This is a genomic window from Cognatundibacterium luofuense (assembly GCF_018139685.1).
Lineage (GTDB): Bacteria > Pseudomonadota > Gammaproteobacteria > Burkholderiales > Burkholderiaceae_D > Undibacterium > Undibacterium luofuense.
Genome location: NZ_JAGSPN010000019.1, coordinates 1 through 57,671, shown reverse-complemented (window position 1 = coordinate 57,671; position 57,671 = coordinate 1). Strand labels below are relative to the sequence as shown.

General features: G+C 52.4%; 39 protein-coding genes and 1 tRNA gene (1 of these 40 running past the window's edge). 24 read left to right on the top strand and 16 right to left on the bottom strand.

Annotated features, from left to right (window positions below):
* A protein-coding gene (locus KDM89_RS18565; protein WP_212689420.1) for a D-hexose-6-phosphate mutarotase crosses the window boundary here: on the bottom strand, window positions 1-816 show its 5' portion. Its footprint begins 18 nt before the window's first position; the window shows 816 of its 834 coding nt (coding positions 1-816); it begins with the start codon at window positions 814-816; its stop codon lies off the left edge, out of view.
* A 177-nt stretch (window positions 817-993) separates the two neighbouring features.
* Here KDM89_RS18565 and KDM89_RS18560 point away from each other — a divergent pair, with 177 nt between their 5' ends.
* Together KDM89_RS18560 and KDM89_RS18555 are read left to right on the top strand one after the other, a co-directional pair.
* On the top strand, window positions 994-1,383 hold the full coding sequence (locus tag KDM89_RS18560) for a SirB2 family protein (RefSeq protein ID WP_212689419.1): 390 nt from the start codon (window positions 994-996) through the stop codon (window positions 1,381-1,383).
* 48 nt (window positions 1,384-1,431) lie between these two features.
* Window positions 1,432-2,976 carry an amidase gene (locus KDM89_RS18555; RefSeq protein ID WP_212689418.1) on the top strand — a complete coding sequence of 515 codons (1,545 nt, stop codon included), beginning with the start codon at window positions 1,432-1,434 and terminating at the stop codon, window positions 2,974-2,976.
* Here KDM89_RS18555 and KDM89_RS18550 read toward each other — a convergent pair.
* Entirely contained in the window at window positions 2,970-4,562 is a 1,593-nt protein-coding gene (locus KDM89_RS18550; RefSeq protein WP_212689417.1) for a GMC family oxidoreductase, read from the bottom strand. The genes KDM89_RS18555 and KDM89_RS18550 overlap by 7 nt on opposite strands.
* Window positions 4,563-4,682: 120 nt before the next feature.
* On the opposite strand from KDM89_RS18550, the gene KDM89_RS18545 reads away from it, so the two are divergent.
* Window positions 4,683-5,708, top strand: a complete 1,026-nt coding sequence (locus KDM89_RS18545; protein ID WP_212689416.1) for an AraC family transcriptional regulator — start codon at window positions 4,683-4,685, stop codon at window positions 5,706-5,708.
* On the opposite strand, the gene KDM89_RS18540 is transcribed toward KDM89_RS18545, so the two are convergent.
* Complete coding sequence (locus KDM89_RS18540) at window positions 5,698-6,162, bottom strand: thioredoxin family protein (RefSeq protein ID WP_212689415.1); 465 nt, start codon at window positions 6,160-6,162, stop codon at window positions 5,698-5,700. The genes KDM89_RS18545 and KDM89_RS18540 overlap by 11 nt on opposite strands.
* 188 nt (window positions 6,163-6,350) lie before the next feature.
* Between KDM89_RS18540 and dinB the strand changes: the two genes are divergently transcribed.
* Window positions 6,351-7,397, top strand: a complete 1,047-nt coding sequence (gene dinB, locus KDM89_RS18535) for a DNA polymerase IV (RefSeq protein ID WP_212689414.1) — start codon at window positions 6,351-6,353, stop codon at window positions 7,395-7,397.
* Between the two features lie 15 nt (window positions 7,398-7,412).
* Here dinB and KDM89_RS18530 read toward each other — a convergent pair whose 3' ends face one another.
* Window positions 7,413-8,078 (bottom strand): substrate-binding periplasmic protein, encoded by a 666-nt coding sequence (locus KDM89_RS18530; protein ID WP_212689413.1) that lies wholly within the window; start codon window positions 8,076-8,078, stop codon window positions 7,413-7,415.
* A 215-nt stretch (window positions 8,079-8,293) separates the two neighbouring features.
* A tRNA-Arg gene (locus KDM89_RS18525) sits at window positions 8,294-8,370 on the bottom strand.
* 235 nt (window positions 8,371-8,605) lie between these two features.
* Between KDM89_RS18525 and KDM89_RS18520 the strand changes: the two genes are divergently transcribed.
* From KDM89_RS18520 to KDM89_RS18505, 4 genes are all read left to right on the top strand, one after another.
* Window positions 8,606-9,142 carry a c-type cytochrome gene (locus KDM89_RS18520; protein ID WP_212689412.1) on the top strand — a complete coding sequence of 179 codons (537 nt, stop codon included), beginning with the start codon at window positions 8,606-8,608 and terminating at the stop codon, window positions 9,140-9,142.
* Window positions 9,143-10,415: 1,273 nt separating this feature from the next.
* Window positions 10,416-13,550, top strand: a complete 3,135-nt coding sequence (locus KDM89_RS18515) for a TonB-dependent receptor (protein WP_212689411.1) — start codon at window positions 10,416-10,418, stop codon at window positions 13,548-13,550.
* Between the two features lie 33 nt (window positions 13,551-13,583).
* Window positions 13,584-13,856, top strand: coding sequence for a hypothetical protein (locus KDM89_RS18510; protein ID WP_212689410.1), 273 nt, complete (start codon window positions 13,584-13,586; stop codon window positions 13,854-13,856).
* A gap of 687 nt (window positions 13,857-14,543) precedes the next feature.
* Entirely contained in the window at window positions 14,544-17,357 is a 2,814-nt protein-coding gene (locus tag KDM89_RS18505; protein ID WP_212689409.1) for a TonB-dependent receptor domain-containing protein, read from the top strand.
* 87 nt (window positions 17,358-17,444) lie between these two features.
* Here the strand turns inward: KDM89_RS18505 and guaD are convergent, their stop codons facing one another.
* Genes guaD through xdhA form a run of 3 tightly spaced genes read right to left on the bottom strand, consistent with a single transcriptional unit; the run spans window position 17,445 to window position 22,533 of the window.
* The gene (gene guaD, locus KDM89_RS18500; RefSeq protein ID WP_212689408.1) at window positions 17,445-18,737 is read right to left on the bottom strand and encodes a guanine deaminase; all 1,293 of its coding nucleotides are present in this window, start codon (window positions 18,735-18,737) and stop codon (window positions 17,445-17,447) included.
* Entirely contained in the window at window positions 18,734-21,055 is a 2,322-nt protein-coding gene (gene xdhB, locus KDM89_RS18495; protein ID WP_212689407.1) for a xanthine dehydrogenase molybdopterin binding subunit, read from the bottom strand. Before xdhB ends, guaD begins: the two co-directional genes overlap by 4 nt.
* Window positions 21,052-22,533, bottom strand: coding sequence for a xanthine dehydrogenase small subunit (xdhA, locus tag KDM89_RS18490; RefSeq protein ID WP_212689406.1), 1,482 nt, complete (start codon window positions 22,531-22,533; stop codon window positions 21,052-21,054). Before xdhA ends, xdhB begins: the two co-directional genes overlap by 4 nt.
* A gap of 492 nt (window positions 22,534-23,025) precedes the next feature.
* On the opposite strand from xdhA, the gene KDM89_RS18485 reads away from it, so the two are divergent.
* Together KDM89_RS18485 and KDM89_RS18480 are read left to right on the top strand one after the other, a co-directional pair.
* Window positions 23,026-24,759, top strand: coding sequence for a methyl-accepting chemotaxis protein (locus KDM89_RS18485; RefSeq protein WP_212689405.1), 1,734 nt, complete (start codon window positions 23,026-23,028; stop codon window positions 24,757-24,759).
* Window positions 24,760-24,809: 50 nt separating this feature from the next.
* A complete protein-coding gene (locus KDM89_RS18480; RefSeq protein WP_212689404.1) occupies window positions 24,810-25,154 on the top strand; it encodes an energy transducer TonB in 345 nt (114 codons plus the stop codon).
* A gap of 104 nt (window positions 25,155-25,258) precedes the next feature.
* Here KDM89_RS18480 and KDM89_RS18475 read toward each other — a convergent pair whose 3' ends face one another.
* From KDM89_RS18475 to KDM89_RS18465, 3 genes are all read right to left on the bottom strand, one after another.
* Window positions 25,259-25,474, bottom strand: a complete 216-nt coding sequence (locus KDM89_RS18475) for a hypothetical protein (RefSeq protein WP_212689403.1) — start codon at window positions 25,472-25,474, stop codon at window positions 25,259-25,261.
* Between the two features lie 231 nt (window positions 25,475-25,705).
* Window positions 25,706-27,856, bottom strand: coding sequence for a M3 family metallopeptidase (locus tag KDM89_RS18470; protein WP_230427972.1), 2,151 nt, complete (start codon window positions 27,854-27,856; stop codon window positions 25,706-25,708).
* A gap of 216 nt (window positions 27,857-28,072) precedes the next feature.
* Complete coding sequence (locus KDM89_RS18465) at window positions 28,073-29,293, bottom strand: MFS transporter (RefSeq protein WP_212689402.1); 1,221 nt, start codon at window positions 29,291-29,293, stop codon at window positions 28,073-28,075.
* Window positions 29,294-29,487: 194 nt separating this feature from the next.
* Between KDM89_RS18465 and KDM89_RS18460 the strand changes: the two genes are divergently transcribed.
* From KDM89_RS18460 to KDM89_RS18445, 4 genes are all read left to right on the top strand, one after another.
* Window positions 29,488-31,011, top strand: a complete 1,524-nt coding sequence (locus KDM89_RS18460; RefSeq protein ID WP_230427971.1) for a DNA-3-methyladenine glycosylase 2 family protein — start codon at window positions 29,488-29,490, stop codon at window positions 31,009-31,011.
* A gap of 25 nt (window positions 31,012-31,036) precedes the next feature.
* A complete protein-coding gene (locus tag KDM89_RS18455) occupies window positions 31,037-31,537 on the top strand; it encodes a methylated-DNA--[protein]-cysteine S-methyltransferase (protein WP_212689401.1) in 501 nt (166 codons plus the stop codon).
* A gap of 219 nt (window positions 31,538-31,756) precedes the next feature.
* Window positions 31,757-32,317: a phasin family protein gene (locus tag KDM89_RS18450; RefSeq protein ID WP_212689400.1), complete on the top strand. Its 561-nt coding sequence runs from the start codon at window positions 31,757-31,759 to the stop codon at window positions 32,315-32,317.
* Window positions 32,318-32,472: 155 nt separating this feature from the next.
* Window positions 32,473-33,651 (top strand): acetyl-CoA C-acetyltransferase, encoded by a 1,179-nt coding sequence (locus KDM89_RS18445; protein ID WP_212689434.1) that lies wholly within the window; start codon window positions 32,473-32,475, stop codon window positions 33,649-33,651.
* A gap of 95 nt (window positions 33,652-33,746) precedes the next feature.
* Here the strand turns inward: KDM89_RS18445 and KDM89_RS18440 are convergent, their stop codons facing one another.
* Together KDM89_RS18440 and KDM89_RS18435 are read right to left on the bottom strand one after the other, a co-directional pair.
* The gene (locus KDM89_RS18440; RefSeq protein ID WP_212689399.1) at window positions 33,747-35,282 is read right to left on the bottom strand and encodes a peptide MFS transporter; all 1,536 of its coding nucleotides are present in this window, start codon (window positions 35,280-35,282) and stop codon (window positions 33,747-33,749) included.
* A gap of 370 nt (window positions 35,283-35,652) precedes the next feature.
* Window positions 35,653-37,617 carry a methyl-accepting chemotaxis protein gene (locus KDM89_RS18435; RefSeq protein ID WP_212689398.1) on the bottom strand — a complete coding sequence of 655 codons (1,965 nt, stop codon included), beginning with the start codon at window positions 37,615-37,617 and terminating at the stop codon, window positions 35,653-35,655.
* Window positions 37,618-37,974: 357 nt separating this feature from the next.
* Between KDM89_RS18435 and KDM89_RS18430 the strand changes: the two genes are divergently transcribed.
* The 8 genes from KDM89_RS18430 (at window position 37,975) to KDM89_RS22900 (ending at window position 50,633) form a co-directional block, all read left to right on the top strand.
* Window positions 37,975-39,294 (top strand): M16 family metallopeptidase, encoded by a 1,320-nt coding sequence (locus KDM89_RS18430; RefSeq protein ID WP_212689397.1) that lies wholly within the window; start codon window positions 37,975-37,977, stop codon window positions 39,292-39,294.
* A gap of 2 nt (window positions 39,295-39,296) precedes the next feature.
* Window positions 39,297-40,709 (top strand): M16 family metallopeptidase, encoded by a 1,413-nt coding sequence (locus tag KDM89_RS18425; RefSeq protein ID WP_230427970.1) that lies wholly within the window; start codon window positions 39,297-39,299, stop codon window positions 40,707-40,709.
* Between the two features lie 99 nt (window positions 40,710-40,808).
* The gene (locus KDM89_RS18420; protein ID WP_212689396.1) at window positions 40,809-43,304 is read left to right on the top strand and encodes an alpha/beta hydrolase family protein; all 2,496 of its coding nucleotides are present in this window, start codon (window positions 40,809-40,811) and stop codon (window positions 43,302-43,304) included.
* A 66-nt stretch (window positions 43,305-43,370) separates the two neighbouring features.
* The gene (locus KDM89_RS18415) at window positions 43,371-43,811 is read left to right on the top strand and encodes an ANTAR domain-containing response regulator (protein WP_212689395.1); all 441 of its coding nucleotides are present in this window, start codon (window positions 43,371-43,373) and stop codon (window positions 43,809-43,811) included.
* A 108-nt stretch (window positions 43,812-43,919) separates the two neighbouring features.
* Window positions 43,920-44,792 carry a DMT family transporter gene (locus KDM89_RS18410; RefSeq protein WP_212689394.1) on the top strand — a complete coding sequence of 291 codons (873 nt, stop codon included), beginning with the start codon at window positions 43,920-43,922 and terminating at the stop codon, window positions 44,790-44,792.
* Window positions 44,793-44,889: 97 nt separating this feature from the next.
* Window positions 44,890-46,515, top strand: coding sequence for a M28 family peptidase (locus tag KDM89_RS18405; RefSeq protein ID WP_212689393.1), 1,626 nt, complete (start codon window positions 44,890-44,892; stop codon window positions 46,513-46,515).
* A 16-nt stretch (window positions 46,516-46,531) separates the two neighbouring features.
* Window positions 46,532-48,586, top strand: a complete 2,055-nt coding sequence (locus KDM89_RS18400; protein ID WP_212689392.1) for a M13 family metallopeptidase — start codon at window positions 46,532-46,534, stop codon at window positions 48,584-48,586.
* 457 nt (window positions 48,587-49,043) lie between these two features.
* Window positions 49,044-50,633, top strand: coding sequence for a methyl-accepting chemotaxis protein (locus KDM89_RS22900; RefSeq protein ID WP_329604694.1), 1,590 nt, complete (start codon window positions 49,044-49,046; stop codon window positions 50,631-50,633).
* Between the two features lie 181 nt (window positions 50,634-50,814).
* Here KDM89_RS22900 and KDM89_RS18390 read toward each other — a convergent pair whose 3' ends face one another.
* From KDM89_RS18390 to KDM89_RS18380, 3 genes are all read right to left on the bottom strand, one after another.
* The gene (locus KDM89_RS18390) at window positions 50,815-54,024 is read right to left on the bottom strand and encodes an efflux RND transporter permease subunit (protein ID WP_212689390.1); all 3,210 of its coding nucleotides are present in this window, start codon (window positions 54,022-54,024) and stop codon (window positions 50,815-50,817) included.
* Window positions 54,025-54,026: 2 nt separating this feature from the next.
* Window positions 54,027-55,175: an efflux RND transporter periplasmic adaptor subunit gene (locus KDM89_RS18385; RefSeq protein ID WP_212689389.1), complete on the bottom strand. Its 1,149-nt coding sequence runs from the start codon at window positions 55,173-55,175 to the stop codon at window positions 54,027-54,029.
* Between the two features lie 152 nt (window positions 55,176-55,327).
* On the bottom strand, window positions 55,328-55,816 hold the full coding sequence (locus KDM89_RS18380; RefSeq protein WP_212689388.1) for a low molecular weight protein-tyrosine-phosphatase: 489 nt from the start codon (window positions 55,814-55,816) through the stop codon (window positions 55,328-55,330).
* Between the two features lie 147 nt (window positions 55,817-55,963).
* On the opposite strand from KDM89_RS18380, the gene KDM89_RS18375 reads away from it, so the two are divergent.
* Together KDM89_RS18375 and KDM89_RS18370 are read left to right on the top strand one after the other, a co-directional pair.
* Window positions 55,964-56,362, top strand: a complete 399-nt coding sequence (locus KDM89_RS18375) for a hypothetical protein (protein ID WP_212689387.1) — start codon at window positions 55,964-55,966, stop codon at window positions 56,360-56,362.
* Between the two features lie 739 nt (window positions 56,363-57,101).
* Complete coding sequence (locus tag KDM89_RS18370; RefSeq protein WP_212689386.1) at window positions 57,102-57,461, top strand: hypothetical protein; 360 nt, start codon at window positions 57,102-57,104, stop codon at window positions 57,459-57,461.
* Window positions 57,462-57,671: the final 210 nt, after the last annotated feature.

The following is a 57,671-nucleotide window of genomic DNA, read 5'->3' as shown; positions in this document are numbered from 1 at the left end:
CGGTAACACCTGCAGTTGTTGTTGTCCGCACCAGCTTTGTCCGGCTGCCAGAACAACCGGCTGACCGATGGCTGCTGCTTCCACGCATAACATCCGCTGATGGCCTTCCGGCTCCAGATCGCTGAGTTTGACAGCGCCAGTGGCTCCCGGGTTCCATACCACCGTATCCGCAAAGCCTTCGGCCTTGATCCGCATCACTTGCTGCGGCTGTTGCAGGTGTAATTCCGGCGGGGTATTCAGGTAAATTCTGTCGGTTTCTGCTGTGATTTGCAGGCTGTCAGCGGTTTCGGTGCATAACTGCCCACCGTTCATGCTGTCGCGGTACTGGCAGTGCTGTAAGCCGTGCAGGCTGGCCGCAGCGATATCCTGTACTGCAAAATAGGTATGCAGCGCAGCGGTAAAGGAAAAGGTTTCGGTTCCGGTATTGCTGACTTCCAGCGCTATCGTCAGCTGATCTGCATGTACCGTCACGCGCAGCTGCGCCGTAAATGCATACGGCCACACAGCACGGCTTGCATCATTATCCTGGAGTACAAATACCGCGATACCTTTACCCTGTGCATCGTTGCTGCAGGATTGCAGTGTCCAGTGCGCGGTGCGGGCAAAGCCGTGTTTCGGTAAGTGTCCCAGTCCGCCGAATTGCGGAAAGATCACCGGCACGCCGCCGCGGATTGCAGCGCCTTCGCGCCATTCGCTGGTTTTGCTCAGAAACAATTGTTCCTGACCACCGGCCGGTATCCAGGAACAGACGTGGGCGCCTTGTGCTGCAATGTGTACGCTGGCGCCGTCGGCAGCCCGTACTGTGATCTTTTCCATAGAAAACCGCTTCCTTTATGTGTTGAAATCGTCACGCATTTTTCTGAACGGCTATTGTATGACAGCAAAGCCACAAGTCACAAAAGCGCAGCAGCAAGCGCAGGTATTTCAGAGTATGCTAAGCGCGCTGTTGATTTGAACCGATCTGAACTGGTCTGATTTCTGAAACGGGAGCTTATGTCTTACCTCGCTGTCAAACATTTGCATATGGCCTGCGCCGTGCTGACCGGCCTGCTGTTTTTTCTGCGTTTATGGTGGCGCTGGACGCAGCCTGCACGTTTAAACCGTGGCTGGGTCAGAGTGTTGCCGCATCTGATTGATACTGTCTTGCTGGGTTCAGCGATCACGCTGGCTTATTTATCCGGTTTATATCCTTTGCAGCAACACTGGCTGACGGCCAAAGTGCTGGCGCTGCTGATTTATATTGTGGCCGGTGCGATGGCATTGCGCCGCGCGAAAACCGTGGCGGGCCGTTTGCTGGCCAGCGTCACGGCGATTGTTTGTTATCTGTATATTCTGGCGGCAGCGCATTTTCATTCTGCGATGCCGTGGCTGTTTCTGCACTGATCTGAACGCCGGTACGTCCGGCTTCGCTGATTTCTGAACGGAGGAAGTATGCAAACCCGCTTACTGGCCAGCCTGATACTGATGGCTTTTACGGCAGGCCATGCCGCAGCACAAACACCACCATCCACACTGGCGGAACAACAACAGGCATTGCGTAACGGCAGCCTCAGCGCACAGCAATTGCTGCAATGGTACACACAGCAAATCGCACAAAAAAATCCGCAAACCGGTGCGGTAATCAGTCTGGACCCGCAGGCAAAACAAGCCGCGCTGCTGGCGGATCAGCAGAAAAATTTCAGTCTGCCGCTGGCCGGTTTGCCTTTGCTGATTAAAGATAATATCGATGCGCAAGGCACGATTACCACAGCTGGTTCGCTGGCGCTGGCAGAAAATCTGAAACAGCAGGATGCGCCGGTGGTGGCGCGTTTGCGTAAAGCCGGTGCGATCATCGCCGGTAAAACTAATCTCAGTGAATGGGCCAATCTGCGCTCGACCCGCTCCACCAGTGGCTGGAGCAGCGCCGGTGCGCAGGTGCGTAATCCGTATGATCCGGCGCGCAGCGCCTGCGGTTCCAGTTCCGGTTCCGGCGCGGCGGTGGCGGCGCGTATGATTCCGGCTGCGATCGGTACGGAAACGGATGGCTCGGTGGTGTGTCCGGCTTCGGTGAATGGTCTGGTGGGGCTGAAGCCGACCATAGGGCTGGTCAGCCGTACCGGCATCGTACCGATCAGTCACAATCAGGATACGGCAGGGCCGATGACATTAACGGTGCTGGATAATGCTTTGTTGCTCAATGCGATGGCAGGCAGTGATCCGCAGGATCCGGTGACACGTCAGGCTGACCGCCGCCGCAGTGCGGATTACACCAAAGGACTGGATAAAGCCACGCTGAAAGGCAAGCGGCTCGGTATCGTGACCAATCTGTCGCAGGGTTATGACGCCGATACCAAATCCCTGTTCGAGCAAACTCTGAGCCTGCTCAGAGCACAGGGCGCGGTACTGGTGCCGGTGGAAATGCCGCATATGGAAGCCATCGAAAAAGATGAGTTGCCGGTATTGCTGACCGATTTCAAAGCGGATCTGAATGCCTATCTGGCGACCACACCATCTGCTGTGAAACCGCGCAGCATGGCGGATGTGATTGCTTTTAATCAGCAGAATGCGGCAAAAGTGATGCCGCACTTTACCCAGGATTTGATGGAGCAGGCGCAGGCTACAGCAGGCTTGCGTGATCCAGCCTACCGGCAAGCACTGGCACGCGCCAAACGTCTGGCGGGTAAACAGGGCATTGATGCGCTGGTAAAGCGCCATCAACTGGATGCGCTGATCGCCCCGACCACAGGGCCCGCATGGCCGATTGATTATGCCAACGGCGATGTGATCGAAGGCAGTGCCAGCACACCGGCAGCGGTTGCCGGTTATCCGCATCTGACAGTGCCGATGGGGCTGGTGCGTGGTTTGCCGGTGGGCCTGTCTTTCTTCGCAGGTGCGTGGACAGAACATCGCTTACTGCAACTGGGCGCGGCGTTTGAACGCGCCAGACCGGCACTTCCGGCACCGGTACTGCCGGAAGCGAAAGTCGCTGCTCAGTGACCGGTTTTCAGTAAATCTGCCAGCTTTTCCCCGATCATCATGGTCGGGGCATTGGTGTTGCCGCCGATCAGTGTTGGCATCACCGAGGCATCAGCAATTCGCAAGCCCTGGATGCCATGCACCCGTAACTGCGGATCGACCACCGCCATCGCATCGCGTCCCATACGGCAAGTACCCACCGGGTGATACACGGTATCGGTATGCGCGCGCAGCAAAGCGCGGATGGCTTCATCGCTGTCCGCATTGGCGGTTCGCAGATCTTTGTCTGCCCATGCACGTAGAGATGGTGCCTGCATCAGTTTTTGCGTGAGCCGGAAACCTTTGACCATCGCTTCCAGATCCTCTTCTTCTGCCAGAAATGCCGGATCGATCAGTGGCGCTGCCAGCGGATCTTTGCTTTGCAGTCGCACGCTGCCACGGCTTTTCGGACGCAGCAAACACATGTGGCAGGAGAAACCGTGGCCGGTATGCAGCTTACGCGCATGGTCATCCAGCATCGCAATCACAAAATGCAGCTGGATATCGGGTGCGGGCAGGGCTGCATCGGTTTTCAGAAATCCACCGGATTCCGCACCGTTGGAACTCAGCAAACCGCGCCGTTCGCGCTGATAACGCAGCGCTTCTTTCGCCAGCCTGACCGTGCCACCGGCCGAGATGCCGAGTAAATCCAGACTGCGGGAGCGGTACTGGAACACGAAATCCGGATGATCCTGCAGGTTTTCGCCCACACCCGGCAAGTGTTGCTGTACCGGAATACCCATAGCCTGCAGTTGCGCGGCATCACCAATACCGGAGAGTTGCAGTAATTGCGGCGTCTGAAATGCACCGGCAGCGAGAATGACTTCGCGCCGCGCTTTCAGGATTTTGCGCTGACCGTTTTGCAGATATTCCACACCGGTAGCGCGCTGGTTTTCAAACAGAATACGGGTTACGGTGCAGCCGGTTTCCACCCGCAAATTGCGGCGCTGTTGCAGATGCGGCCGCAGATAAGCATGGGCTGCCGTCCAGCGCTGGCCCTGATACTGGGTGACCTGATACACACCCAGACCTTCCTGTTCTGCACCGTTGAAATCATCATTCAGCGGAAAACCCGCTTCGCGCGCTGCCTGCACAAAATGCTGCTGGAACGGATTGTCGCTGACCAGATCGCTGACATGCAGCGGGCCGGATTGTCCGTGGAAGGCATCGCCCAGACGCTGATTATTTTCAGAGCGGATGAAGTAGGGCAGTACTTCGTCAAACGACCAGCCTTCATTCCCCAGCGCTGCCCAGTGATCGTAATCCCGGCGATGGCCCCGGATATACACCATCGCATTCAGGCCGGAAGAACCGCCGAGCATTTTGCCGCGCGGCTGATAACCGCGTCTGCCATTCAGACCGGCTTGCGGCACGGTTTCAAATGCCCAGTTATTAATGCGGGTAGGCAGCATGCCGATGACCGCCGCAGGCGTATTCACGATCCAGCTGTTACCGTTGCCACCGGCTTCCAGCACCGCGACTTGCGTCGCGGAATCTTCACTGAGCCGCCCGGCAACCGCGCAACCGCCGGAACCGCCTCCTATTACCAGATAATCACATGCGTCCATTTTGTCTCCTGTTGCAGTTTGCATGCAGCCGGCTTGCTGTGCGCCGGTCTCGCGTGTAGTGTCTGATCTTACTGGCCGGATGTGGCCAGAAACAGGACAATTTCTGCCAATTTCAGCATCATGCCCAGCCTTGCCCCGTGGCTTTCTGTCAGCGATCCGGTATTTCCCGTGCACGCCTTTGCCGGCTTGCAGGCTTTGTCGCGTGAACAGGGCTGGCAGTTTCAATTGCCGTCCGAAGCCGGAAATGCGGCAGAGAGGATCAGTTATCAGCAGGCGAGGGAAGTGCTCACTATGCTGCAAGTCCGCCACGGACGTGGACTTGCGCTGTGGTCTGGCAGCCGCAAAGCATTGCCGCAACTGAGTTATCTGGCCGAAGGTTTGCTGGCGCAGGCAACGCTGGGTGAAGCCTTACAGTTTGCGATGCAGTTTCAGCGCGTGGCAGGAGCCATGACCGGTCTGACTGCTGCTGTCAGCGGACAACATTTGCTGATCAGCGCCCAGCCTTTGTTTGCTGATCCTGAACTGGAAGATTTTCTGGCGCTCGACCATCTGACAACGGCACTGATGACGGCACGTCAGCTTGGCGGGGCCGCAATTGCACCGCTGCGGCTGGAATTGCGCTGCACCCATCTGAGTGAACAATCGGCGCTGGCGCAGGTATTCGGTTGCCGTATTGTGTTCGGCGCGGATGACAACCGTATCGTATTACCGTCATCGGTCGCGATGCAGGCAGTGCAGGCTGCGCCAGGTATTGCCGGTACGCAGGCCAGAGCGCGTTGTGAAATGGCGATCCGGCAACTGGATGGCGTGCAAAAACCAACGCTGTTACAACGCATCAGTGCAGAACACTGGGATGTGATGACGGCGGCACAGGTCGCGAATCAGGTGCATATGAGTGAGCGGGCATTCCACCGTGCGCTGGCACGTGAAGGTGTGCGCTTTGCGAATCAGACTGAGCTGATCCGTATGCAGAAAGCCAGAACAGCACTGGCGGAAGGGCGCGGCAGTGAGGACATTGCCGGTTTACTGGGCTATGCCGATGAGCGCAGCTTCCGCCGCGCTTTTCAGCGTGTACACAGCATCAGTCCGGCAGAGTACCGCCGCCGTCAGGCGGCTGAATTGCCAGTGAGGAAGCTTACTTGCTGACGATCTGGTTAAAGAAGTCGTACACGCCTTGTTCGCTCATACGGCGTGCGTTTGACAATTCACCGCCTTTGGAAGCAAACAGCACGGTATTGTCCGGTTTCAGTACCACGGCTGCCGGAATCCCCTTTTTGATCGGGTTGCCATAGGCTTCTGCCAGATCTTTGTTTTTATCAAACTGGCCGACATCCACTTTGACCAGTACAAATTTTTTGCTGATCAGTTCCGCACTTTTGCCATGCATGGATTTATCCAGTTCCAGACAATCCTTGCACCAGTTCGCACCGAAAATCACCAGCACATTTTTCTGTTCTGCCGCCGCTTGTTTGCGTGCCTGTGCAACAGCTGCAGGGGCATCTGCTGTTTCATCATAAGGTGTACCGGCTGCCAGACTCAGACCGGAGCTGAGTAACAAACCTGCGCTGACGATAGTCGCTAAAAAATGACGTTTTTTCATGTGAATCCCTTTCCTGGCAGATGATGGATGCGGTCACAGCTGGTCTGTGCCGGTTTCGTTGTGCATAGTGCCACAAGCCGGAAAAGTTTGCCTGCAAGTTCTGATCCTGCGCATTGCCGCCGGACAGGAAATCTGCATAAAATACTGTATAAATACACAGTTTCTTAAAGAGTTTCCGAAAGTCCGCATTGAAAAAGATTATCCACTGCGATTGCGACTGCTTTTATGCATCGGTTGAAATACGGGATGATCCTTCATTGCGCGGTCGTCCGCTGGCGATCGGCGGCAAGCCTGATCAGCGCGGCGTGGTTGCCACCTGCAATTACGAAGCACGCGCCTTCGGCATCCGTTCGGCGATGCCGATGTCGCAGGCAGTGCGGCGCTGTCCGGAATTACTGATCCTGCCGCCTGCGATGGAAAAATACCGCGCTGTATCGCGGCAGATCATGGCGATTTACCGCGACTACACCGCGCTGGTGGAACCATTATCACTGGATGAAGCGTATCTGGATGTCAGTGCCTGCGAACGTCTGCAAGGCAGTGCCACCCGTATTGCACAGGAAATCCGTCAGCGGGTAAGGGATGAAGTGGGCGTGACGGTGTCTGCTGGTGTCGCGCCGAATAAGTTTCTCGCCAAGATTGCCAGTGACTGGCAAAAGCCCGATGGCATGTTTGTGATTTTGCCGGCGCAGGTCGACGCGTTTGTGGCAGATTTGCCGGTGGAACGCCTGTTCGGTGTCGGCAAAGTCACAGCGGCGCGTTTGCATCAGCTGGGCATCCGCACCTGCGCGGATTTGCGCACCCGCAGTCTGCCGGAGTTGCTGCAGCAATTCGGCAAAATGGGCCGCAGCCTGTATCTGCTGTCGCGTGGTCAGGATGAGCGTGCAGTGGAGCCGGACAGCGAACGTAAATCGGTGAGCGTAGAAGAAACCTATGCGGAAGATTTGCCGGATATCACCAGTTGCCTGCAGGAATTACTGGTGTTGTACGAGGCGCTGATTGCGCGTGCTGAGCGTTGTCAGGCCTTGCCGCAAGTGCATAAGCTGTATATCAAGCTGCGTTTCTCAGATTTCAAAGTCACCACTGTGGAATGCGTGGGTAGTGCACCGGATTTGCAGCAGTATCAGGAATTGCTGCAAACAGGTTTTGCCCGTCGCAACCGTCCGGTACGCCTGATTGGTCTGGGTGTGCGTTTGCAGGATAAATTGCCGCAAGGGCAGATGCCTTTGTTTTAGGCAGACCGGGTGTGGTCAGCGCATGTATTTATTGCGCAGTTTTTCCGGCAATCCCGATTGCTGCACTTTTTCAAATGCCTGTTTCAGCTTTTGCACCAGTGCTGGATCACTCTGTTTATTCAGCGCCAGAAAATACTGGTGGCTTTGTTCCAGCAGTAGAACCGGCTCCAGTTCATCCGGCTTGCGTTGCAGCGATTTCATCATGAAAGCCGCGCTCCAGTCCTGCGAAATGACCAGATCTGCACGCCCCAGCAGAAACTTCCGGAAATTCGATTCCACGCTGGGTGCCAGTTCCATCTGCGCTTCAGTCAGCCCCGCTTCTTTGGCGAAGGCTTTGGTCGATGCCATTTCCCGCACTGCGCCGATGCGGTAACGGGTACAGTCCGCCAGCGTTTTGACCACGATATCGTTACGGCTGCGTAATTTGTACAAATAGATGAGGCGCGGCGATACGGGGCCGATCCACTCAAACTGCGTTTCCCGTTCAGGGGTACGCGTCACAGAAAAAATCAGGGTATTCGGCTGCGACAGGGCTTGCTGATAGGCGCGAACCCAGGGCATAAACTGAATGTCAGCTTGTACATCCGCCTGCTTCAGCACGGCTTGAACCAGCTCTGTGGTGTAGCCCTGCGCAACGCCGTTTTCCTGATAGTTCAGCGGCGGCAGATTTTCTGTCAGCACCTGCAGTTGCGTGGCACCGGCTGTATTGCAGAACAGCAGGACGGACAAACAGAGCAAGGCCGGTGAAAGGGATGATAAAGAGAAGCAGCGCATGCCGCTGATTGTATGCTCCGATGGTGTAATGGCGATGACAATGCCGACGAACTGTCGTTATTTGACAGCAGCAGAAGAGAAAACCGGAGAGATTATTGCGGGAGGGAATGACAGACAGATTGTGGCGCGCCAGACACGAATCGAACGTGCGACCCCAGCCTTCGGAGGGCTGTACTCTATCCAACTGAGCTACTGGCGCGCTGCAGAACAAGCGCAGTATTCTACCCGAAATTCGATTTTGCCGATGCTATCCGCTTAAAGAAATTTTCTTTTCGGCTATATAAAGTGCAGGTTTCTTGTTTCAGCTCAGATTCACTCACATTCCCATTGAATTTTATTAGTTCTATAATCAGACGCCACCCTGCGGCTTGTGAAAGCTGCCCGAGAATGAGAACAATCTGACTGTTTAATTCAAATTATCTGATGAGGAATTTATGAGCGACGCGCACGACCAACACGAATCCGTGATCAAAACCCCGAAACAACTGATTGTCGCTGTGCTTGCCGGTTTCCTGGTTCCCATCATCGCCATCATGCTGCTGGTGCAGTTTGTCTCCAACGGTAAAAAAGAACCGGCAGGTTCCAGTGCCTTGTCGCCGGAAGCTGTGGCAAACCGTATTCAACCGGTTGCGGATGAAGGCTATACCTTCAAAGATGCCAGCGGCCCGAAAGTGCTGATGGCTGGCGACGCGGTCTACAAAATGGTGTGCTCTGCCTGCCACGATACCGGTGCGGCTGGTGCGCCGAAGTTCGGTGATGCCGGTGCATGGTCTGCCCGTATTGCACAAGGCTACGATACGCTGCTGGACCACGCCATCAAAGGTATCCGCGCAATGCCGGCCAAAGGCGGTAATGCGGATCTCAGCGACGTGGAAGTGGCACGTGCAGTCGTTCACCTGGCCAATGCCGGTGGCGCAAAATTCAAAGAGCCGGAAGTCAAAGAAGCGCCGGCAGAAGAAGCCGCAAAATAAGTCTTCACAGCTGCCTCGCAGCGCTGCTGTTCCGCAGCAAAGCCTGACCCGCAATAGCACCGCAATCAGAACAGAGCGCGGTGCTTTTCTTTTTCCCCTTCTCCTGTCCGGGCACTGCTATCCCGGTATCGCAGCATGCGTTCCACCTGCAAATTGCAGCGTTCGCTTAAAAATCTGCGGTTCACAAACGTCATCTCCTGACTTGTCCCGGTGACTCTCACAGCCCAGTCGTGCCGTTACCTGCCGGTTTTTGGCTCAAAAACACCCGAAATGCGGCGTTCAGCACAGCACCTGCCCGCTCCACGGCAGAAAGTCCGGACGTCCGTTTTTACCGAATGACGAAAATTGCATAAGGACGCGTGTTTTCTGATGCTGCCAGACACAAGCCGTGCCGCGCTGTTGTTGTGTGTATCTTTTAACAGTGCGATCTGTACGGAGATCAGACCAGACAATTTTCCGCGTCGCAGGCCTTATCAGCATTGAGCAGGCCTGACTCTTCAATCCCACTTCCGCCTGAAGATCAGCGGATCAGGCAACTCTTCTGACGCATATCTTTTACACGAATCTGCTTGCACGTAAGCATTGTTTCTTGTGTAACAGGAGAATGTCCGGCCAGCGTGTTCGTGGCTTAGTAATCTGAAAATAAATATTGGCTTAATCAGTTGACTTCAGTTTCCCGAGACCTTGTTGTTGACCATTGCGCACCAAAAAACAACAAGCTGTTGCATGAATGCACCAAAACAGTGCTGTTAAGTGGGTATTAATATGATGTTGTGTTTTTGCAAAAGAATACAAACATCGAAAAGAACAAGCTGAATAAGAATGAAATTCGGAAATTGTGCAGATTTCTTAAATTTGACCAAATATATGCGAGAAAACTTGTTCTGAGTGGAATTAAATATTGCTCTGCACAAAATAGAAGCATTGATTTTTTATGCGGTTTTTGTAGCATTTTGAAGTGTTGTATTTAAGGGAATCCGCTAAATCCCTTCATTGACACTGACTATGTTGAAATGTTTCCATGATGGGTAATATTTTTCGGAACGTTAATTTGCAGCACAAACAAAAGTTTGTTTCTGTAAAAAAACAAAATCGTGCAAACGCACAAAAACTGATGAACCGGAAATATTGAACGAGGTGTAGTAAGTACTGAAGCAACGTTACCGGAGCAAAAGATTCCGGAACGTTAACAGACTCACAAAAACAAGCTGCCGGATGACGAAATATTCTTCATTTCCGGCTGCAATGTTGAATTGGATACTTAGGAACTCACATGTCTAAAAAAAATCTTGTGTTTAAAAAGACACTGGTTGCCCGTGCCTTAATGGTGGCATTTGGCGTCGGTGCTGCAACTGTCGGATTTGTGCCGGAAGTAATGGCACAGTCGACGGCTGCAGGTATTATTTATGGCCAAATCGATAATTCTTCTGGTGCATCGGTCGTTATCTTAAATACCGAGACTGGTGCCAAGCGAACAGTGACCCCGGATGCATCGGGTCGCTACCAGGCTACCGCATTGCCGATTGGCCACTATAAAGTACAACTGGTTCGTAATGGAAATGTTGATCGTACGGACGAAACCGATGTCATTGCTGGTCAGGGTGTTAACGTATCATTTGCGGCAGCAGCACAAACTGTTCAGGTGACAGCTGCACGTACACGTATTGATGTATCTAACACTAACAACGGCGCCGTGTTCAGTGCCAAAGAGCTGGCCAGAATGCCAGTAAAAACAGACCTCAGCTCGGTCGCATTGCTGGCTCCGAATACCACACGTGGCGATTCAGCCTACGGTAACGCAACCAGTTTCGGTGGTGGTGGCGTGTCTGAAAACTCGTTTTACATCAATGGCTTACCAGTAACTAATCCGCTTACCCAACTGGGTTCGTCACAGTTGCCATTCGGCGCAATTGCACAGGTCTCCGTGATCACTGGTGGCTTTGGTGCCGAATTCGGACGTTCGATTGGTGGTGTTATGAACGTAACCACCAAGAGCGGTACGAATAACTGGGAAGCCGGAGCAACCTACAGCGTGTCACCGAACGCTTTGCGTGCTACGCCATTAGATATTTATTACGACAAGACAGGCAATCCTAATAACGTAAAAACTGATGGCACTTTGTATCGTAAGCTGAGTGTATCCACAGTCGATGAGCAGCAATATGGTGCCTACGTAGGCGGTCCATTGATTAAGGATAAGTTGTTCATGTTTGTCGCGGTTGATCGCACAGTAACGGACTACGAGCGCCCCGATAACACGGACAGTACAACTCTGAGCCGTGATGGTTGGTTCAATACGCGCGGTGACAATATCCGTTATCTGGCCAAATTCGACTGGAATCTGACTGATGATCATCGTCTGGAGCTGACCTCGCTGGGTGATAATACTAAAGAGCGCATTCAGCGTTTTGGTTTTGATGATAAGACACTCACTCACAACAACGTTTTATACAATCAAATCGACCAGAAAAACGCAGGTTCGACCGGATCCAGTTCAAATGCGCTCAAATACATTGGCCAGCTGACCGACAACCTGACGCTGACCACATTGTATGGCGTACTAAAAGCTAAACGCGATGTGTCCTATCAGGATTACGACGTGAATGCGCCATTGCTGTCGATCACTTCTTCACCGTCGACGCGCGTACCTACTCTTGATAAGAGTTTGTACACAAATTATCAGAAATACTCGGGAAATATTACCAAACCCGGCGACGATACTGTTAAATCCTTCCGTTTCGATCTGGAATACAAGCTCGGTGACCACACGATCCGTGGTGGTCTGGACAAAAACGAACTCGAAGCAATGAACGCAGGGGTATTCCGCGCTGGTGGTGGCAACTGGGCGTACAAAAAAGTGCCGATCGGCCAAGAGTTTAGTCCCGTAGCTTTGTCTAATAGCCGTTTGGGCGTCGTTGGTAACTTTGGCGGATTTGGTCCACAGGGATATTATGTTCAAAAATTTGAATTCAGCAGTATTACAAATGCAAAATCTTCTCAATCGGCGCAGTATATCGAAGACCGTTGGCAGGCAACCAAAGATTTGCTGATTGTTGGCGGTTTGCGTAATGATCAGTACAGCAACTCGAATGGTGATGGTGAGAAGTTCATCGACATGAAAAATCAGCTGGCGCCACGACTGGCGGCTTCCTGGAATGTGAATGGCGATTCTTCTATGAAGGTATTCGGTAGCCTCGGTCGCTATTACCTGCAGTTGCCAACACAGGTAGCTGCTCGTGCTGCCAGCCGCTCTACTTATCTTCGTCAGGATTTCACTTACACTGGTATTGACAATAAAGGCCAGCCAACTGGCTTGAATCCTATTAATACGCCAGCATCTCCGGACGGTGAATTCAATCAGGCGAAAGATCCGCGTTCTGTTGCTTCAAAAAACCTGAAACCAAACTTCCAGGATGAAATTACTCTGGGCTTTGAGCGCGCTATGAGTCCAAGTCTGAATCTGGGGGCAAAACTAACTTATCGCAAACTCGGCGCAGGTATCGACGATAATTGCGACATGCGTGGAATAATGGCTTATTCCAAGCGAGTGGGTTTACCTCAGCTGTTTATGGGTGGTGAGACTCCTGCTAATGGTGGTTACTACGGCCCATGCTTTATTTTCAATCCGGGGGAAGATGCCACAATCTGGGTGGATGGTCATGATGCAACCGGTGCTGTGATTCCTGGACAGGGTCGCTGGGTCACATTCACAGCTAAAGAAATGGGTTTCCCGAAAGTAGAGCGTACGTATACAGCAGTCGACCTGTTTGCAGAGCATCCTTTCCGCAATCATTGGTATGGCAAAGTGAATTACACTTGGTCTCGCTCCAAGGGTAACATGGAAGGCCAGACTAATTCGGATACCGGTCAAACTGACGTTGGTACGACAGCACTGTGGGATTTCCCGGAATTCATGACCTTTGCTAACGGCTTGTTACCAAACGATCGTACACATCAGATCAAGGCATTTGGTTTCTATGAGTTCAACAGTGAGTGGACATTGGGTGCTAACCTGCTGCTGCAATCTGGTCGTCCGAAATCTTGTATTGGTACCGATGGGGATGCGGAGCAAGGCCTGAAGAGCCCATGGGGTGCTGATTACGGCGGTACTGGTTACGGTAATTCTTATTTTGGCTGGTGTGATGGCAAGGCTAATCCACGTGGTTCGCTGGGTCGCATGCCATGGGAAAAACGTCTGGACCTTAGCCTGACCTACAAACCTCAGTTTGCTAAAGGACTGGTTGTTGGTTTGGATGTTTACAACGTTACCAACAATCAGGTTCAGTTGACACGTGAAGAAGAGTTCGACGGTGGCGATGGCTCACTCCAGGCGAGCTACAACCGTGTTCGTGCGTATGCTGCACCACGCTCGGCTAAACTGCGCATTGAGTATCACCACAAGTTCTGATCCATCAGAGCGAAATTGGGTAAGAGCGGCAATATGTTGTTGCTCTTGCCTGAACTTGAAAAAAGCCCCGTGTTTCTACGCGGGGCTTTTTGTTTTCTAGCTGAAATAGGTGATGAACCCTTGTGTTGGGACGTAAAAATCCGTTTCGCTTTCTACGATTATGATGCAATAGTAGACGCGGTATTATCTTTCTTGATTCAGGTTATTAAGCAACGCGATACCAGGTGGGCCGTCACCACCTCACAGAAAAGTGGTCGCATCGACAAAGTTTATATTGCTTCGGAAGCAGGGGAACCATTATTTTGACCTTAACGCGATAAGGTCTGCTCGAGGATAATGCAAAATCTGAGTAGACGTTTTACTCGGTGGTTTGACACGCTCAGTGCGATAGGTAGCGATTTTTTGAATTTTTTGGAAGCCGATGGCGTAGCTTTTGGTTGCCTATTTGGTCAGTACACTTTTCGGGAAAGTGCTGATTAATTTGATTTTTATTCAAATGGCCCGTGATAAATCTTCTTGTTTATTAGATGCAAACACCCCCAATGGATTTACGTTCGCATCTTCTGGAGAGTTAGGTTACTACTGCACCTAAATCGAAATTTTGCATCTTTTTCATCATCCTCACAGTGACTGTAAGCCTGCTGTATCCCCATTTTCTTTCATGTTCTCCGTAGGGCGACAGTCGGATTTTTGTAGTTCTCACTGATTCTCTGTATTTAATCAGAAGTTTGATCGTCTTTCTTCTTGCTAAAGATCCGCGAGTTTTTGGCAATCTTCAGTGCCTATATCTGGGGTAGGAAGTTATATCGATCAACAGTAAAGGCTCAATAAGCCGTAAAACCGTTGTATTTAAGCGGATCTTAAAATTTACATATTGACACAAATGCTAATCGGATGATCTCATAAATATCTTGCAAATATATTGAAAATATATATTGTGGAAATTAGTGGCAGATCTTGCAGCTGTCACATGACCTAATCCGGAGATAAGTAATGATCGAAAAGAAGTTAGCTAAGACTGTGCGCGTTTTGTGCGCTAGTGGTTTATTGGTTACTGGTCTGACCAGTACAGTAGCCTATGGAGAAGAAGTGCAGAAAGTAGAAATTCTGGGCTCCTCAATTAAGCGTATCGCTAAAGAAGGTGCGTTGCCGGTGCAAACCCTGAGCAATGCAGAAATCCAGAAAACAGGCGCAAAAACCGTTGAGGACCTGATTCAGAACTTGCCAGCAATGCAGGGTTTTACAGCCTCCTCTTCATCGGTAAATGGTAGTGGTGGTGGTGTACAGACAGCATCGGTGCATGGAATCGGTGAAAGCTATACGCTGGTATTGCTGAATGGTCGTCGTATGGCACCTTTCGGTTCTGGTAGCAGTGTGAATCTGGCGAGCATTCCGATGTCTGCAGTGGAGCGTGTTGAAGTACTGACAGACGGTGCTTCTGCTTTGTATGGTTCTGACGCCATCGCAGGTGTGGTGAACTTTGTCCTGAAGAAAAATCAAACCGATGCCGTGATCGATGCAACTTACAATGGTACGACGCAAGGCGGTGGTCAAAGCTATAACGCTTCTATCTCCAAAGGTTTTGGTAATCTGGAAGAAAACGGCTATAACGTTTTGCTGTCCTATGCGCATGACGAAGTAAAAGAGTTGAATGCATCTCAGCGCGCGTTCGGGAAAACGGGTCTGGCGAAGTTTATGCATAATGGGAAATTGCACTCTATGTACCAGGGTGCAATCAATACCAGCCCTGCATCTGTAGGCTTGGATTTGAAAAATGGTGGTTATTTCGAATTTTCACCAAATTATGCACGCGAAAAAAAATGCGGCCCCAACACCTTTTTAGTAAAGGATGCTTCTACAGAGTCTTGCTGGTTCGATTATGCCGGCACAGTAATGCTGCAACCATCCTCAAAACGTGACAGTTTTTTTGGTTCCCTGAACTATAAATTAAACGAAGATACGACACTGTTTGCAGAAGCTGTTGCATCACGATATAACATGAAGGCACGTTATGCGCCGGCAGCACAGTTTATCGGTATGGATATGAATAGCGATCTGTACAAAAATAATGTGTTGCCATACCTTGCTCAGTACAACCTGAAACCAGAAGATATTGCCGATGCTGGCATGAATATGCGTTTCGTGGATGCGGGAGGCCGTACCAGAAACTATATTGCAGACTCTCGTCACATCGCAATTGGCGTCAACGGATCATTCCGTAATATTGACTACACGGTTTCATATGTACATTCAGAAAATAAAAATACTTCTGAATACGCTGGTGGTTTTATGAGCAAGGTTCGCTACAACGCATTGTTGGCAGCGAAAGCATTTGATCCGTTTGCCGCCGCAGGTAGTTCATCTGCAATTCTGGCACCGGCAGTTTTACATGAAACTGAAGATGTCACTAAGGTAAAACTGGACACAGTCAGCGTACGCGGTTCCGGCGAATTGTTCAAAGTTAATGCTGGTTCAGTACAATTTGGTGCAGGTGCTGACTTTAGCCGTCAGACTTATGTCTATGCCCCTAGTGCAATTCATCAGGGCAAAAATCCGCAGCAGCCTGATTTCACTGATTCACCTTTAGGCGACTCTGCCGGTGCATTGCCAGCGGATGCATCGCGTAAAAACTGGGGTACTTTCGGTGAATTATTTATTCCGGTCTTAAAAAATCTGGATATTACAACTTCGGCACGGTACGACAGCTATTCTGCTGTAACCAATAATTCGGTCTTTGACGCAACTAAGAAGCTGATTGGTACGGCGGAGCAAGGTGAAGCGCAATCAAAAGCAACCTATAAAATTGGTGCTTCCTATCGTCCTGTTGATGCACTGATGCTGCGTGGCTCTTATGCAACCGGTTTTAAGGTAGCGCCTATGACCAGTATCGCCGATCCGGTGAAGTATAACGGTGTAACTTCCGGTGCTTACCCATGTCCTGTTCAGGCACCAGATCCGCGTGCGCAATATTGTAAAGGCCGAACACAGTATGATCTGTTGTCTGGCGGTAATGCGCTGACCGGCGCGAATGCACTGAAACCAGAAAAGTCGACTCAATATACTCTGGGGCTTCGTGTTGAGCCAACATCCAGCCTGTCGCTTGGTATGGATCTGTGGATGGTGAAGATTAAAGACCAGTTGGCAGATTTGCCGGAAACAATGGTATTTGGTGATCCTTCCCGATACAGCAGTCTGATTCAGGTAATTGATGACCAAAACAGTGGCCGTAAGAAAATTGCAGTCTTACTGCCTACTCAAAACCTGGCTGAATCTTACAATAAAGGTCTGGACTGGGATCACAGCTATAAAGCGAAAACAGGTATTGGTGAATTCACTGTCAACTGGACAGGTACTTACATGCTGAATTCTGACTATGCATTGCCTGGTCAGACACTTGAGAGTTCTGTAGGTCGTTTTGATTCATATAACAATGTTGTGTTCCGTATCATTTCCAGACTGGCAACAACCTGGAAGCAAAATGGTCAGTTCAGTCACACACTGGCGATGAACTACAAATCTGGCTATCACGATATGGAAAACTGGGTTAAAGAAATGAACCCGGATGGAACATATGGCAACGACGTTAAAATCCAGCGCGATGTGAGCCCGTTCATCACATTTGACTGGCAGACTCGCTACCAGTTTAACAAAGCACTGACACTGACTGCTGGGGTCAAAAATATGTTCAATGTCGATCCTCCATTCTCAATTCGTACGCAAGGTGGCGGTAATCAGATTGGCTATGATGCACGATACGCCAGTGCGCTTGGCCGTCAGATTTATCTGACTGGTAACTACCGTTTCTGATCAGAATTTTGATCTGAAATAATAAAAGGTTGCATCAGAAATGATGCAGCCTTTTTATTTATTAATCAGAATAATTATTTTCTGAGTTTATTTCTGACGTATGCCGGCAGCGTAAGTGGCTTCAATCGTCCGGTCGTCGCCCAGCATGGCAATTGCAAATAACATTTCTTCCAATGAATCTGCATTTTCGGTTCGGCGGCTGAGTAATTGTGTCGCTTTCGGATTCAGAACGATGAAATCTGCTTCGGTACCCGCTTGCAGTGTACCGATCTGATGTTCGAGTTGCATGGCTTTTGCACCGCCCAGTGTTGCATAGTAAAACATGCGCAATGCATTCAGATGATATCCACCCATGCGCGCCACTTTATGCATTTCATTCATGGTTTGCAGCATGGAAAATGAAGTGCCCCCACCAACATCTGTTGCTATACTCAGTCGGACCTGATGCTGCTCTGCACTGCTGAAATCAAATAGTCCGCTGCCCAGAAACAAATTTGATGTCGGGCATACCGAAATGGCGGAGCCGGTTTCGGCCATGCGCCGGGTATCCGTTTCATCCAGCCAGATACAGTGTGCATACATCGCACGCTCACGCATCAGCCCGAACTGATCGTAAATATCCAGATAGCTGCGTGCTGACGGAAACAGGCTGCGGGCCCATGCGCATTCATCTTTATTTTCTGCGACATGGGTTTGAATAAAGGTATCCGGATACTGACGTGCCAGTTCACCGGTCAGTCCAAGTTGCTCGTTTGTTGAGCAAGGTGCAAAACGCGGCGTCAGCGCGTATAACTGACGTCCCCTGCCATGCCATTTTCTGATCAGATCTTCGCTGTCACGTGCACCGCTTTCAGCGGTATCCTGCAGATAGTCAGGGCAGTTGCGGTCCATTAATACTTTGCCCGTCACCATACGTAAATTACGCTGGTGACTGATACCAAAAAACGCATCTGCAGATTCTTTGTGTACCGTACTGTAGACCATTGCAGTGGTGGTACCGTTTTTCAGTAACTCATCGAGAAAAAATGCAGCTACTTCCTGTGCGTATTCATGGTCGCCAAACTGACTTTCTGCGGGGAAGGTGTACGTTTCCAGCCAGGGTAATAATCCTTCTGCGGGCGATGCAATAATATCTGTCTGCGGATAATGCACATGGGTATCAACAAACCCGGGCATAATCAGTTTGCCACTGTAGTCAGTAAGGCTGATATGTTCGGGTAACTTATCTCTCAGACTGGCGTAGGCACCACTGGCGACAATCGTTTCACCATTCAACAGTAACAAGCCATCTTCATGCCAGACAACGGCCTGATCATCACATTGCGGATCACCGGTGAAATACAAAATACTGCCGCGAAAGGCCTGAGTAACATTCATCATTGTGTCAGTGTGGATTGCATAGTTTGAACTGCATTCAGAATCGCTTCCGGTGTTGCCGGTGCAGACAAAGGAACATTCCCTCTGTAGCCCGGATTGATACCGGCAATCGCATCTCTGATTGCAAAAAATACGGAAAATGCCAGCAGTAGCGGCGGTTCACCGACCGCTTTTGAGCGGTGTATCGTCTCTGCTGCATTGATATTATTGAACAGGTGGGTGTTAAAACGTGCCGGGCAATCGGAAACAGCCGGAATTTTATAGGTAGATGGCGCGTGCGTGCTTAGCTTGCCATCCTGATTCCAGACCAGCTCTTCCATCGTCAGCCATCCCATTCCCTGAATGAAGCCACCTTCCACCTGTCCCTGATCAATCGCAGGGTTCAGAGATTGCCCCGCATCGTACAGCAGATCTGCCGCCAGCAATTTCCATTCACCGGTCAGTGTGTCGACAATGACTTCTGACAATGCTGCACCGTAAGCAAAATACTGGAACGGGCTACCCTGCATTTTTGCGGAATTCCAGTGTATCCCCGGAGTGGCATAGAAACCGTCGGACCAGAGCTGAATTCGTTGCAGGTAAGCTTTCTGAACGAGTTCACTGAACGGCATCATCCAGTTGCCAGTACTCACAACATTCTCCGAAAACACCACGTCTGCTTCCGCACTGCCGGACAGTTGTGCAGCCAGCGCGGTCAGACGATTGCGCAACTGAATTGCGGCGTCCTGTACAGCTTTTCCATTCAGATCTGTGCCAGTTGATGCAGCGGTTGCAGAAGTGTTGGCGATTTTGCCGGTATCTGTTGCGGCAATATGCACTTTATCGGCGCTAATTCCGAGCTCGTGGGCAACCACCTGCAGAATCTTGGTGTGAATACCCTGTCCCATTTCTGTGCCACCGTGATTCACCAGCACCGTGCCATCCAGATAAATATGTACCAGCCCGCCAGCCTGATTCAGATGAGTGACATTGAACGCAATGCCGAATTTCACCGGGGTCAGCGCAAGTCCTTTTTTCAGTACGGGGCTCTGGCGGTTAAATGCCTGAATCGCCGCTTTTCGGGTTTGATAATCCGCATTCTGATACAACTGTTCGGACAGCGGTTTTAGAATATTATCTGCGACTGGCTGACCATAATGGGTGACGCAGCGTTCCTGTGATGGATCAGGATCATAAAAGTTATGTCGCCGCACATCGAAAGGATCTTTTCCGAGATGTCGGGCAATATCGTCCATCAGATATTCAATCAGCAGCGCGCCCTGAGGGCCGCCAAAGCCGCGGAAGGCAGTATTCGACTGCGTATTGGTTCTGGCACACAGCGCACGGATATCGACGTCGGACAGGTAATAGGCATTATCCAGATGGCAGACTGCGCGGGTTGCGACCGGGCCGGAGAGATCGGCAGAAAAGCCGGCGCGGCTGATCATTTGAACAGATAAGCCCAGTAAGCGGCCGTTTTCATCAAATCCGGCATCGTAGTCATAATAAAAGTCATGACGCTTGCCGGTGACCAGCATGTCATCATCGCGGTCAGCGCGCAGTTTGACTGGTCGTTTCAGGCGCGCCGCAGCAATTGCTGCAGAGGCCGCCCATAACGCAGACTGTGATTCTTTTCCGCCAAATCCGCCACCCATACGGCGACAAACGACTTGTACCTGATGGCTGCCGATATGTAATGCATGCGCAACCACGTGCTGCATTTCGCTGGGATGCTGGGTGGAGCAATAAACCTGCATATTTCCGGATTCACCCGGTAACGCATAGGCAATCTGCCCTTCCAGATAAAACTGTTCCTGCCCGCCAACCTGCCATTGCCCCTGAATGCGATGCGGTGCTGATGTCAGGCGGGTTTCTGCATCTCCGCGCTGCAAATGCATGGGTGGAATCACCAGTTGCCCCTGTGCTGCTGCTTCCCGGGGATTCAGGTTTGCCGGCAGTACCTCAACATCGAAAATGGCAAGCCGGGCCGCCTTGCGCGCCAGTTCATGGCTTTCAGCAACCACAATAAAGACAGGCTGACCTGCGTATTGCAGTACGCCGTCGGCCAGTACCGGATCATCTTTAATAATTGGCCCGCACTGGTTCTCGCCGGGAATATCGTCCGCGGTAAAAACAGCGATTACACCGGGACTGGCTTTTACTTTGCTCAGATCAATGTGCCTGAGGCGCGCATGGGCATACGGCGACAGTCCAAGTGCCGCATGCAGTGTTCCGTGTAACTCAGGAATATCGTCGGTGTAAATGGCTGTTCCGCTGACATGCGCCCATGCCGATTCATGCACACGCTGAGCTAACACGGGTTTATTCATGTTGTCGTTCATTGCTGCTCTCCTGCGGCTGCATAGGCAGTCAGTGACAATGCGGCGTCTTTTGCTTCCGAAAACGGACTGGTTTCCAGCCAGAATCTTCTGAGCAGATTTGCACACAACTGACGGCGATAAGCAGCACTTGCCCGCATATCGGAAATCGGGCTGAACTCATCGGTAATGGCAGTGCAGGCTTGTTCCAGTGTTGCCTGGTCCCACAACTTGCCTTCGATGACAGCTTCGGTCTGTCGCGCCCGTGCCGGAATTGCGGCGACGCCACCGGCGCCGATCCGTACATCATGCAAATGTCCGTCGGCCAGTGTTGCGGAAAGAGCGATACAAACTGCTGAAATGTCCTGATCAATACGTTTGGAAATTTTCCAAACCCGGAATAAACGGTCTTTTGCGCGTAGCGGAATCAGAATCCGGGTGACGACTTCTTCCGGACGCAAATCTTTTTGCCGGTAACCGGTATAAAACGCTTCCAGCGGAATTTGTCGTGTTCCGTTAATACTCGCGAGTTCGATGCGGGCACCTAATGCGATCAGCCATGGCATCGAGTCTCCGATCGGCGAACCGTTGGCGATATTTCCGCCCAGCGTACCGGCATTTCTGACTGGCAAAGAAGCAAAACGGTCGGCCAGCTCAGCCAGTTCCGGATATTCATCCAGGCAGGTACGGTAAGCCTGTTCGACAGAAACTGCTGCGCCTATCTGTATTTCGTCTTCTTTGCGGCAGCACTGATGTAAAACATCAACGTTTGCGACGGAAATAAAATCGCCGAGTGCGCGGAATTGCTTGGTAATCCATAAGCCGATATCCGTAGAGCCAGCGATCAGCGTTGCATCCGGCATGTCCTTGCGCAGCGTTAACAAGGTATCCAGCGTCCGCGGTGCATGCCAGTGTTGCTGTTGCGCGCTGTAATGAAAGTGATCTTCTTCCGCGATGCCAGCAAGCCTGGTCGCCAGCGCTTGCCGGTCAAATGACCGCTCCGGCATGCTTTCTGCGACTTGCATTGCATCAATAATCGGGCGGTATCCTGTACAGCGGCACAGATTTCCCGACAAGGCGCGCTGAATTTCGGGGCGCGTAGCCGGTGTTCCCCGGTCTGCGCGTTGCAGGTAGATGCTCCACATCGACATCATGAAACCCGGCGTGCAGAATCCGCATTGCGAGCCGTGACAGCTGACCATCGCTTCCTGTAACGGATGCGGCGCTTCGCGGCTGCCCAGCTGATCAGCCGTGAAAACGGCTTTGCCATGCAACGACGCCAGCGGTAGCAGGCAGGCGTTCGCGGAGCGCATCTGCAGTGCGCCGTTTCTGAGTTCCCCGACCACCACGGTGCAGGCACCGCAGTCTCCTTCTGCACAACCTTCCTTGACTGAAGTGCAATGGGAGTCTTCTCTCAGATATTGTAATAGGGTACGGGTTACCGGCTGATCAGAGACGGTATGTAACTGGCTGGCATGGAAAAACCGAATCGGGGCGGACATCGCAACTCCGGATGAAATGTGTTGTGTATGCGCACTGCTGACAGAAATGCACTATTCATAACGGAAGACTAACATCCTGAAAAGATTGCGCTATATCAAATATATGATAGAGGCTATCAATCGTCCGGTGAACCGTGTGCAGATGCCTGAAAAGCGCCATGTCTGCAAATTAAATTTTGTGAAGTTCCGGCTCGCAGCGAAATGTTTTGTTGTGTTTTGGAAATCTCTTTTTATTAATGATGCGCTGCCAGAAAATTCAGCAAGGCAATATTCTGTGAAAAGAAGTAAAAGCAGTTGAAATTTCCGAAAAACCCGTTGCTGTTGAGCAAAATTAAAGTATATTTCCAACCTGTACCTGTCAATTTCTGCTTGTTCCCGGTAGCGCAATATAAAACCTATTCTGCAGGTATAGCGTTTTACACAAAGCGATGGTAAGCAACCGCGCTTTGGTAGCGGGATTTTGTTTTAACTTATTTCATAACAGTCAAGTACATGAATTTCTCGAATATGACGGTGAGTAAGCGTCTGGGGCTTGGATTTGCTCTGGTATTAGCTTTTCTGGTAGCAGTGACAGTGGTTGGCATTATGCGTATGTCCCAGATTCAGGGACGTCTGGAGCGCATTGTGAATGTCAGTAACGTTGAGACACGTCTCGCGATTGATATGCGCGCGATTGTGTATGACCGCATGGTCTCTCTGCGCAACCTGACGCTGCTGAATGACGCTGCTGACATGGAAAAAGATCTGGCAAAAATTGCAGATCAGACCAAAAAATACGCGGAAGCGAACGATAAGCTGATCAAGCTGATTCAGAACGAAGGTTCTTCGCATCCGGAAAAGAAAGCCTTGCTGGATAAGCTGAAGGAAAAAGAATCTGCAGCTGCATCCCTGCCGGCAAAAGCCCAGGAACTGGGGCTGGCAAATAATCCGGAAGTTGCGACCATCACCCTGATCAAAAAAGTGCGTCCTGTGCAGCAGGCGTGGCTGGATTCTCTGGATGAGCTGGTGGATCTGGAAGATAAACTGAACACCAGCGTGGCGGAACAAGCCAGTGCTGAATTCAAATCTGCCACGATCATGATGCTGATTCTCGGCGCACTGGCTGTAGCCGGTGGCGCAGTAGCTGCTTATGTGATCAGCCGCAGTCTGCTGAAACAGCTGGGCGGCGAACCTGAATATGCAGCACAAATTGCTGGCCAGATTGCTGCAGGTGAACTGACTGCACCGATCGAAGTTGCGCACAACGACCAGGGCAGCCTGATTTTCGAAATGAAAAAAATGCGCGACAGTCTGGTGAATATCGTTGCGCAGGTTCGTATGGGTACGGATACCATCGCGACCGCGTCCAGCGAAATCGCCACCGGTAACCTGGATTTGTCTTCCCGCACTGAACAGCAGGCAAGCTCGCTGGAAAAAACCACATCTTCCATGCGCGAACTGACTTCCACTGTGAAACAGAATGCGGACAATGCACGCGAAGCGAATCAGCTGGCTGCTTCGGCATCTGAAGTGGCGCGTCAGGGCGGTGTTGTGGTGGCTGAAGTGGTTGAAACCATGGGCTCGATCAACGAATCGTCTAAAAAGATTGTTGATATCATCAGTGTGATCGACGGCATTGCGTTCCAGACCAATATTCTGGCGCTGAACGCAGCGGTGGAAGCTGCGCGTGCCGGTGAGCAAGGTCGCGGATTTGCTGTGGTGGCGGCGGAAGTCCGCAGTCTGGCACAACGCAGTGCAGCAGCGGCAAAAGAAATTAAGACGCTGATCGATACATCGGTTGAGAAAGTCGAAGTCGGTACTAAACTGGTTGGACAAGCCGGTGTGACGATTGATCAGGTTGTCAGCAGCGTTAAACATGTGACAGACATCATTGCGGAAATTACTGCAGCGAGTCAGGAGCAAAGCGCAGGTATTGAACAGGTTAACCATGCCATTATTGAGATGGATGGTGTGACTCAGCAAAATGCGGCACTGGTGGAAGAAGCAGCAGCCGCTGCGCAAAGTCTGCAGGATCAGGCCGCTGAACTGGCGAAAGTGGTCAGCGTGTTTAAACTGGGCGCTGCGGATCATCAGATCCGTACACCGGCACCGTCTGTTGCAAGCGCAACACGCCGTGCAGAACCTGTTGTTCGTCCGAAGGCAAAGGCGGATACTGTAAGGTCTCTGCCAGCGGCAAAGCCGGCTGCGAAAAAAGCGCAGGCAGATGATGAATGGGAAGAGTTCTGAGCTGTAATTCCTTCCTGACTTGATTGATGGCTAACGAAAAGAACTGAATCATGAAACCGATGCTCTCTTCCATACTCTCAGCTTTATTACTGGTTGCTGCAGGTTCTGTTATGGCAGCGGAAACGTCGCCAGTGATGGATAACAAATCCTGCGATCCGCCGAAATATCCGAAAGCGGCGCTGATGAATGAAGAAACAGGTACTGTCACCATGGGTTTTCTGGTGGGTACTGACGGTAAAGTGTCTGAGTCACGCGTTGACAAAAGCAGTGGCTCCAAGAGTCTGGACAAAGCTGCGCTGCAGGCACTGAGCCAGTGTAAATTCAAGCCGGGTACGAAAGACGGCAAAGCAGAGCAAATGTGGACGAAAGTGGATTTCGTCTGGAAACTGGAGTAATCCGGTGAATGGCATTGCACTGGTATAGCCGGTGCGATGCTGCAGGATCAGTGGAAACGCCCGGTATCTGCCGGGCGTTTTGCTTTTTGCAGACAAGTCCGTGATCAGTTCATCAAAGCCGCCTTTTCAGCTTGCTTCTGCGACTCAGTAGAAAAACCCTTGTCCGCATCGAAAAAAAGCCCAGCGGGCTGTTGTGTGCCTTTGCGGGGCTGTATTGCGGTTAGGCGTACTTGTGTTTCGCTGGTGGCGGGACAAGCGCTGCTGGCAGCATGAATGGCCATTTTCAGGTCCCAAAAAGCCCTGAATGCGGATTCTGGCATAGCGATCCGGCAGTCGTCGGCAGAAAGTCCGGCTCTCCGTAAAATGCAAATGCGGATAGCTGCATAATGACGGGTGTTGTGTTGTCCGTTACCAGAGGGTGAAGGCTGACTTGCCGGTGTTGGCGAGCGGGAGAGGGCAGCATCGCCGGATGGCTGCTGAAAATAAAAAGGGAGAGCATTTGCTCTCCCTTGCTTGCCTTTTCACTGCGCATCTGCGGCGCAGCGCGCGGCTTATTGCAGACCGCGGCGTTCCAGCAATGGCTGGATTTTCGGATCACGTCCACGGAACTGACGGAATGATTCCATCGGGTCGATGCTGCCACCGCGTGACAACAGTTTTTCACGGAACCAGTCACCGTTTTTACGGGTCAGGCCACCGTTTTCCTTGAACCATTCGACCGTGTCGGCATCCAGCACTTCACTCCACAGATAGGCGTAATAGCCGGCAGAATAGCCGCCGCCGAAAATGTGCGAGAAATAAGTGGTGCGGTAGCGTGGTGGCACCGGTGCGAAATCCGCGCCCATTTGCTTCAGTGCCTGCTGTTCAAACGCCAGTGCATCCGAAGGAATGGCATCGGCGCTGATCTGATGCCAGCGCTGATCCAGCAGCGAGGCTGCGATGTATTCCGTAGTTGCAAACCCCTGATTGAAGCGCGAGGCAGCACTGACTTTATCCAGCAGGTTTTGCGGAATCACTTGCCCGCTCTGATAATGCTTGGCGTAATTGGTCAGCACTTCCGGCCAGGTCGCCCACATTTCATTGACTTGCGAAGGGTATTCTACAAAGTCACGCGGTACATTGGTGCCGGAGAAGCGCGGATAACGGACTTTCGAGAACAAACCGTGCAGTGCATGACCGAATTCGTGGAAGGCAGTACGTACTTCATCCATGGTCAGCAGTGTTGCTTCGCCTGCCGGTGGCTGCGGAATATTGAGATGGTTCGCAATAATCGGCTTATAACCAAACAGATCGGCTTGTTCGGCGTAACTGTTCATCCACGCGCCACCGCGTTTGCTGTCGCGGGCATACATGTCTGCGATGAACAGCGCCATCGGTTTGCCGTCGCGGTCAGAAATTTCATATACGCGGACGCTCGGATGGTAGACCGGTAAGTCTTTGCGCTCTTTGAAGGTGATGCCGTACAGCTTGGTCGCGGCAAAGAACACACCGTTTTCCAGCACATTGTTCAGCTCGAAATACGGACGCAGCTGACTGTCATCGAAAGCATAGCGTGCTTTACGTAACTGCTCGGTGTAATACGCCCAGTCCCAGGCTGCCAGCTGAAAACCACCCTGTTGCGCATCGATCAGTTTTTGCAGTTCTGCAGCTTCTGCACGGGCATTTTTCACCGCTGCCGGTGCCAGCTGGCCCAGCATATTGTTGACAGCTTCCGGTGTTTTTGCCGTTTCAGATTGCAGACCATAGGCTGCGTAATTCGGATAACCCAGTAATTGCGCACGTTCGGCACGCAGTTTTGCCAGATCAATCGCCACCTGACGGTTATCAAAGCTGCCGCCGTGGCTGCCACGATTCACGGAAGCTTCGTACAGACGCTGACGGGTCTGGCGGTTTTCCAGCGTTGCCAGCAAAGGCTGGCCGGTGGTGTTCATCAGAGGAATGACGAATTTGCCATCCAGTCCGCGGCTTTTAGCAGTCGCAGCGGCAGTCTGGATTTCAGAATCAGACAAGCCTTTCAGTTCTTCACGGGTATCCACCACCAGCGCAGACGCGTTGGTTTCTTTCAGCACGTTCTGGCTGAAGCGGGTGCCCAGCGTTGCCAGCTGGCTGTTCAGGGACTTCAGTTTTTCTTTTTGTTCCGCATTCAGTTTTGCACCGGCGCGTACGAAGTCGGTGTAATAACGCTCCAGCAAACGCAGAGATTCAGCGTCCAGCCCCAATTGTTCGCGTTGCTGATACAGCGCGGCGATACGTTCAAACAGTTTGCCGTTTAAGGTGATCTGATCCTGATGCGCAGACAGCTTCGGTGCCAGTTCTACGGATAATTGCTCCAGCACCGGATTGGTGTTGGTTGCCGTCAGATTCGAGAAGATGGATTCCACCCGTGTCAGCAAGCGACCGGAACGTTCCAGCGCAACGATGGTGTTTTCAAATGACGGGCTGACTTTGTTTTCCGCGATCTGGCGGATTTCTGCGCTGTGTTGCTTTAAGCCAATTTCAAATGCAGGTGCGAAATGCTCATTGCGGATTTTGTCAAATTCAGGAAAACCATATGGCAGACGGCTTGCCGCCAGCAGAGGATTCGCTTTGGTGCTGGTCGCAGCAAGCCGCCCTGTATTCACAGGTCCCTTCGGGGCATCGGCAGCAATGCCGGATTGAACAGCCAGTGCGGAGCAGACAAGCATGAGCAGGTTTTTTTTCATGGAAAAATCAAGTGTAAATAATATATTAAATGATAATTTTTTGCCGGAACTTTTTCTGGTGAGGAAATCAGCACATCATAAACCGGTTCACGGTATCCAGCAAAAATTCCGGACGCAGATAAGCGCAAAAAATCATTATCAGCAATGAAGCCGTCAGTAAAGCAAGCAGCAAGCGAAACAGGAGCGGGCGCATACCGTTACAATAAAATTGAACTGTCAGGAGTTTTGCGGCGCAGCATTCATACGCGATAAGGGTTTTTCACTGACTGGCAGATTAATCAGGGCGGCGAAAATACCCAGCGCCAGAGTAATTCCCCACACCACATTGTATGAACCAAAACGGGTGTATAAATAACCGCCGAGCCAGACACCGGAAAAACTTCCCAGCTGATGCGAAAAGAACACAAAGCCGGACAGCATTGATAAATACCGCACACCGAAAATACCGGCAATCACGCCATTGGTCAGCGGTACGGTTGACAGCCACAGTAAGCCCATCGCTGCAGAAAATAAATATACGGAATAAGAAGTCAGCGGAGCCAGTAAAAACAGTGCAATGACTGCAGTACGCGCGCTGTATATGCCGGACAGCAGGTAGGGCTTTTTATAGATACCGCCGAGCTTACCTGCGTAATACGACCCGAAAATATTAAACAAGCCGATCAGCGCCAGTGCCGTCACCGCGATACTGCCATCAGTGATGCCCTGATCTTTAAGATACGACGGCATATGCACACCGATAAATACAACCTGAAAGCCGCAGACAAAATACCCCGCTGTCAGCAGCAAAAATGAACGGTGCCCGAAGGCTTCACGAATAGCAGCGCTGATGCTTTGCTCGTTGCCGGTACTGGCAGCACGCGGTGCTTCACGCAAGCGCAGTGCCATTGGCACCATGAGCATCATCACAACAGCCGCGAGCAGAAAAAAGGCATTTTGCCAGCCTGCCTGCGTAATCAGGGACTGTTCCACAGGCATCATCATGAATTGTCCGAACGAACTGGCGGCGGAGGAAATGCCGAAAGCCCAGGAACGCTTTTCCAGCGGGGCAGTACGCCCGATAATGCCGCTGACCGCGCCAAAAGCCGTGCACGCCAGCGCCGCTCCGAGTAATACGCCTGAGCCGGCGATAAACAGCACCGGATGACTTACCGTGGCCATCCATAGCAATCCGCCGGCATAACAACAGGCACCGAAGATAACGACTTTCATCGTACCGAACCGTTCAATCGCGATGCCTGCCAGAGGCCCGAATGCACCCCACATCAGATTTTGCCAGGCCATCGCTGAGGAATAGGTTTCGCGGGTCCAGCCGTGTGCGGCAGATAACGGTTGCAGCCAGAAGCCAAAGCCGTGACGAATGCCCATTGCCAGGGTCAGAATCAGGCCGGTGGCAATCAGAACCGCTTTTAAATCAGGGAGGTTTCGTTCAGTCATGATGTCAGTAAGATGCAGAGTTCTGTGCAGTCTACTCGAAAGCTGCAAAACCCGTGGACTGGTGAACTGACCATGACAATTGCTGTGCCTGAACCCGCCACTTGCCATCTTGTCCGAATATGGCGAGTCCTGTTGCTGTTCCGCCGTTATGATGATCTGACTGCACTTCACAAGCTGAACTTTGAGTAAATGCGATGAATGAAAAAACGGAGACCCGCCAAACTGCAATGCATCCCGAAAACGGCGTGCATCCTGAGCAGGCGCGCGGTCAGCAATACTACAAAGCACTCTGCGCCCGCGACCGGCGTTTCGACGGCGTTTTTTTTACCGGTGTACTGACTACCGGCATTTATTGCCGTCCGGTATGCGGCGTCAAAACGCCGCGTGCTTCTTCATGCCGCTTTTTTAACAGCGCCGCCGCCGCAGAACATGCCGGTTTTCGCCCCTGTCTGCGTTGCCGTCCCGAGCTGGCTCCTTATGCTTTGCAGCAAAATCTGGCGCACCGGATCTGGCATCAGATCGCGGAAGGTGCCTTGAACCAACAATCGCTGGAAGCTTACGCTGCAAAGGCTGGCTTGTCTTCACGTCAGATCCGTCGTGTTTTATTGCAGGAGTTTGGCGTATCACCTGTAGAACTGGCGCAGACCCAGCGCTTGTTGTTTGCAAAGAAACTGTTGCAGGAAACCGATATGCCGGTCACGGACATTGCTTTCGCCGCCGGATTCGGTAGCTTGCGACGTTTGAATGCTTTATTTGCAGAGCGTTATCAGATGACACCGGGGTCTGTGCGCAGGGCAAGACAGCACAGCACGGAAAGTATTGTGTTGCGTCTTGCCTATCGTCCGCCTTATGACTGGGAGGCAGTCATCCGTTACCTGGCATTCAGGGCGATTCCGGGTGTGGAAATGGTGACGGTCAGCGGTGAAAGCAGCGTATATCGCAGAACTGTCAGTCTGGCCGGGCATCATGGCAGCATTGGTGTGACGCATGACGCTGCAAAATCGCAACTGATACTGGAAGTGACAAATACCCTGACTCCGGTGTTGTTCCCGCTGATGGCGCGTGTCCGCGAACAATTTGATCTGGAAGCCAGTCCGCTGCAAATTGCAGACAATCTGGGGAGCGATCCGCTGATCGCATCACTGGTCAGTGCGCACCCGGGATGGCGGGTGCCGGGGGCCTTTGATCATTTTGAGCTGGCGGTCAGAGCAGTGCTCGGACAGCAAATCAGCGTTGCCGGTGCAACCACGATTGCCGGCAGACTGGTTCAGCGCTTCGGGACGCCGCTGGATCAGCATCAAACGCAGTTTTTATTTCCGTCACCGCAAGTCATTTGCGGGTTAACGGTCAGTGATATTGCTGAACTGGGGATGCCGGGCAAACGTGCGCAAACACTGATCGCACTGGCACAGTTTGCCTGTGACGGCGGGTTGATACGCAAGCCGGGAGATACGCTGGAATCCTGTACAGCAAGACTGTGCGAGTTACCCGGAATTGGCCCGTGGACAGCTCATTACATCGCCATGCGGGCTTTACGATTTACCGATGCGTTCCCCGAAGGGGATCTCGGCTTACAGAAGGCACTGGCGCAATTGCAGAAACAGGATGGCAGTGAGTCAGTCGTGCCGAAATGCAGTGCAGCTCAAACGCTGGCAGCAGCGGAGCTCTGGCGTCCGTGGCGGGCGTATGCCGCCATGTTGCTGTGGCAATTCGGCTGAATAATGGTGAAAGGCAGAGTCAATCATGCAGAAGTTTTTTTCAGAATTTTCCACCCCCGTTGGCGTGCTGACACTGGTGGCTACGGAGCGCGCTCTGGGAGGGGTGTTTTTTGAGCGCCATGCGCACTTTCAGGGGATGGCAAAGATGCAACGTGCTGATGACCTGCCGGTGTTTGGCATGCTCAGAGAACAACTGACGGAATATTTTGCAGGCAAGCGCAGCAGCTTTTCTGTACCGCTTGATCTGAGTGCCGGTACGGTGTTTCAGCAGCAGGTATGGCGTTTACTGGCAGAAATTCCCTATGGCAAAACCTTATCCTATGCGGGGTTAGCTGAAAAACTCGCGAACCCGAAGGCTGTGCGTGCGGTTGGCGCTGCTAACGGCAGAAATCCGTTTTCTATTCTGTTGCCTTGTCACCGGGTGATTGCATCGGACGGGCGTTTAACCGGCTATGCCGGCGGGCTGGAAAATAAAGCATTTTTGCTTAAATTTGAAGCATCTAACCAACAGTTGTTTGCTGAATAATTCAGCAGAAATTTTTGTGAAATAAGGCATAAGTCAATGATTTCAAATGAATTTGCAAAAATCATAAGCAATAACATTTATATCATTTTGTTGCGATGCACAAAAAGTGCTTGACCTGGAAAAAAAAGGGAGCGTAGAATCCGGATTGTTGCGGTGCGTCATAAGAAGGGCTTCACGGATGTCGCTGCTACTTTTGCAATCTCACCGACGGAGAAAACCATGACTACTACCCCAGAACAATTTATCGCTGCAACCAAAGCTAATCTGGAAGCTCAGTTCGCTTCAGTAGCAGCACTGAACAAAAAAGCATTCGAAGGTCTGGAACAACTGATGACACTGAATGTGAACGCAGCCAAAGCCAGTCTGGAAGAAAGCACTGCAGCAGCAAAACAATTGCTGAACGCAAAAGATCCGCAAGAGTTTTTCAACCTGACATCTGCACAGGTACAGCCTGCTGCTGAAAAAGTGCTGGCTTACAGCCGTCACCTGACAAGTATCGCAACAGCGACACAACAGGAGTTCACTAAAGCTGTTGAAACACACATCGCTGATACTAATACCAAAGTAATCGGTCTGATCGATGAAGTAACAAAAAACGCGCCAGCTGGTTCTGAGCAGGCTGTTGTTGCACTGAAAACTGTTGTTGGCAATATCAATGCCGGTTACGAACAACTGAGCAAAACAGCGAAACAAGCGCAGCAAACACTGGAAGACAATCTGAACAAAGCAACACAGCAATTCACACAGGCTGCTGAAAAAGCAACTGCAAAAAAGAAGTAAGCTGAGTGTTCGTTGTTTTCAAAAGCCCCCGACTCCCCCGGGGGCTTTTTTTGTTTCCACACGTATTTTGATGTCATGACGCTGTGCAATACTGCTTCAGCGTACAATTGTCGAATTGAAATTTTCAGCCAACTTGTTTTCACAGGAGAATGCAAATGCAAGACGTGGTGATTGTGGCAGCCGGACGTACCGCAGTGGGTAAATTTGGTGGATCGCTGGCAAAAGTGCCTGCTGCAGAGCTGGGAGCAACGGTAATCAAAGCATTGCTGGCCAAAACAGGCCTGCAAGGCGAACAAATCAGCGAAGTATTGCTGGGTCAGGTACTGACGGCAGGTGTTGGTCAGAATCCGGCACGTCAGGCGGTGATCAAAGCCGGTTTGCCGGACATCGTTCCAGCAATGACGATCAACAAAGTCTGCGGCAGCGGCCTGAAAGCAACGCATCTGGCCGCGCAAGCGATCAAAGCCGGTGATGCGGACATCATCATTGCAGGTGGTCAGGAAAATATGAGTGCGTCGCCGCACGTGCTGCAGGGTTCGCGTGACGGTTTCCGTATGGGTGATGCCAAACTGGTCGATACCATGATCGTTGACGGTTTGTGGGATGCATACAATCAGTACCACATGGGTATTACTGCTGAAAACGTCGCGAAAAAATATGGTGTAACCCGTGAAGAGCAGGATGCTTTTGCCGTTGCTTCGCAAAATAAAGCCGAAGCTGCTCAGGTAGCCGGTAAATTCAAAGATGAAATCATTCCGGTAGAAATTGCCAGCAAAAAAGGCACGATCGTATTTGATACTGACGAATTCATTAAGCCGGGTGTCACAATCGATGCGCTGAACACACTGCGTCCGGCATTTGACAAGGCTGGCACAGTCACCGCTGGTAATGCTTCCGGTATCAATGACGGTGCTGCAGCCGTGATCATGATGTCGGCGCAAAAAGCACAGGAACTGGGTTTGCCGGTACTGGCACGTATCAAGGCTTATGCATCTGCCGGTATCGATCCGACTATTATGGGTATGGGCCCTGTTCCTGCAGTCAAGCGCTGCCTGCAAAAAGCCGGCTGGACGCACGAAGAAGTGGATCTGATGGAAATCAATGAAGCGTTTGCTGCGCAGGCGATCGGTGTGAACAAAGAAATGGGCTGGGATACTTCCAAAATCAACGTGAATGGTGGTGCGATTGCAATCGGCCATCCTATTGGTGCGTCCGGCTGCCGTATTCTGGTGACCCTGATCCATGAAATGATACGTCGCGATGCCAAGAAAGGTCTGGCAAGTCTGTGTATCGGTGGCGGTATGGGCGTTGCGCTGGCTATTGAGCGTCCGTAATTCAGCCTGAAACAAGCATCTGCTGATGCTTGTTTTCACCAGTAAAAAAGCCGCGCTGTTTGCACAGCGCGGCTTTTTTGTTGAGCATGGCAACATTAATGAATGCCGTGCATCTTTTTCGCCATCCATTTATTCAGCATCATCAGAATCAGACCGGCAGTAATCGGAATGATTGTGAAGATCAGGAAGAATGTCGACATCGAGTAGGTTTTAGAAATTTCATCGATATAGCTACCTGTCAGGCCGGCCAGCTTATTCGCAACCGCTGTATTCAGGAACCACAGACCAAACATCAGACCCAGCAAGCGTGGTGGTGCCAGCTTACTGATGTAAGACAGACCAACCGGCGACAGGCACAGCTCGCCCATGGTGTGGAAGAAATAAGCCAGGATCAGGAAAATCATGCTGACCGATGCGGTTTTCGCACCAGCAGGAATCGACGAAGAGCCGTAAGCCAGTGCTGCAAAGCCCAGGCCCAGCAGAATCAGACCGGTACCGAACTTCACAGGACCGCTAGGATCCCAGTATTTGTCCCACATTTTGGAGAACATCGGCGCCAGAATCACCAGGAAGAAGGAATTCAGCACGCCGAACCAGGTGGCTGGTACTTCAGACTGGGACAGATCAAATTCACGTTTGATCATCCAGATTACCAGCGCCCAGATCACACCGATACAAATCACCAGCAGGATATTCGACATCAGGTAACGCTTCGCTGTGTTGAAGAATAACTTCAGCAACAGGGCGCTCAGAATAACTGTCGGGATCAGCGTCATCAGGCTGTTGACGATTTTAAAGGTGGTGCCAACGCTGCCAACCAGAGTGCGGTCGGTGTAGTCTGCTGCGAAAATCGTCATCGAACCACCGGCTTGTTCAAATGCAAACCAGAAGAAAATCGTGAAGAAAGAGAATACGCCGATGGCTTTGATACGGTCCATCACGATATGGCGTGGTGGCTCTTCAACAGCCACTTCTACTGCCGCAGCAGCTTTTTGTGCTTTGCTGAGACCGATGTCACCGAAAATACCCTGACCCAGATAGAACTGGATTGCACCCAGCATCATGAACAAGCCAGCCAGACCGAAGCCATACGACCAGGAAATTTTTTCACCGATGTAGCCGCACAGCAGAATGCCGAAGAACGCACCGGAGTTCACGCCCATGTAGAACAGGGTATAGCCGGAGTCGCGCAGGTGTTCGTTTTCTTTGTTATACAACTGACCGACAATCGCGGAAATATTCGGTTTGAACAAACCAGTACCGAGAATCACCAGCCCCAGACCCAGGTAAAACATAGGCTGAGTTTCAAATAACAACGAAGCGTGACCGGCGGCGATGATAAAGCCACCCAGCACGACTGAACGGCGGCTGCCCAGGAATTTATCAGCGATGTAGCCACCGAGAATCGGGGTGAAATACACCAGCATGGTGTAGGAACCGTACAGGCTGGTTGCATCAGCGCGGGTCCAGCCCCAGCCGCCTTTGGCTGCTTCCGTGACCAGAAACAGAACCAGCAGCGCGCGCATACCGTAATAAGAAAAACGTTCCCACATTTCTGTGAAGAACAGCACAAACAAGCTCTCGGGATGGCCGAGAATGGTGTTTGCCCCCGTGTTTTGAATATTATTCAAACCGCTCTCCGTTTTTGATAATTGTTGGACAACTTTTACCAGCAAAATATATTTTCAGTGCTGATATCAAAATGATGTGAATTGGTGCAATTCGCGGCGTAGATTACCACGACAGAAAAAACTGACAGAAAGAGATATGCTGCAACGCAGCAAAATGTATGCCAGAGTGCTGGTCACGAAGGAATGGAGGTGGGCAGATTTCGAAGATTGTTTGTACTTACTCTTTAAGAAGCACCCGGATAGCGGGAATTCGGCGGCTGCATTCAGAATGAAGTTTGGTAATGGCAGAGTGTTGCAACTGTGCCGCATTCCTTGTCTGAAAACCGGCTTTGTGCAGATTTCGCACAAAGCCGGTGCGTACTGATATGAATCAGGTCTTAAATACACTCAGTGCCTGCCACAACTTGTGGGCTTCATCTTTGAGAGAATCGGCAGCGGCGGCTGACTCTTCCACCAGTGCAGCATTCTGCTGAGTAGCCTGATCCATCGCCCCGATTTCCTGATTAATACGGGCAATTCCTTCACGCTGGACCAGTGAAGCACTGGAAATTTCCTGCATGATGCCACTCAGATTTTCGACCGTACTCAGCAGTTCGTGCATGGTGTTGCCGGCCTGATGCACGGCATCGCTGCCGAGGCTGACTTTCTGTACCGACGCGTCAATCAGCGCCTTAATTTCTTTGGAAGCCTGTGCACTGCGCTGCGCCAGATTGCGCACCTCGCTGGCCACAACAGCAAACCCGCGCCCCTGTTCTCCGGCCCGTGCAGCTTCCACTGCAGCATTCAGCGCCAGAATATTGGTCTGGAAAGCAATGCCTTCAATCGTTGTGATGATATCTGCCATCCGGCGCGATTCAGTCGTGATCGCATCCATGCTCTGCACCACTTTCTGTACTTCCTGACCACCCTGACGGGCAGTGCCGGCAGCAGATACGCTGAGCTCACGTGCTTTCTCTGCATGTTCCGCATTCGTACGCACCGTGTCATGCATGCGTTCGACGCTGGCGGCGGTCTCTGCCAGCGAAGCCGCCTGATTTTCAGTGCGCTGAGATAAATCCAGATTACCTTTGGCAATTTCGCCGGAAGCGTCCGAGACAAATTCACTACTGTCACGGATTTCCGCGACCATTTGCCGCAATTGCTGCTGCATGCTGGCCAGTGCCGCCATCAGGCTGTGACTGTCACCGGAGCGCAGTTTTACCACCGTCGTCAGGTCTCCCTGTGCAACCTGATGCGCGATTGCTGCAGCAACTTCCGGCTCGCCACCCAGCGGGCGCAGTACCAGACGGTTAATCACCGCCAGCAGCATGGCAGATACCACCGCAACGCTGATCAGTCCTATCAGCAGAGAAAGGCGGCGCAGCTGACTGACCCCGGTCAGAATTTTATCTTCCGGTACGCTGATGCCGAATGACCATGGTGTGGTGGTGTTACCAACTTTTACCGGCACATAAATGCGAGAAAGTGTAGTATCAAGCTGGCTGTCGTACACATCATCATCGTAATCTTTGCCCTGCAGGATGGCATCCGACAATGCCTGATTACCGGATTGCTCGCTGAGTTTCTTACCGACCAGCGAGCTGTCGGCGGTACCGATAATCACACCCAGATGCGAGCTCAGTGTTGCATAGCCGGTTTCATAAGGGCGGATTTTGCTGACACTGTCCTGAAAACTGGCAACCGGCAAGTCGACAGTGACTGCGCCGATGACCTTGCCCTGATCTTTGACCGGAATCGCAATCGTAGTCATAAACACGTCTTTACCGGCAATTTTGTAGAAGTAAGGTTCCATCAGGAATTCCTGACCCGTCTTCTTTGGCACCAGATAGTAGTCGCCGGCACCTTCTTTTTCATAGTCGGTCAGTGCTTCCACCTGCACCGTGCCGTTACCACGGTTCCAGTAAGGAATATAGCGTCCGCTGGCATCGTGTCCGGGTTTGCCCGCATATTCACTGTCTTTGCCGTCGAAAGCATTTGCTTCCCACACAGTGCCGATGCCGGTAAATTCCGGGTGTGCTTCGAGTACGCTGCGTATTAACTGGTCAGCCACTTCACGGCTCGCCATCTGGCGCTGTTTAAGACCCAGCAATTCTGCGGCCAAATGACGGCCGGCATACAGCGCCTGATTCAGTTTTTCACTGATCTGGCTTGCGTTATTGCGTGCCAGTTCAGTTGCGTACTGATCTGAGGTGGCGGACTGCATACGTGCAGCCTGCATGCTCAGTACGAAAATCGTGATTGAAAAGCCCAGAATTACCATTGCCAGCACAGCTGCCAGCATCTTGCCGCGCAGGCCGTATCGTTGAAAACGTGTTCGCAGAGTTGTTGCCATCATTCAGAGTCCAATACCAGTTCAAACACCGGAAGCACCGTTACTGTGCATTAATCGGCGTTATAACAACAGAATGTACCCATATTACCCGTGCCATAGGTAGTTGGCGAACAAAAGCTGATTTTCAGCAACATCCGGCACGCTCTGAATACAACGATCGTAAAAAAGCTTTAAGCCAGCGGGGAACTGATGTTTGTGCTGCATGGTCTACGCAAGCCGTAATGCACGGATGTGCAGGGAAAGGTAACAGGATTGCGGTGGCTGGTGCAGACCAGTTACGCATCATTGTGGCCCTGAGAAAATCCTTTCGCTACAGCACATCCTACAAGTACAAACCACGTTTTTGCGACGGAGATCTCTATGACATGGAAATTAAAAACGCTGGCAGCAGCGCTGCTGGCCGGACTGAGCGTCGGTGCCAGTGCTATGCAAGCAGCTGAAGTGACACAACTGAGTCTGCCGAATGGCATGAAATTCATTCTGGTGGAAAGCCATACGATTCCGAATGCGAATATGTACACCTACTGGAAAGTCGGTTCGCGTAACGAAGTGCCCGGCATTACCGGACTGTCGCATTTTTTTGAACACATGATGTTCAATGGTTCGAAAAAATTCGGACCAAAACAGTTCGACCGTACCATGGAAGCAGCTGGCGGCGCGAATAACGCTTACACCAACAAAGATGTGACCGTTTACACTGACTGGTTTCCTGCCTCTGCCTTACCTGTGATTTTTGATCTGGAAAGTGACCGGATCGGCCATTTATCGATTGATCCGAAAATGGTTGAAAGTGAGCGCGGGGTCGTACTGTCTGAACGCAGCACCGGTCTGGAAAACTCGAACTTCCGTCCTTTGTTTGAGGCGGTCTATGCAGCGGCATTTACCGCGCATCCGTATAACATTCCGACTATCGGCCATGAGTCCGATATCAAAGCCTGGACCCAGCAGGATTTAGAGCAGTATTTCCGTACCTATTACTCACCGAACAATGCCGTCGCAGTCGTGGTCGGGGATTTCAAAACGGCAGATATCCGCAAACAAATTGAAACAGTGTTCGGCAGTCTGCCGCAGCGTGGTTTACCACCGGTGGTGCGCACAATTGAGCCGGAACAAAAAGGAGAGCGTCGCGTTTTCGTGCAGAAAGCTTCCGCGACCACGCCGAATCTGCTGATCGGTTTCAAAGCGCCGCGCAGCAACAATGAAGATTACTACGCACTGCAGATGCTGAAATCCATTCTTGCCGATGGCAAAACCTCGCGTTTGTATCAGGCGCTGGTCGATAAAGGTCTGGCAACTGCTACAGGTGCGGATTACGGTCGTTCTTTTGATCCTACCCTGTTCGGTGTGTATGCCGTCGGTGCCATTGCGGTAAAACCGGCTCAGCTGGAAGCGGCTTTACTGGCAGCGCTGGATAAAGTCGTGAAAGAAGGCGTGACAGCGGATGAACTGCAAAAAGTGAAAAATCAGCGTCTGATTGATTTGTATCGTCAGCAGGAAACCATTAACGGTAAAGCCGCATTACTCGGCGATTACGAAGTCTTTTTCGGTGATTACCGGAAACTGTTTGAAGCACCGGCTGACATGAAAAAAGTCACACCGGCCGATATTCAGCGCGTTGCGGCGAAATTGTTCCGCCAGTCTCAGCGCACCGTTGGCGTACTGGCTGCAGTGGAGGAATAAAGATGAAACTGACATTCAAATCTGTAAAACAACTGAGTTTGCTGTGCGCAGGTGCAGTGATGAGTATGCAGGTACAGGCTGCGGACTTCCGTTTGCCAGCCTATGAAACCGCAAAATTATCAAATGGCCTGACGGTCTACATGATGGAAAGGCACGATGTACCGCTGGTCGCCGTGCGCGCTGTGGTGCGTGCCGGTGCGGTTGCGGACGGTCAGCAAGCCGGGATTGCCAATCTGACCGGTGATGCCTTGCTGCTGGGCTCGCGCCAGTTCAGTAAAAAAGAGATTGATCAGCGCTTCGATTTTCGCGGTGCTCGCCTGACGGCAGCAACCAGCGCGGATGCAACCGTGCTGCAGGCAGATTTCGCAACTGATGATGTGCCCGCATTGCTGCCGGTGATGGCCGATGTGTTACAGGCACCGGTCTGGGACAAAGATGAATTTGCCAAACTTCGTTCCCGTACCCAGACTGAGTTGCGTCAGATGAAGGAAAGTCCGCGCAACGTGGTGCAGGCATATTACCGTGCCATGTTGTTCGGCAACGGTGCGTATGCCAACCCGGTTTCCGGAACCGTACAAAGTATTGCTGCACTGGAACAGAAAGATATCGCCGGTTTTTACCAGACCTGGTATCGCCCTGACAACGCAGCACTGGTCGTGGTCGGTGACTTCAAACCTGCAGTAATGCGCAAAGAACTGGAAAAGCTGTTCGGTAGCTGGAAAGCAGCCGGCACAATGCCAGCGGCCGCACCGGTAGGGCAAATCCAGCCTGATCAGGCACGAGTCTGGCTGGTGAACAAAGCGGATGCAGTGGAAACCACCTTCGTATTCGGCGGTAAAGGCATAGCCCGTAATGATCCTGACTACATTCCTCTGCAAGTCATTAACACCATCCTCGGCGGGCGTTTCACTTCATGGCTGAATGATGAATTGCGGGTCAACTCAGGCTTAACCTACGGTGCTAATTCTTCATTTGCCCCACTGGCCAAAGGCGGTAGTTTTGCCGTGTCCAGTTTTACCGCAACGGCGAAAACCGAAGCGGCACTGGCGCTTGCTGTCAAAACTTATCAGCGTCTGTGGGATAAAGGGATAGATGCGGCAGCGCTGGAATCGGCCAAAGCTTATGTGAAAGGTCAGTTCCCGCCGCGCTTCGAAACCAATCGCCAACTGGCGGAATTGCTCGGCGATATGTATGTCAGTGGCTTCGGACGTGAACAAATTGATCACTTTATGCGCGATGTTGACAGCCTGACACCGGAAAAAGCCAAACAATTGGTAGACAAACATTTTCCACGCGATAAACTGCAGATGCTGCTGATCGGCAAGGCGGAACAAATCCGCGCTGTCGCAGCAAACTATGGCAGTGTTACTGAGCTCGATATCTCCGCTGACGGGTTTGCGCCCGTGAAACCCTGATGGTCTGATTCAGCGGCAGGGGGCCGGTAACCCCCTGGACTTCAGCAAAAGCGCCCGTCCGGACACGACGGGCGTTTTTTTGTGTCAAACAGAACCGATATGTTTCAGCTAAATCATTTCATCCGTAGTTCCCTGATTTCCGTTCTGCTGATCACCGCCAGCGTACCTGCGCTGGCGGTCAATGCAGGACAGACTGCCCGTAATGCGGCTGTACCGGATGCCGGTTACCACCTGCCACCTCCGGAATTGCAGGCTGTCGTGGATGCACCGCGCGGCCCTTTGTTCCGGCTGGGGCCGCAACGGCATAACGCATTGTTAATTCATTTGCCGGGTTTGCCGGGCATACAGGAAGTGGCGCAGCCGGAACTGCGGCTGGCCGGTGTCAGGATCAATCCGCGTATGCACGCAGCCAGCATGTTTGATTTCGGCAATCATTTGCAATTGCTGGATGTGCAAACCGGAAAAATCAGAGACGTCAAAGGTTTGCCTGCCCGTACCCGTATCGCAGATACGCAGTGGTCACCGGATGAGCGCTGGATTGCGTTCACGCTGTGGGCAGACAGCGGCGTCGAATTATGGCTTGCCGATGTGCGTCAGGGCAGCGCCCGCCGCTTGCTGAAAGACAGGCTGAATGCAGTGATGGGCAGTGGTTTTCAGTGGATGCACGGCTCAGACAGTCTGCTGGTACGCCTTGTACCGCGTAACCTGCGTGCCATGCCTGCCAGTCCGCTGATTCCGGCCGGGCCGAATACGCTGGAAGCGCGCGGCGGTAAAACGTCACAAAACCGCACCTATCCCGACATGCTGCGCAATGGCAATGACGCCGATGTATTCGACTGGTTTTTACAAACCCAGCTGGCGATCATCAGTATAAACGGTGAGGTGAAGCGCACCGGCCCTGTGATGAAACTGGCCCGTGCCAGTGCGTCGCCGGATGGCAACTGGATACTGACCACACAATTGCGCCGTCCGTATTCCACTCAGTTACCGTGGGAGCGTTTCGGACAACTGGTCGAGGTCTGGGATGATAACGGGCAAAAGATCCGCACGCTGGCTGACCGGCCATTGCGTGAACGGATGCCAACCGGACAGGATGCGGTACAGGCAGGCCCGCGTGATTTTGCATGGCGCGCCGATAAGCCGGCCAGTCTGTACTGGCTGGAAGCGCAGGCTGGCGGCGATCCGGATGCACCGGCCAAAGTGCATGACGTACTGATGCAGCAGGCAATGCCGCTGGACCACGCGCCGCAGAAACTGATGGAGCTGGGCTGGCGTTTTTCCGGCGTGCAATGGAGTAGTGATCAGCTGGCGCTGGTGACGGAAAACTGGCAAAAGACACGCGATACACGTACCTGGCGTATCCGCCCCGGACAGCCGGACAGCAAGCCGGAATTACTGTTTGCCCGTAAAACCGAAGATCAGTACGCCAATCCCGGTACACCGGTGATGGCAACCAACGAATCGGGGCGTCAGGTATTGCGCACCACGCCTGACGGCAAAGCGATTTTTCTGAGCGGTAACGGAGCCAGTCCCGAAGGTGACCGGCCTTTCCTCGATCGTTTCGATCTGAGTACAAAACAGGCGGTCCGCATGTTCCGCTCACAGGCACCGTATTACGAAGAAGTGGTGGGTCTGCTCAACGATAAGGGAACGCAGATTATTACCAGCCGCGAGGCTGCAGAAGAGCGTCCTAATTTTATGGTGCGTGATCTGGCGGCGGCTGACGCACCGCGCGCACTGACCAGTTTTCCGCATCCTATGCCGCAATTCCGTGGTGTGCGCAAACAACAACTGCGGTATGAACGTGAAGATGGTGTGGATCTGAACGCGACGCTGTACCTGCCGCCCGGCTACGACCCGAAACGGGACGGACCACGTCCGGTACTGATCTGGGCTTATCCGCGCGAATTTAAATCTGCAGAAGCGGCCAGTCAGGTCACCGGTTCACCGTATCGTTTTAATCGGATTTCGTATAACGGCCCGCAAGTCATGCTGGCGCGCGGCTACGTGGTGGTCGACGGGCCGGGCATGCCGATTATCGGGGAGGGGCGACGCGAACCGAACGACAGCTACATCGAACAGTTAAAAATGAATGCGGAAGCGATTGTCGATGAGGTGGTACGTCTCGGCGTCGCAGATAAAAACCGGATTGCGATCGGCGGCCACAGCTATGGTGCATTTATGGTGGCGAATCTGCTGGCACACACACGCTTGTTCCGCGCCGGTATTGCGCGCTCCGGTGCTTACAACCGGACATTAACGCCGTTTGGTTTCCAGTCTGAGAGCCGTAATTTCTGGGCGGCAAAAAAAACCTACATGGAAATGTCGCCTTTTTACTATGCTGAACAGATCAAAGATCCGATTCTGCTGATTCATGGTGAGCAGGATAACAACAGCGGCACATTCCCGATGCAGAGTGAACGCCTGTTCCAGGCAATTCAGGGACTGGGTGGCGTGTCAAAACTGGTCATGCTTCCGGCAGAGAGTCACAGTTACCGTGCCCGGGAATCGATACTGCATATGCTGTGGGAGCAGGATCGCTGGCTGGAAACCCATGTGCGTCATGCGCGTGGTGAAGCAGGTGGTAAAGACTGATGATGTCTTTGCCGTTTGCGGACGATTTGCATTAAGATATTTTTCTGATACTTACGCTGAGCGCTTATGTTAAAAGCAGTCATCCTCGATGGAAATGCCATCGCCCGCAATTTGCTGACTTCCGTACTCACATCCGGCGGGCACGAAGTGGTGGGCGACTCCAATATCGCGCCTGCCAGCCTGACAAAAATGGTGCGTTTGCGGCCCCAGATTGTTTGCATTGATATCGGCGATGCCAACGATGAAGGGTTTGCACTGATCGACCAGTTGCGCAAGGATTTACCCAAATCGCTGATTTTTCTGGTGTCTTCCAAAATCGATGCGAACACGCTGCAGACTGCGCAACAGCGCGGCGTACACGGATTTATCGTGAAGCCGTTTAACTCGGTGGCGGTACTCAGTTCCATCCGCAATACCATTATCCGGATTGCCAAACAGCAGCGTGCGGCGCAGGAAGCCGCCACGCCCTCTTCAGAATCAAGTGGCACGGAAAGCTCTGCTGGCTGATACACAGTGTTTCGGTACCACGGATAATTCGGTCATCATGTCCGTTTTCGGCGGGTAAGCTGGTCGCTTTCCTGTATGCTGGTGTTTTTTGCATACGGGTCAGAGTTTATGCGTCAGGCTGATTTCATTCGCTTACTGGTACTTGCTGCTGTCTGGGGCGCTTCTTTTTTATTCATGCGCGTGATTGCGCCGGTGCTCGGTGCCTTGTGGACTGCGGAACTGCGTGTTGGGCTGGCCGGGCTGGCACTGTGCGTCTGGATGCTGTTCCTGCGTGAACAATTACCGGCTTTGCGACAATGGAAACAGTATCTGATACTGGGCGCAGCGAGTTCCGGTTTTCCGGCGGTGTTGTATTCGTATGCTGCACTGCATGTACCGGCGGGTTACTCAGCGATTATGAATGCCACCACGCCGTTATGGGGCGCGCTGATGGCCAGTCTGTTCCTCGGTGAAAAACTCACGCAACGCAAGCTTGCCGGCATGTTCACCGGCGTGCTGGGTGTGGCCTTACTGGTCAAACTGGGGCCGGTCAGTCTGACGACCGAAGTATTGCTAGCGCTGGCAGCCTGTTCTGTCGCCACCCTTTGTTATGCGCTGGCCGGTGTCTATACCAAAAAACTCAGTGTCAGCGGTAGTCCGACCCTGCTCGCAACGGCGTCGCAGCTTGGTGCTGCAGTGGTATTGCTGCCGGCTCTGCCATTCGCACCGCTGCATGCCACGCCGACCCTGAATGTTGCGCTGGCGATGGCGGCACTGGCACTGATTTGCAGTGCTTTCGCGTATTTGCTGTATTTCCGCCTGATTAAAGATGTCGGCCCGACGCGGGCGCTGACAGTCACTTTTCTGATTCCCTTATTTGCGCTGATCTGGGGCGCTTTGTTCCTGAATGAACATATCACGCTGAGCACGGTGGCCGGTGGCTCTGCGGTGGTGCTGGCAACCTGGCTGGTGGCGGGAGCACCGAAGCAGGCGCAGTCCTGAATTTCCGCCGGGGAACCAAACATTTCTGTCTGACTCAAAACCGCTTTTACCGCCAACGGATACCCTGATTCCGCAGGGTGTCCGCACAGGAGAAAGCATGTTCAGACACCGTAATGCCGCACTGATGCTGGCGCTGCTGGCTGGTGCGCATCTGCATCACGCCGCAGCACAAACCACCGATACCTTGCTGCCGGTTTCCGAGCCGGCATTGCGTGCACATTTATCCCTGCTGGCATCCGATTTATTTGAGGGGCGTGGCACCGGGCAGCGCGGAGGCGATCTGACCGTGGCGTATCTGGAAGCGCAGGCCATGGCGACCGGTTTGCAACCAGCGAACGGAAAATCCTATCGCCAGCCAGTCAGTATCACCGGCGTACGCACGCTGGCAGCGCAGAGCAAACTGCAGACGCATGCAGGCAATCAGGCATTCGCGTGGAAATACGGCGATGACTGGGTCTGGTGGAGCGGCAACCAGCAAGCGCGCCAGACCTTCGATGCGCCGGTAGTCTTTGTTGGCTATGGCATTCAGGCACCGGAAGAAAACTGGGATGATCTGAAAGGACTGGATTGTCACGGCAAAATTCTGCTGATGCTGGTCAACGAGCCGCAACCAACGGTAGCAGAGCCGCAACGTTTTGACGGTGCTTCACTGACGTATTACGGCCGCTGGAGTTATAAATTCGAACAGGCGAAACGCTGCGGTGCCGCCGGTGCTTTGCTGATTCATACCGACCAGAGTGCAGGCTATGGCTGGAGCGTGGTCAGAAATGGCGGTACTAACGAACATTTCCGGCTGGGCGGAAAAGATAACGCGCCGCCCTTGCAGGGATGGCTGACAGAAAACGCCGCACGTCAGTGGCTGGCTGCTGCCGGACAGCGTCTGGAACAATTGCAGGAAGCCGCCGGAAAAAGAGATTTTCAGCCGCTGCAACTGAATGCCCGTCTCAGCGGTGAACTGTACAGTCAGGTCAGACAAATCGAACAATTCAATGTTGCCGGACTGGTACCGGGCACCGATCCGGCATTGCGTGATGAACTGGTGATTTACAGTGCACACTGGGATCATCTGGGCAAAACCGAAGGCAGTGGCGACGTGATTTATAACGGCGCGATTGATAATGCCAGCGGCACCGCAGCTTTGCTGGCGATGGCGAAAACGGCGGTGCAGCATCCGGCGAAACGCACACAAATGTTTTTATGGGTGGCAGCCGAAGAGCAGGGCTTGCTCGGCAGTGCGGCCTATGTTGAAAAACCCTTGTGGCCACTGGCAAAAACCGCTGCCGCGCTGAATCTGGATGCGATGAATTTTGTCGGCATCACGCGCGACATGGGAGTGCAGGGCAGCGAGCGCAGTTCGCTGGCGCAACATACCAGCCAGACGGCAAACCGCATGCAACTGCAACTGGCAGCGCCGCGCGCCGATACCGGCGGCGGGTATTTCCGCAGTGATCATTTCAGCTTTGCCAAAGCCGGTGTCCCCGCTTTTTCGATTGGCAGTGGTCGTGATTATGTCCATAATCCTGTTGCCTCTTTGGAAAAAGCCCGTGCTTACGGCAAACGCTATCATCAGGTGACGGATGAATATGATCCGGCCTGGGATTTGTCCGGCATGGTGCAGCAAGCGATGTTTACCCTGAATCTGGGCCAGGATATTGCGAACGCTGCTGTCATGCCGGTCTGGCGGCAGGGCGATCCGTTTGGCGCAATCAGAAAAAATAAATGAGAAGGGGATACAACAGATGCGGTCACAACATCGATTAAGCATTATCGCAGCAGCCTGCTGGCTGGCGTGGACAGCAGCACCGGTGCAGGCAAGGGATATGACGCCGGAACAAATCCGTGCAGTGAAAGCGGACGCAACCGATGCTACAGTCGTACCGGGCAATGATTTTAACCGTTATGCCAACGGCGTCTGGATGAAGCAAGCCGTGATTGAGCCAAGCAAGGCTGGCACCGGTGTGTTTGATGCACTGGCGGAAGAGTCCGATCAGGCTGTCAAGAAAATTATTCAGAAAAGTATGCTGGCGCAAGCGGGAACAGCGGAGCGCAAACCCGGTGATTTCTTTACGGCATATGCAGATGTGAAAACCATTAATCAGCTCGGCATGGCACCGGTACAGCCGCAGCTGGCAGAAATTACCGCGCTGAAAGATAAGCAGGCACTGGCCGCATATCTGGGTAAATATCTGCGGGCCGATGTGGACCCGATCAACGCGACACAAATGCACACCACGCATTTGTTCGGTTTATGGGTATCACAGGGTTTGCACAAACCGGATCAGTATCAGCCTTACCTGTTGCAGGGCGGCCTTGGTTTGCCTGACCGCGAGTATTACGTGACGAACAGTGCGGACATGAAAAAACTGCGTCAGACCTATCAGCAATACATTGCCGGTGTGTTCCGTTATGCCGGCATTGCCGATGCTGATAAAGCCGCCGCACGGGTGCTGGCGCTGGAAATGCAGATTGCACGCGGTCATGCGAAACGCGAAGAATCGTCCGATATGAAAAAGGTCGATAACAGCTGGCGGGGCGCAGATTTTGCCCCTAAAGCGCCGGGGCTGGACTGGCAGGCATTCATGCAGGCAGCCGGTCTGGATCAGCAGCCGGAATGGATCATCTGGCATCCGGGTGCACTGAAACACAGTGCAGGTCTGGTGGCCAGTGTGCCGCTGGAAAGCTGGCAGGATTATCTGCGTTTCCACGCGATTCATCATCGCATGATGGTATTGCCGCAAGCCTTGTTTGATCTGTACTTCCCGCTGGAAAAAGCCCTCAGCGGTGTCAGCCAGCCGGAAAGCCGTGAAAAATATGCGATCGGTGCGACCAATGATGCGCTGGGTGAAGAGATCGGTAAACTGTATGTGGCAGAACATTTCTCACCACAGGCTAAGCAGAAAATCCGTCAGATGGTGGATGATTTGCTGCAGGCATTTGCCGGTCGCGTGGAGCGTCTGAGCTGGATGTCAGCGGCGACCCGCAGCGAAGCGCTGGCGAAGCTGAAAAATACTTATGTCGGCGTCGGTTATCCGGATCAGTGGCGCGATTATTCCGCACTCGACGTGAAGGCAGATGATGCTTACGGCAACGCCGTGCGCGCTGAACGCTGGCAGTATCAGTATGCGCTCAGTAAATTCGGCAAACCGGTGGACCGCACGGAATGGTGTATGAATCCGCAACTGGTGAATGCGGTGAATATGCCATTGCAGAATGCCGTCAATTTCCCGGCAGCTTTCCTGCAGACACCGAATTTCGACCCGGAAGCCAGTGATGCGGTGAACTATGGCGCGATTGGTGCGACCATCGGCCATGAAATCAGCCACAGCTTTGACAATACCGGTGCGATGTTCGATGCCAAAGGTGCGCTGCGTAACTGGTGGACGGCGGCGGATCTGGCGCATTTCCGGCAAGCGGGGAAAGCGCTGGCGCGTCAGTTTGACGGCTACAAACCGTTTCCGGATCTGGCCGTGAAAGGTCAGCAGACACTGGGTGAAAACATTGCTGATCTGGCCGGTTTGCAGGCAGCGTTTGATGCTTACCGGATGGCTATGCAGCGTAAAGGCCAGACACCGGATGCACAATCCGACCGCGCATTTTTCCTGTCGTATGCGAAGTCTTTCCGCGGCGTGATCCGCGATGAAACCCTGCGCAAAATCATCCTGACCAATGAACATGCACCGGAGCAATTCCGTGTGCAGACAGTGCGTAATCTGGATGCATGGTATGACGCATTCGATGTGAAGCCGGGACAAAGTCTCTACCTGACACCGGCACAACGGGTACGCATCTGGTAAGCCGTACTGCCTGCGCTTGTACGGCAGGCAGCATCACCGTAAAAGCACTGTTGCGCTGCACGCGGACAGTGCTTTTTTCTTGCGGGTAGCCATGTACGCTAGCCGGACAGTGACCGGATCTGTGGTGGCACTGAAAAAAACGCCAGAATTGCCCGAAATCACCCCAAATGCGGAGTTTCGCACAGCGATCCGGCGGTTGTCGGCAGAAAGTCCGGGCCTCCGTAAAAGTGAAATGACGATATTTGCATAATCAAAGAGTCTTCCAGCCATGCAAATACGGTTTTTCTGAAAAAAATCCCTATTTTGTATACCAAGTTAATAGTCTGACACTTTGATTTTCAGAAACTGTCCTACAGTGTAAGTGCACAAAAATTTTGCACCGGGGATTTTGTTTTTCTGTTTTATCGGAACGGAGAAAATCATGCATTTCTCAGACTGGAAAATCGCCAGGAAACTCATGTTTCTGTCAGGGCTGCTGCTTACGCTGATGCTGGTATTGTCGGCGCATGACTGGTGGAATCTTCATCAGAATCAGCAAAGGGCTGAAGTCGCAATGCAGCAGGCGGAGCTGGAACGGCAGGCTGTCGATCAGGCGCGCAAAGCACAGGTCGAATTCAAAATTCAGATTCAGGAATGGAAGAATACTTTGTTGCGCGGCAATGATCAGGCGGCGTTTGATAAGTACAGCAAAGAGTTCGTCAACATGGGCGGCGAAGTGCAAAAATCACTGGATGCCTTGCAGCAAACCCTGAAGCAACTGGATCAGAAAACCGACGAGGTTGTCAGTGCGCAAAAGGCACTGGCGGGATTGACCAGCCAGTACACAGAAGCACTGAAAAGTTACGATGTGCAACAGGCTGACAGCGCAAAAATCGTTGATGCCAAAGTCAAAGGCATGGATCGCGCACCAACCAAACAAATCGACGGCATCGTTGAATCGGTACAGCGGGATGCGAAAGAGCGTGCAGATCAGCAACTCTCACTGATGAAAACGGCGTTTCAGAAAACCATCTTCCTGTCGCTGACGCTGGCGGTATTTGCTGTCGCAGGCATGGTTTTGCTGACGGTATGGATTTCCCGTGCCATTACCGGGCCGCTGACGCAGGCGGTGGATGTCGCGCATGAAGTAGCAGCCGGAAATCTGGATGTCAGCATTCCTCCCGGCTCAAAGGATGAGGCTGGTCAGTTACTGCTTGCGCTGAAGGAAATGACAGGCAGCCTGGTCAGTATTGTGCACGAAGTGCGTAACGGTACGGAAACCATCAACACTGCTTCATCAGAAATTGCTGCCGGTAATCTCGATCTGTCGTCGCGTACCGAGCAACAGGCCGGTTCGCTGGAAGAAACTGCAGCGGCGATGGAAGAACTGACCAGCAATGTGAAGCAAAATCTGGACAACACCGAACAGGCGCTGACACTGGTCGGACAAGCTTCTTCAGTAGCAGAAAAAGGTGGTGTTGTCGTCAAAGAAGTCATCAACACGATGCGTGATATTCACAGCGCCTCTGCCAAAATCGAAGACATTATTTCGGTGATCGACGGCATTGCATTTCAGACCAATATCCTTGCATTAAATGCTGCGGTAGAAGCGGCCAGAGCCGGTGAGCAGGGACGCGGATTTGCAGTGGTCGCGTCCGAAGTGCGCAGTCTGGCACAGCGTTCGGCAAGTGCTGCGAAAGAAATTAAGGTACTGATACACGATTCTGTTGAACGGGTGAATGCCGGTACCGGACTGGTGGATCAGGCGGGGGCAACCATGCTGGACGTCGTGTCGTCTGTCAGCAATCTGGCAACCGTGATCCATGAAATCGCAAATGCAAACCGCGAGCAAACCAGTGGCATAGAGCAGATTAACCGCGCGATTATGCAAATGGATCAGGTCACGCAACAAAATGCGGCGCTGGTGGAAGAAGCAGCTGCGGCGGCGGGATCTATGCAGCATCAGGCCAGTGTGCTCGGTCAGATGGTGGCGAAATTCCGTGTGCATCAGCAAGGAATCGCGCTGCAACTGGCTGCGTCTGCGAATGTCCGTCCCGCCCTGAGCTGAGTGACTTCATCGCGCCATTATCATACTTGTGATACCTGCGGACCCGGAATGATGCGAGGCAGGTCAGGACGATTGGAACTGGCAAAAAAAAGCCCGCAGGTTTTCGGCCTGCGGGTGAAAATACCGGAGGATACTTAGGAATAGACCCCGGTTCGAGGTGTGGTAAGCGATCAGGTCTGAATCATGTCTGTTTCAGACGACGACCGAGTATCACAGTGCGACATTTTACCAAGCTTCTGAATATCAGGCGTAGTCCGGTCACTGCGCACAATGCTTCTAAAGCAGTCACAATCAGACCAACGGCAGGGTTGTAACGTTCGCTGCGCGCTTTCAGTTTCCGTAACGCACTGTCTTTGCTCAGTTCAATACTGTCATAGAAAGTCGGTACGACCAGCAGCGTCAGCACAGTCGATGTGATCGTGCCACCGATAATCGCAATCGCCAGCGGACGGTAGAAATCGCCACCTTCACCGGCACCGATAGCCACCGGCAACATACCCGCAATCAGCGCAAACGTCGTCATCAGAATCGGACGCAGACGTACACGACCTGCCTGCATCAGCGCATCTTCCCTGTCCATGCCTTCGGCTTCAAATTTACGTGCAGCATCCAGCAACAGAATCGCATTTTTGGCGACCAGACCCATCAGCATAATCACTCCGATCAGACTCATCAGATTGATCGTGCTGCCGGTCACCACCAGTGCCACCACTACGCCGATCAGCGATAAAGGCAGCGATGCCATCACACCCAGCGGTGCAGTAAAGCTGCCGAACTGAATCACCAGAATCAGATACATCAGGCCGATACCGGACAGCACGGCAATGCCCATCGCGCCGAATACTTCTTCCTGATCCTGACCGGCACCGGCCACGTTCAGACCATAGCCTGCAGGGAAGTTCATGCTTTCTGCCAGTTTCTTGGCATCAGTAATGACTTCACCACTGGAGCGGCCCTGCGCATTGGCAGACACGGTAATCGTACGCTTGCCATTGGTGTGTTCAATCGTGGAAGGACCCTTGCCCATGGTAATGGTAGCGATCTGATCGAGCGGAACCATCTGATTCGTACCGCCAACGGAAATCGGCAAACGTTCCAGATTCGATTTACTGACACGGTCATCCGGATGCAGACGCACTGCCACATCGCGGGTTTCACCGGTCGGATCGACCCAGTCACCGGCTTCAATCCCGGCAAATGCAATGCGCAGGGTTTGCGCTGCATCGGAGGCAGAAACACCCATCGAATTGGCAAGACCGCGGTTCAGTTCAATCTTAATTTCACGCTTAGGATCCTGTTGCGACAAACCAATATCCACAGCACCCGGAATCTTGGCCAGTTTTTCCATGTACTCGGACGTGATTTCCATCAGCTTGCGCGAATCCGGGCCGGTGAATTCAATCTGCACCGGTTTATTGGCACCATTATTCACATCATCCTGAATCGTGTATTCCGCACCCACCAGACTGCTGATGCGCCCGCGTAATTCGGCAGCGATTTCTTTGGCTGAGCGTTTACGTTCGTGACGTTTGCCGATATCCACATAAATACGACCACCAGCGGGGCTGATGCTGCTGTTGGTTTCTTTGGTTTCCGGCAATTCACGGGCAATTGCTGCTGCTCGTTCCATTTTCAGGCGAGCATATTCCAGCGATGAAGATGGTGGTGTACGCACTTGTATCATCAGACTGCCGGCATCCGTGGATGGCAGGAAGCTGGTGCCACCGAATTTTGCCTGCAGGAAAAACGCGGCAATCAGCGTGCCGAAGGCAATGACAGCCATCCAGCGACGGTGATGCAAAGCCCAGGCAATCACTTTGCCGTAACGGTCGGCCTGATGATCGAACCAGTCATTGAAGGATTGCAATACTTTGCTGATACCTTCTTTCGGCGCATGGTGATGATCGGCAGGATCACCCCAGTAAGCAGACAGCATCGGGTCCAGCGTGAAGGAAATTACCAGACTGACCAGCACGGAACAGGTTACCGTCAGCGCAAACGGACGGAACCATTCGCCCGGCATACCGCCCATAAAGGCGACCGGTACAAACACCGCCACAATCGAGAATGTGGTGGCTGCCACCGCCAGACCAATTTCTGCTGTACCTTCCATCGCTGCGGTACGGCGGTCGGAACCGTTTTGCATGTGGCGCACAATGTTTTCCCGCACCACAATCGCATCATCAATCAGCACGCCGATAGCCAGCGATAAGCCCAGCAGCGTCATGAAGTTCAGTGTGAAGCCGCACAGCCAGACTGCGATAAATGCTGCCAGTACCGAAGTTGGCAGGCTGAGCGCCGTAATCAGTGTCGAACGCCAGGAATTCAGGAACACATAGACCACGAATACCGTCAGCACCGCGCCGAAAATCAGCGATTCCACCACGTTGTTCAGACTGCTTTTTGCATTCTTACCACCATCAAACGTGACATCCATTTTGGTGCCCGGCATGGTGCTTTCCATCTCTTTATTCGCAGTCTCGATGTACTCACGTACCCGTTTTGCCACCGATACCGCACTGGCTTCGCGCGACTTGGTTACTTGCAGACTGACGTTCGGTTTGCCGCTGCGGATACTCAGCGAATTCAGATCAGCGAAGTGATCCTGAATGCTGGCGACCTGCCCCAGACGAACGATCTGATCGCCATTACGCTTGATCACGACATTCTGGAATTCTTCAGGCGTTTCGATCCGTCCAACCAGACGAATACTTTCTTCTTCCAGATCACCGCTGATTTTACCGACCGGCGCATTGGCATTCTGCATACGCAGTGCATTGACTACTTCACCGACCGAGACATTGAATTCACGCAGTTTTTCGGCGCGCAGCAACACCGACAGTTCGCGCTTCAGCGTACCGTTGACTTTGACATTCGCCACGCCGGGAATGGCGCGCAGTTTGTCGGCGATTTTATCTTCCGCCATGCGGGAAATTTCCGCATGACTGAGTTTGCTGGACGACAACGCAATATTCACCACCGGTTGTGCGGAGGGGTCCCAGCGCACGATATAGGGTTCGCGCATTTCTGACGGCAATTTATAGCGCACTGAGGAAATCGCATTGCGGACTTCATCAGTGGCTTCCACCATGTTTTTGCTGAATTCAAACATGATGTCAAACTGCGCACTGCCTTCACCGGAAGTGGAGTACAAGTCTTTCACGCCCGGAATCGTCATCAGTTGCTTTTCCAGACGGTTAACGATTTCGCGTTCAGAGGTATCCGGAGACGAGCCAGGATAAGGAATCACCACCGACAAACCCGGAACGGCGACGTCCGGATTCTGATTGACCTTGAGCTTGGATAAGGCCAGCAAACCCATGACCATCATCGTGATGATCAGCACCACAGTGGCCAGCGGATTGCGGATACTGAAATTCGATAAAAACATGATCAGTGGCTCCCTGCGGTGCTTTGTGTGTTGTCGGCCAGTTTGGCCGGTGCCATCTGGACAGACTGACCGTCCTGCAGGCTGGAGTTCGGATTCCGCATGACCATATCGCCCATCGCCAGACCACTGCGGATTTCGAAATTACCGGAGCGCGGGTCGCGGCTGCCAATTTGCAGTGGCTTTTTACGCAGGGCATTGCCATTGATCTGCCAGGCATACGTCAGGTCACCGCTGCGCATCACGGCAGATTCCGGCAGCGTCAGGGCACTGACGGCAGTGCTACTGATATTGCCCTCTGCATACAAACCGGACACCGTCGGTTTTTCAGCACCGCTGAAACCAACCAGCACTTCTACCTGACGGGTTACATCGTTGGCAACCGGATCGACGCGGGTCACTTTGCCTTCAAATTGCTGGCCACTGTATCCATTGACGCGGAAGCTGACGGCTTGTCCGACTTTCACTTGTGCAATGCGGTCTGTGGAAACACGGCCGCTGAAACGCATACTGGCCGGATCGATGACTTTCAGTAATTCTTTGCCGATAGAGGCAGTATCACCGGCAGATACTTTACGGTCGCTGACCACGCCGTCAAACGGGGCACGAACGACCGTGCGCTGAATTTGTTGCTGGGCAGAAACAACACGCGCTTTGGCGGCAGAGAGTTCACTGCGTGTGGAGTCCACCTTCAGTTCGGCATCGTCCAGTGCCTGCAGGGAAGTCATGCCGGAGGCGCGCAGTGTCTTCATACGCTGCAGATTGCGTTCTGCTTGTTCCAGTGTTGTGGCTGCGCTGCGTGCGGCTTCCTGCGCCGACGTCAGATTGTCGCGGATGGAAGTTTCATCCAGCTTCACCAGAATATCGCCGCGTTTGACGCTGTCTCCGTTTTCTTTCAGAACCTGCATCACCACCGATTGCACTTCTGCACGCAAATCGGCCTTGCGTTCCGGCTGAATTGAACCCGTAATGACCGGGCCGGAGGCAACCTGGCTGGATTCCACTTTCAGAATATCTTCCGGCGCAATCAGGAGTTTAGGCGCAGCCGCCGTTTTCGCGGATGCAGATGCGCTGGCAGAGGCATCGGAACCGGGCTTACCGCAGGCGGACAGGGCTGCAGCGACAGCCACAACTATCAGGGTTGGTTTTAACATGATCGCTCACTCGTCTGAGAGGGGGAAATAAAAGGGGACGCTGCAGTGTCTGCGACGACAGTGCATTAGACAAGTGGCAACTTGCTAAGTTGCAGAAACGGGGGGATAAACTGCGGAAAACGGGGACTGAACGGTAGCCGGAGCGTAACAGCTTAACCGGCTGACAGCATATTCTGACGCAGTTTCTGAATCAGACCTTCGCTGGCATCTTCGATATAGTCGAGTACGGTTTCAAAGCCCTGGCTGCCACCATAATACGGATCCGGCACTTCACGCTCGCTGAAATGGCGGGCGTAATCCATGAATAAACCCAGCTTGTGCTGAAACTGTTGCGGGCAGGCAGCCTGCAGCAGCGTCAGATTACTTTTATCCATCGCCAGTACAAAATCGAATTCCATGAAGTCTGCGGCTTTTACCTGACGGGCGCGGATTGCTGAAAGATCAAACCCTCTTCGTGATGCGAACATGCGTGCCCGCGGGTCGGGTCCTTCACCCTGATGATAGGCATGGGTGCCTGCAGAGTGTATGGTCAGCTGTTCCAGCATGCCAGCTTCATTTGCTTTGGCGCGAAACACCGCCTCCGCCGTTGGCGAACGGCAGATATTGCCCATGCAGACAAAAAGGATAGAAGTTTCAGGCATGGCGTTGTCAACGCAAACAATAGATGGAACTCAGGTATTGTATGTCGCCGGAACCGTTGACGAAGTCTGCTTTTTGTCTTGAAATGTGAACAATATTTAAATGTGCTCTGATGCCGCTTCAGGCGATACACCGCAATCAGATACTGCATGGCAACCTGCTATGCCTTGCCAGCGTTGGTGTGCTATCCCAGTGACGAAGAAGGCTGCATCATGAAACAGATAGTGACTTTGGCAATTGCTTTGTTATTTCAGTGCGGTAGTGCAATGGCAGTCACGCCGTTGCCGGAAGCGGATGCAGGCAGCACCAGTAAAACCGTGAAAACCGGTAAGTTGTCCAGAGTTGCCAGCGGACAAACCGAGCAAGTGCCGTCACCGCGTCGTCCTCAGTCAGTGGCGGAACACGCAGGCCGAATCAGTCCTGCATCCCGTCCGACGACAGACCATGCCGCAGTGGCTGCATCAAAAGAGCAGCGTCAGGCAACAACCAGTGGCAACGCACAGGAAACTTCGAAACGGAAACCGGTGCTCCCTGATAAAACTCAATAGCCTTGTGTAAGAGCACGAGACATTAGAACTCATTTCATAAATATCCGCGAGATGCGTTTGTCTCATAGCGCGGGCTGGCAAGGGTGCAGCAGGGAATTCATGCAGCCAAGCTGCATGCCTGCGTAACGATGTGCGCTTACCAGCGCACATGCGCCCTGCAAGGGGACAAGGCAGTGAATAGCGGTGCTATTCACAACGCGTCCAACGCTGTCCAGCGTGCGCTATGAGGCAAACCCTCCGGGAACGGAGGTGCCGGGCGCATTGCTTTGTTGCGTCGCTTGCACAGGCACCAGCCTGCGCTGCTGAGTGTAGCCTTCCGCAAATATGCGGAAGTCGCTTCGCAGGTGGATTGCGGTGCAATCCATTTATCCTGCTACGCCGCCGCGCACTGCCTCCCGGCACCCCGCGTTCGCACTCGTGGCTATTTATGAAATGAGTTCTAAATAAAGAACGGCTGCAATTGCAGTCGTTTTTACTTTGCGCTCAGAATACGTCCTCAACATGCATTGTCTGGTTAATTGCCTTGTGTCTGTCGCAATACGTATCTGCGTTACTCCCCTGAAAGCTGCTGGTGTCGTACCGTCAGTACTGAAAAATGATGCTTTCTGCAGTTCGGGCTTCTTTCAGAAAAAATCGTCAACCGCCTTGTCTCCGGCCCCGTTAAGGAAGCACGCAGCAACACACTGCGCCGCAAGATAAAGCGAACATACTTAACTGATTTTTTAAGAAGAGGCACACCATGAACAAAATGATCATCTCCCTGATGGCAACCGCAATGATGGCAGGCTCTGCATTTGCAACTACAACACCAGCACCGGCAAAAGCACCGGAAGCCAGCGTAGCAAGTGCCTCTGCGTCCGCCAGTGCAAGTGCAACAACAGGCAAACATCAGGCAGCGTCTGCTCATACTAAAACTGAAGCAAAGCACGATGTAAAAGCAGAAGCAAAGGCAGAGCCGAAAGCAATGATGAAAGCGGATCCTAAAGCCGAAACGAAAGCAGAAGTAAAGCCTGAAGCGAAAACAGAAGTCAAAGCTGAAGTGAAGAAAGAGCACAAAGCAGAACCGGCAAAAGCAGAGAAATCTGCCAGCGCCAAATAATACAGGCTAATGCATTTAGTCTGACCATTCAGCGAATGATCGCTGATCAAAAAAGCGGAGATTTATCTCCGCTTTTTTATTTTATGAAAATAAAGTAAATATTAAAATTAATAAAATCAAAAAAATATTTAAAAAATTCAAAAAAGTCGTCAACCGGATAAAGAGTCATCGCGTTATAGGATCATGCAGCAACACAAAGTTGCGCTAAAC

Bases quoted from the DNA above. Each gene is read 5' to 3' on its own strand.
- KDM89_RS18560 (WP_212689419.1), top strand. From the start codon at position 994: ATGTCTTACCTCGCTGTCAAACATTTGCATATGGCCTGCGCCGTGCTG.
- KDM89_RS18555 (WP_212689418.1), top strand. From the start codon at position 1,432: ATGCAAACCCGCTTACTGGCCAGCCTGATACTGATGGCTTTTACGGCA.
- KDM89_RS18550 (WP_212689417.1), bottom strand. From the start codon at position 4,562: ATGGACGCATGTGATTATCTGGTAATAGGAGGCGGTTCCGGCGGTTGC.
- KDM89_RS18545 (WP_212689416.1), top strand. From the start codon at position 4,683: ATGCCCAGCCTTGCCCCGTGGCTTTCTGTCAGCGATCCGGTATTTCCC.
- KDM89_RS18540 (WP_212689415.1), bottom strand. From the start codon at position 6,162: ATGAAAAAACGTCATTTTTTAGCGACTATCGTCAGCGCAGGTTTGTTA.
- KDM89_RS18520 (WP_212689412.1), top strand. From the start codon at position 8,606: ATGAGCGACGCGCACGACCAACACGAATCCGTGATCAAAACCCCGAAA.
- KDM89_RS18515 (WP_212689411.1), top strand. From the start codon at position 10,416: ATGTCTAAAAAAAATCTTGTGTTTAAAAAGACACTGGTTGCCCGTGCC.
- KDM89_RS18510 (WP_212689410.1), top strand. From the start codon at position 13,584: ATGTTGTTGCTCTTGCCTGAACTTGAAAAAAGCCCCGTGTTTCTACGC.
- KDM89_RS18505 (WP_212689409.1), top strand. From the start codon at position 14,544: ATGATCGAAAAGAAGTTAGCTAAGACTGTGCGCGTTTTGTGCGCTAGT.
- guaD (WP_212689408.1), bottom strand. From the start codon at position 18,737: ATGATGAATGTTACTCAGGCCTTTCGCGGCAGTATTTTGTATTTCACC.
- xdhB (WP_212689407.1), bottom strand. From the start codon at position 21,055: ATGAACGACAACATGAATAAACCCGTGTTAGCTCAGCGTGTGCATGAA.
- xdhA (WP_212689406.1), bottom strand. From the start codon at position 22,533: ATGTCCGCCCCGATTCGGTTTTTCCATGCCAGCCAGTTACATACCGTC.
- KDM89_RS18485 (WP_212689405.1), top strand. From the start codon at position 23,026: ATGAATTTCTCGAATATGACGGTGAGTAAGCGTCTGGGGCTTGGATTT.
- KDM89_RS18480 (WP_212689404.1), top strand. From the start codon at position 24,810: ATGAAACCGATGCTCTCTTCCATACTCTCAGCTTTATTACTGGTTGCT.
- KDM89_RS18475 (WP_212689403.1), bottom strand. From the start codon at position 25,474: ATGCCAGAATCCGCATTCAGGGCTTTTTGGGACCTGAAAATGGCCATT.
- KDM89_RS18470 (WP_230427972.1), bottom strand. From the start codon at position 27,856: ATGAAAAAAAACCTGCTCATGCTTGTCTGCTCCGCACTGGCTGTTCAA.
- KDM89_RS18465 (WP_212689402.1), bottom strand. From the start codon at position 29,293: ATGACTGAACGAAACCTCCCTGATTTAAAAGCGGTTCTGATTGCCACC.
- KDM89_RS18460 (WP_230427971.1), top strand. From the start codon at position 29,488: ATGAATGAAAAAACGGAGACCCGCCAAACTGCAATGCATCCCGAAAAC.
- KDM89_RS18455 (WP_212689401.1), top strand. From the start codon at position 31,037: ATGCAGAAGTTTTTTTCAGAATTTTCCACCCCCGTTGGCGTGCTGACA.
- KDM89_RS18450 (WP_212689400.1), top strand. From the start codon at position 31,757: ATGACTACTACCCCAGAACAATTTATCGCTGCAACCAAAGCTAATCTG.
- KDM89_RS18445 (WP_212689434.1), top strand. From the start codon at position 32,473: ATGCAAGACGTGGTGATTGTGGCAGCCGGACGTACCGCAGTGGGTAAA.
- KDM89_RS18435 (WP_212689398.1), bottom strand. From the start codon at position 37,617: ATGATGGCAACAACTCTGCGAACACGTTTTCAACGATACGGCCTGCGC.
- KDM89_RS18430 (WP_212689397.1), top strand. From the start codon at position 37,975: ATGACATGGAAATTAAAAACGCTGGCAGCAGCGCTGCTGGCCGGACTG.
- KDM89_RS18425 (WP_230427970.1), top strand. From the start codon at position 39,297: ATGAAACTGACATTCAAATCTGTAAAACAACTGAGTTTGCTGTGCGCA.
- KDM89_RS18420 (WP_212689396.1), top strand. From the start codon at position 40,809: ATGTTTCAGCTAAATCATTTCATCCGTAGTTCCCTGATTTCCGTTCTG.
- KDM89_RS18415 (WP_212689395.1), top strand. From the start codon at position 43,371: ATGTTAAAAGCAGTCATCCTCGATGGAAATGCCATCGCCCGCAATTTG.
- KDM89_RS18410 (WP_212689394.1), top strand. From the start codon at position 43,920: ATGCGTCAGGCTGATTTCATTCGCTTACTGGTACTTGCTGCTGTCTGG.
- KDM89_RS18405 (WP_212689393.1), top strand. From the start codon at position 44,890: ATGTTCAGACACCGTAATGCCGCACTGATGCTGGCGCTGCTGGCTGGT.
- KDM89_RS18400 (WP_212689392.1), top strand. From the start codon at position 46,532: ATGCGGTCACAACATCGATTAAGCATTATCGCAGCAGCCTGCTGGCTG.
- KDM89_RS22900 (WP_329604694.1), top strand. From the start codon at position 49,044: ATGTTTCTGTCAGGGCTGCTGCTTACGCTGATGCTGGTATTGTCGGCG.
- KDM89_RS18390 (WP_212689390.1), bottom strand. From the start codon at position 54,024: ATGTTTTTATCGAATTTCAGTATCCGCAATCCGCTGGCCACTGTGGTG.
- KDM89_RS18385 (WP_212689389.1), bottom strand. From the start codon at position 55,175: ATGTTAAAACCAACCCTGATAGTTGTGGCTGTCGCTGCAGCCCTGTCC.
- KDM89_RS18380 (WP_212689388.1), bottom strand. From the start codon at position 55,816: ATGCCTGAAACTTCTATCCTTTTTGTCTGCATGGGCAATATCTGCCGT.
- KDM89_RS18375 (WP_212689387.1), top strand. From the start codon at position 55,964: ATGGCAACCTGCTATGCCTTGCCAGCGTTGGTGTGCTATCCCAGTGAC.
- KDM89_RS18370 (WP_212689386.1), top strand. From the start codon at position 57,102: ATGAACAAAATGATCATCTCCCTGATGGCAACCGCAATGATGGCAGGC.